The organism is Janthinobacterium sp. BCJ23, from assembly GCF_059617945.1.
Genome location: NZ_JCAQAW010000009.1, coordinates 1 through 56,422, shown reverse-complemented (window position 1 = coordinate 56,422; position 56,422 = coordinate 1). Strand labels below are relative to the sequence as shown.

Genomic DNA, 56,422 nt, shown 5'->3' with positions numbered 1-56,422 from the left:
GGGTCGCCAGCTACAACCCGTGGACGGCGCTGTACTGGCTGGTCTCGGGGCGCACCGTGGGCGGCCTGGCCCTGACGGATGCGGCGGGCAGACTGTCGCGCGACACGGCGCTGGAACTGTGGACGGCGGGCAGCGCCTGGTTCTCCAGCGAGCAAGGCAAGAAGGGGCGCATCCGCGAGGGCATGCTGGCCGACCTGTCCGTGCTGTCGGCCGATTATTTCACGGTGCCGGAAGAGGCGATCAAGTCCATCGAATCCGTGCTGACCATGGTGGGCGGCAAGGTCGTCTACGGTCAGGCGGAGTTCACCAATCTGGCGCCGCCACCGATTCCCGTACTGCCAGAGTGGTCGCCCGTGCGCACGGTGCCCGGCCATTACCGGCCCGTGGCGAAGCAGGCGCAAGCCGCCATGCCGCACCAGTGCGCGGGCGCTTGCGGGGTGCATGCCCACGCCCACGACCGGGCGCGCAAGTCGGCCGTGCCGATCAGCGATTTTTCCGGCTTCTGGGGCACCCTGGGCTGCAGCTGCTTCGCCTTCTAGGAGCTGGTCGGGCCTTATCTGGAAATGCGCAGGATGGCCGAGGCAAGCCGCGTGAAACAGGGGCTCAGGTCGCTGTCCGTGGCCGCATAGCAGTACAGGCCCACGGGTTCGGCCGGCTTGCGGCAACTCGCTTTCGCATCGGTGGTATTGGCCAGGCAGCGCAGCAAGTCTTCACCGAGCTCCTTGTCCGGTCCTTCCTTGTTTTTCAGCGAGGCGCCCATGCCCAAGGTAAAGACGTAAATGCCTTCCTGGCGTGCTTTGGCCGCCATCGCTTCAACCAGGTTGCGCGAGGCGCGGTGCACATTCGTCCATTGCACCTGCGCCGAGGCGATGGACGAGGTCACGACGCGCGGTGTGCTGGTGACGATGGGAAATTCGCGCAGCGCCGCGTCGTTGGCTTTGGCGTACGCATTATTCGCGTTGTACCACGGGGGAAGCGCCGTGATCTGCATGGCATCGCAGTCGCCGTACTGGCGCCTGTCGCTCACTGTCATCTTGTACAGACCGACCAGCGCGGGGTTTTGCAAAGCCGTAAAGGTGGCCAGTGCGCCCGCCGTCTTGCATTTGCCGCCCGTGTTGGGAAAGTACGAGGAAAATGCCGCAGGCGAGCCGTCGGAAAAAAACACGATGACGCGCAGGCTGGAGCGGTTGACCTGTCCGATGTCGTTCAGCTGCTTGCGTGCCTGGTACATGCCTGCGGAGGAATTGGTGCCGCCGACAAAGGCGAATTGATCGATCTTTCCACCTTTCATGGTCATGCTGGCGCGGTCGAAACCGCGCTCGACCTGCCTGATCGGGGCATCGATCTGCGCTTCCGAAGCGAAGTGCAGCAAGCCGACCCGGTCCACGGTGGAGTTGAATTTGTTCAGGAAGGACTTGCCCGCCGCCCGCACGGCGTCGGCATTGCTAGCCAGTGAGCCCGAGGTATCCATCACCAGCACCATGTCCAGATCCTTGCGGATGGTTTGCGCGCTGGCGGCCACGTTCAGGGTCTTGAAGCCGAGTACGCCCATCAGCGAGACGGGCAGCGAGGCGGTGGCAGAGACGTCGATGGTGACGGTGCCCTTGTCGAAAACCACGCCGACCGGATGCAGGGTCGGTGTCGACAGCAGAAACTGGTCCGGATAATTGATGTTGAAAAATTCCCTGGCCGACTGGCGCGCATTGGCCCGCTGGTCCTCTTCCGAGCTGCCCGCCGTGACGCCGCGCGCCGCCGCCAGGCTGGCCGAGTCGACGGCCGCGTTGAGCTTGGCCTTGACGAAGTAGCCGAGGGCCGAATCGACGGCCAGGCCCACCGAGGCGATCAAAACGACGGCCGACAGCGCCACCATGATCAGCACTTGCCCGCCTTGCCGCTTGTGTGGAATGCGCATCAGAATACCGTCATCGAAGTGAGGTTGGGGCCCAGAACGGGCGTCGTGCTGTTGCCAAATTTCAAGGTGCCGAACAGCATGTCGAAATTGTAGAAAGTTTCCACGGCGTAGATCAGTTCGCCGTCGGCCAGCTGGTCCCGCATCAACGCCACCGTGGGGGCGGACTCGTCCTTGGCGATGCCCGTGCACGCGCCATTGCACCAGCTGCCGCATTGCCACACCTGGCTGGCGGGCAGGTAGCCGCTGGCCTTCGCGCCCGCATCCCAGCGGTACTGTTCCAGCACGATGTTGCGCATGCCGCTCTTGGCCGTGTAGCCCATGATCTTGGTGATGTAGATCATGCCGCGCTGGTTCATGTCCAGCGGCGGCGTGCTGGCCGCCAGCGCATTCATGATGGCCTGGCTAGATCCGCTCAGGTCGGACGTGGAGCGCGAAGCCAGGTTGGCGCCTTCGCGGCTGATGTTGAGCAAGATGGTCTTGGCCTGGATGGCGCGCGACAGATCGACCACCATGAACAGCAGCAGCGCCAGCAGCGGCAGCACGATGGCAAATTCCACGGCGGCGATGCCGCGCGCGGCGCGCGCAGGAAAGTAGCCGCGCATCACAGGCCGCCAAAGCTTTCATTGCGCATGGTGGCGGCCACGACGAAATGCGCCTGCCCATCGCGGAACAGGGCACGGATCAAAGGCGTGGCAAACGCCCAGCGGCAATCGACGGAAATGACGACGATATCGCCGGCCTGGCCGAACATGGCGGCGCCGACGGCATCGCTGCCGTTGACGGCGATCACGGGGCTGACCTTGTCATACATGCCCATGGAACTGTCCCTGATCTTCTGTATCACGGCCTGGTAGCGCTGCTGGTTGGCGCTGTCGGGGTCCAGGTCCTTGGCCCCCGTGACGGCATAGCGCGCGCCTTCGCGTACCGCGTGCTGCATGGTCATATTGGCAAAATAAGCCATGCTCAATTCGATGATGCCGATTATCAGCATGAGAAAGACCGGTGTTATCAGGGCCAATTCAAGCAAGGTGGCGCCGCCTTGTCCGCCGTGCTTGCGCAATATGCGGGAATCGGCCTGTTTTAAACGCATGGGAATAATCCGGTAAAGTTTCGCGATGACGAATGTCGGGCGGATGGTAATGCGCCATTTGACTGGCGATTATTCTATATCGATTTTCAAGGGCGTGGCCGCCATTTAAATTATTACAGGTCAAGATAATCACAATTAATCGCCATATTTCAATTGTCCCGGCCCCGTCCTTACAAGGCCGGGAGTAATATGCGCGGGTATGAAAACAGGCCTGGTGTCAGGATTGTCCTGCGTGCAGGCAAGGACTTGTTTTGCAAGGTGATGCAACAAAAATGCTGCAATGTAAGCAACAGCAGCGGTGGCAGCCGCGATGGCGCGCCCGCGCCATATCCGCCCTGGCCACGCTGCCCATCCATCGGCACACGCCCGCCATGCGGCGCCCGCTGGCCTGGGCCACGCACCGCGTTTGCGCGTGCCGGCCCAATGCCTCTTCCCTCGTGCCTCCATGACTTCTTTCCCCTGCGCGCAGCCGCGGAAGGCGCGCGCGGGCGAGGCAGGCAAGCCGATTCGGATCAACAACATTCCCCCGAGGGGAGTGGGCTTCAAGTAAAGAGGTAAAGCATGTCAACAAAAAATGTCATCCGCGTCATGCTGGTGTCGGACCACAAGACCTGGCTGTGGGGCCTGGAGCAGTTGCTCGCCGGTGCCCAGCCGGCGATGCAGGTGGTGGCCAGCTCCACCGAGATCGACAGCGCGCTGCTGCTGGCGCGGACCCTGTGTCCCGACGTCATCGTGCTGGACGCCGACCTGGGCTGCAGCGGCGCCTGCGCCTGCGCCATCGACTATCTGCCGCAGCTGCTCGGCAATGGCGTGTCGCGGGCCTTGCTGTTCAGCGGCACGCAGGACCAGGCCGCATGCGGGCGCGCCGTGCGCAGCGGCGCGCGGGCGGTGCTGGGCAAGGAAACGCCCGTCAAGCAGATGGTCGACGCCATCGTCCGTCTGCATCAGGGCGAGTTGTGCCTGGATCCGGCGCTGCTCGACAGCATGCTGGGCGTGCTGAACAAGCCGGAAGCGGCGCCTGATCCGGAAGAGCAGCGGATCGCCAGGCTGACGCTGAAGGAGCGCAAGATCGTTGCCATGATGGTGGAAGGAAATGGTGCGCTGAACCGCGCGATAGCCCAGCGCGCTTTTATCTCGGAGCAAACCTTGCGTAATCATCTGACATCGATCTACAGCAAGCTCGATGTCACCAACCGCTTGGAATTATATGTGTACGCCACCCGCAACCGGCTGGCCGAGCCCATCCATGCGGAATGACGGTACATATGTACTGGGTGTGAATAAAAAATTAAGATGTTTTGTACTGCACATAAAATGACTTTTCTCTGATTCGATTTGATGTTTGTTTATATAAAATACACGCATCAGAAATTGGCAAATAAAAACAAGGATGATGTTTTTATTTTCAGACTGTATTTTCAGTTTTTATCATGTTTGAAACTTGACCTGAAAGGGAATAATATGAATTGCATTAAAAACTTTATCGCCGAAGAAGACGGCGTGACTGCGATCGAATATGCGCTGATCGCGGCGCTGGTGGCTGCGGCGCTGGTAACGGCCGTCGGCTATTTCACCACCGGCCTCGATGGCGCCTTCAAGGCGATCGGCACCAAGCTGACGGGCGCGGCGATCTAAAACGCCGGCCCACCGCGCTGCACCCCGACAGGCCGGCTGCCGATCCGGCCCGGCCTGCCGACTTCCCGCCCAACGATGCGCATGCTGTGCTGCGCTCGGCTTGCATCAGGTACACGATGGACCCTCATTCTTTCTGGACGTTCAGCCCCGCCATAGTCTTGTGGGGGCTGCTTGCCGCGGCTGTCTGGCATGACGTGCGCCGCCGGCGCATTCCCAACCGGCTCGTGTTTTCCGGCGCCGTGCTGGGCGTGTTGCTCAACAGCCTGACCTTGCCCGGGGTAACGACGGCCGGACCGTGGCTGGCGTTGGGCGGCCTGGCCGTCGGCCTGGGCTTGCTGCTGCCCATGCATGCGATGAAGGCGCTTGGCGCGGGCGACGTCAAGCTGATGGCGATGGTGGGGGCGTTTCTGGGCCCGCGCCACACCGTGCTTGCCGTGCTGTGCAGCCTGCTTGCCGGCGGCGTGCTGGCGCTGGCCGTCGCTCTGTGCCAGGGCACGCTGCGCCAGGCGCTGGCGAATGCCCGCCAATTGTTGCTGCAAGGCTGGCTGCGCGCCGCAGCGGGCGAGGCACCGCAGCTTGGTGCGCCTGCCGCGCCGGGCGGCAACTTGCCGTACGCGATCGCCATTGCCGCCGGCACCGCCATCTGGCTGGCCCTGGCGGCCGGCGGCCATGCATGACACGCCCGTCCGGAACCCCACGCTTGATCAAGAGGAAAAACAATGAGAAATAGCCGCGTTGCGATCGTGCTGCTGCTGGCGCTGCTGATGGCGGGGGCCGCCGTGCTGGCGGCCGCGCGCTGGATGTCGGGGCAGGGCGCGCCGGCCAGCCAGACGGTGATGGTCGCGCTGGTCGATATCGACGTGGGCGCGAAGGTGACGCCGGCCATGCTGCGCGGCATGGACTGGCCCGCCGGCGCCATGCCGCCCGGGGCGTTCGGCGAGGCCGGCGCGCTGGACGGGCGCATCACGCGCAGCGCCGTCAGCCGAGGCGAGCCGGTGCTGGAAAGCAAACTCGCGCCGCCCGGCGCCACCGGCGGCCTGTCGGCCATCGTGGCGGCCGGCAAGCGCGCCATGACCGTGCGCGTCAATGACGTGGTGGGCGTGGCCGGCTTCGCCCTGCCGGGCAATTTCGTCGACATTCTCGTCCATACGCAGGATGACCGCGCCAGGCCGGCAGGCGGCGCGCCACTGGCCATTTCCAAAATCGTGCTTGAACGCATCCTCGTGCTGGCCGTGGCGCAGGAGTCGGGCCGTGACGACAACAAGCCCAAGGTGGTCAACGCCGTGACCCTGGAACTGACGCCGGAGCAGGTGGAAAAGCTGGACCTGGCGCGCAGCGTTGGCAGCCTGTCGCTGGTGCTGCGCAACCAGGTCGATCCGGACCCCGTCAACACGGGCGGCGCCACCAAGGAGTCGTTGCTGGAACTGAAGGTGCCGGCGCCCGCGCCGGTGCGAGCGGCGCGGCGCCAGGCGGCCCCGGCACGCGCCGCAACGCGCGACAGCGTCACCGTCGTCAAGGGCATGGATACGAGCGTCCAGCAATTTTAACAATCAGCAGGCAAGCAAGGATGACCGATGAATACATTTCGTAAGCACGCCGCGAGTGCGGGCATGCGCCTGGCCCTGGCGGCAGGACTGGCCTGGCCGGGCGGCGCCATCGCGGCGGCGCCGGCCCGGCAGGCCGTCATGTCGCCCGTGGCGGCGCCGACCATGTCGCTGGGCGCCGATATCGCCCGCCTGGGCGAGCCCGTGCGCATCGCCGTGGGCAAGTCCACCTTGCGCAAGCTGAGCCTGCCGGTGTCGCAGATCGCCGTCAACGATGCGCGCGTGGCCGGCGCCAGGATGCTGGGCTCGTCCAGCCAGCTGTTCGTCTGGGGCCTGGCCCCGGGAAGCACCAACCTGATCCTGTGGGACCGGCAGCAGCGTCCCGTGATCGTCGATATTGAAGTCGAGATCGACGTCGAAGGCTTGCAGGCGCAGCTGGCCTATGTCTTCCCTGGCGAGCGCGCCGTGAAAGTTGGCGCGGCCGGCGGCAGCATCGTGCTGTCGGGACAGGTGAGCGACGGCGTCAAGGCCAGCCAGATCCTCGAGATGGCGCAAGCCTATGCGCAGCGCGGCGCAGGCGAATCGGCCGCAGCGGCCGACGGCGCCGCGAGTGCGGGCGGCGCCGTCAAGGTCATCAATATGCTGTCGGTCGCGGCGCCGCAACAAGTGATGCTGGAAGTGAAGATCGCCGAAGTGTCGAAGACCCTCGTCGACCAGCTGGGCGCCAGCGTGGGCATCAGCGGCACGCGCGGCAACTGGAGCTACGGCCTGCTGTCGAACCTGCTCAGCGGCAACCCCAGCCAGCTGGGCGCCATCAACGGCAAGAGTGGCAACGGCCTGACGCTCGACGCGCAAAAGCGCGACGGCCTCGTCAAGGTGCTGGCCGAACCGAACATCATGGCCATCAGCGGCCAGGAAGCCAGTTTCCTGGCGGGCGGCAAGATTTTCATTCCGGTAGCGCAAGACAGCACGACCAACAAGATCACGCTCGAGGAAAAGGAATTCGGCATCGCCGTCAAGTTCACGCCCACCGTGCTGGAAGGGGGGCGCATCAACCTGAAGGTGGCGCCGGAAGTGTCGGAACTGAACCGCGAAGGCATCGGTATCACCACGGGCGGGGGCGCCGTCGCCAATGCGGTGCTGCCGGCCTTTACCACGCGGCGCACCACGACGACGGTGCAGCTGTTCGATGGCCAGAGTTTTGCCGTTGGCGGCTTGATCAAGAACAATGTGACGACCAATATCAAGGCCTTGCCCTTCCTCGGCGAGATTCCCGTGCTGGGCGCGCTGTTCCGCAGCAGCGATTTCCAGACCGACCGCACCGAACTGGTATTCATCATCACGCCGCATCTGGTCAAGCCGCTCGATACCGCCGATGGCGCCGATATCGTGTTGCCGACCGACGCCTATGTGGCACCGAGCCGCGGCGAGTTCTTCTTGCAAGGAAAAATGGAAGGCGCCGCCCCACCACGGCCACGGCAGGAAGCGGCCACACAGACAGCGCCGGCCAGCCCGGACATTCAATAGGAGCACACCATGCAGCATTCACTTTCCCTCCCCGTGCTGCTGGCCGCCCTGGCCGCCAGCGGCTGCGCCGCCACGCCGAACCTGGACCGCCAGTTCGGCCACAGCGTCGAGCAGCTGCGCGCGCGCCAGGTGCTGGCGCCGCAGGCGGGCGCGAACCGCGACCCCGTGGCCGGCATCGATGGCAAGGCCGCGCAGGCCGTCCACGCGGCGTACCAGAAAAGCTTTGCCGCGCCCGCGCCGCAAGGGGCCGCCCTGACCATCGGCGTCGGGGCGCGCCCGTGAGCCTGGCACCGTCACCACAGAATCAGCAAGGCATATCGTGAAAATCGCCATCAATTCCAGGGATGAAAAAATACTGTCCGAACTGGGCCGGCTGCTGCGCAGCCGCAACCGGCTCGACGAGATCAGCGCGGGTGGCGAATCGCTCGAACCGCTGCAGGCGGCGCAATCGCTGCCCGACGTGCTGATCTTCGACCGCCCGTCGAACGACGGCGCCGACCTGGCCGCCATCGAGTGCCTCAGCAACCTGCATCCGCGCATGGCCTTCATCGTGCTGTGCCACCAGCAGCCGCCCGAATTCCTGCTGCAGGCCATGCGCGCGGGCGTGCGCGACGTGCTGCCGTTTCCCGCCGTGCCGGCCAACCTGCATGCGGCGCTCGAACGCATCGAGGAAAAGCTGGAGCGGCGCGAGCATGGCAACGGCAAGGTGCTGGCCTTCATTTCCTGCAAGGGCGGCAGCGGCGCGACCTTCATCGCCAGCAATCTCGGTTATGCGCTGGCCGCCGGCGGCCAGCAGCGCGTTGCCCTGATCGACATGAACCTGCATTTTGGCGACGCTTCGCTCTTCGTTTCCGAGAACAAGCCGCTGGCCACGCTGTCCGACGTCACGCGCGACATCCACCGGCTCGACTCCTCGTTCCTGGGATCGAGCATGCTGCACATCCTGCCCAACTACAGCGTGCTGGCCGCGCCCGAGGATCCGGCCCACGCCAGCGAAGTGGCGCCCGAACACATCGACGCCATCATCCGGCAAGCCAGGCGCCAGTACGATTTCATCGTGCTCGACGTGGGCCGCAACCTCGACGCCGTCAGCGTGCGCGCGCTCGACCACGCCGACATGATCTTTCCAGTCCTGCAGGCGACCTTGCCGTACATCCGCGACGGCAAGCGCCTGCTGGGCATGTTCCGTTCGCTCGAATACGCGAAGGAAAAGGTGCACATCATCGTCAACCGCCACGACAAGGGCGGTGAAATCCGCCTGCGCGACCTGGAAGCGGCGTATGGCACGGCTGTCTACCGCACGGTGCCCAATCACTATGCCTCGGCGGCCGCCTCCGTCAACCAGGGCATGCCGATCTTGCAGCTCGACAAGGCCAGCCCGATCACCCGCTCGCTGCAGGAGTTCGCCGCCAGCCTGGCCGGCAGCGCGGCCAGCACGGCGCGCCAGGGCTGGCTGGGCCGTGTCCTGCGGCGCGCTTGATGCACATGCTTGACCCACACCCCATAACAGGAGCATTGCATGGCTAGTTCCCCCACCGCCGCCTTGTCCATCCGCGAACGGCTCGGCAGCGCCAAGATCGCCGCGCTCGCGCCGCAACGCGCGGCGGCCATCGACAACCACGGCTACCGCGCCCTCAAGCTGCGCATCCATGGGCTGCTGCTGGAACGGGTCGACCTGGAAAGCATGCAGCGCCTGTCGCAGGAGCGCATCCGCGAAGAATTGCGCGGCCTCGTCGAGCGCCTGTTGGACGAAGAGGCGGTCGTCATCAACGACGCCGAGCGCCGGAGCCTCACGCGCGACATCCAGCACGAGATGCTGGGCTTCGGGCCGCTTGAAACCCTGCTGTCGGATGCCAGCGTGTCGGACATCCTCGTCAACGGCCACAAGCAAGTGTATGTGGAGCGCGGCGGCCGCCTGGAGCTGACCGACATCTGCTTCGACGATGACGCCCACCTGATGAAAATCATCGACAAGATCGTCTCGCGCGTGGGCCGGCGCATCGACGAGTCGAGTCCCATGGTCGATGCGCGCCTGCCCGACGGTTCGCGCGTGAACGCCATCATCCCGCCGCTGGCCATCGACGGTCCCGTGATGTCGATCCGGCGTTTTTCCGTCGATCCGCTGCGCCTGGCCGACCTGGTCGCCTACCGCAGCATGACGGCCGAGATGGCCGAAGTGCTGCAGGGCCTGGGCAAGGCGAAGATGAACATCCTCATTTCCGGCGGCACGGGCAGCGGCAAGACCACCATGCTCAACGTGATTTCCGGCTTCATCGGCCATACGGAACGCATCGTTACGGTGGAAGACGCGGCCGAACTGCAATTGCAGCAGCCGCACGTCGTGCGCCTGGAAACGCGCCCCGCGAATATCGAAGGCAAGGGGGAAGTGTCGCAGCGCGCGCTGGTACGCAATGCGCTGCGCATGCGCCCCGACCGCATCATCCTGGGCGAAGTGCGCGGCGCCGAGGCGCTCGACATGCTGGGCGCCATGAACACGGGCCATGAAGGCTCGATGGCCACCATCCATGCGAATACCCCGCGCGACGCGCTGACGCGGCTGGAAAACATGATCAGCATGGCGGCGGCGAATTTGCCCAGCAAGGCCATCCGGCAGCAGATCAGCTCGGCCGTGTCGGTGGTGGTGCAAGTGTCGCGCCTGATCGACGGCAAGCGCAAGGTGACGTCGATCCAGGAAATCACGGGCATGGAAGGGGAGGTCATCACGATGCAGGAAATCTTCAGCTTCAAGCAGACGGGCGTGGCCGAGGGCGGCGCCGTGGTCGGGCAGTTCTCGGCCAGCGGCATCCGCCCGCGCTTCCTCGAACGTCTGAACAGCTTTGGCATCGGCGTCTCGGCCGCCCTGTTCGAACCCGCGGCGGCGGGGCGCTGAACGCCATGCTTTCCTATCTTGTCTATCTGTTCCTCTTCCTTGCCGTCGTGCTGCTGGTGGCGGGCGCCTGGCTGGCGTGGCAAGCGGCGCGGGGCCCAAGCGCGGCGCGGGTGGCGCGGCGCCTGCAAGCCATGTACACGGCCAGCGATGGCGAACAGGCGCTGTCGATCACCAAGCAGCGCCCGCTGAGCAGCTATCCCTTCCTGCAGGGCGTGCTGGAAGGCTTGCCCGGCGTGCGGCGCATCGAGCAGTTGCTGCTGCAGGCGGGCATGCGCTGGCTCGTGGCCGGATTCCTCGGCTATTGCGCGCTTGGCGCGACCGCCGGCCTGCTGGCGGCCAGCGTGCTGCCGCTGCCATGGTATGTGCGTCTGGGCCTGGGCGCGGGCGGTGCCGCGCTGCCTTATCTGCTGGCGCGCCGCGCCAGGAGCCGGCGGCTGGTGCGCATCGAGCAGCAACTGCCGGACGCGCTGGACCTGATGGGCCGCGCCATGCGCGCCGGCCATGCGTTTCCCACCGCGCTGAAAATGGTGGGCGAGGAGATGACGGGGCCGCTGGCCGACGAGTTCCGCGCCGTGTTCGACGAAGTCAGTTTTGGCGTGGCGATGGCCGATGCGCTGGGCAACCTGGCCGCGCGCGTGCCCAGCACGGACTTGCGCTATGTCGTCATCGCCGTGCTGATCCAGCGGGAAACGGGCGGCAACCTGACTGAATTGCTGGGCAGCATCAGCGCCATCATCCGCGACCGATTGAAATTGCTGGGGCAGGTGCGCGTGCTGTCGGCCGAAGGGCGCATGTCGGCCTGGGTGCTGGGCTTGCTGCCGTTTGGCGCGGCGATGATGATGCACGTGATGAATCCGCAGTTTCTTGCCGTGCTGTACACGGATGCGGGCGGGCGCAAGATGGTCGGTGTGGCGCTGGGCTTGCTGATGGTTGGCGTGCTCTGTATCCGAAAAATTATCCATATCCGGGTGTGACATGAAAGAGCAAACACGATGAGCGGCATGAGTGCGGCGCAACTGGCTTTGCTGGGCCTGCTGTTCCTGATTGTTTTCGCGCTGGCCGTGCTGGTGCTGCGCCTGTTCGCCGGCAATGCCGTGCAGCAGCGGCTGCAATCGCTCGGTGATGCGGGCGCCGCCGGCGACCGGGAGCGCCATGCGAGGCGGCGCTGGGTGGCGCACGCCGTCAGCCTCACGCGTCCGCTGGCCAGGCTGTCGCTGCCCGACGAAGGCTGGGAAAGTTCGCCCATCCGCAGCCGCTTCGTCCATGCCGGCTGGCGCAGCCAGGCCGCGCCGGCCCTGTTTTATGCGGCCAAGACGGGCCTGTTCGTGGGCTTGCCGCTGCTCGGGTATTTCCTGCTGCGCCAGGGCGGGCACAATATGCTGTTATGGCTGGTCGCGGTGGCCGCACTCGGCTATTACCTGCCCAATGCCTGGCTGTCGCACTGTTTGAAACAGCGCCAGCGCGAAGTGTTCGAGACCTTTCCCGATGCGCTCGACCTGATGACGGTGTGCGTCGAAGCGGGGCTGGCGATGGATGCGGCGCTGGCGCGCGTGGCGCAGGAAATCGGCCTGAAAAGCGCGGTCCTGGCCGAAGAGCTGCAACTGGTGACGCTGGAACTGCGCGCCGGCAGCGCCAAGGACAAGGCCTTGCGCAACCTGGCCCTGCGCACGGGCGTGGACGATGTGGACGCGCTGGTGACCTTGCTGATCCAGGCCGAGCGCTTCGGCACGAGCATAGCCGCGTCGCTGCGCGTGCAGTCCGACCAGCTGCGCACCAAGCGGCGCCAGCGCGCCGAAGAAACGGCGGCCAGGATCGCCCTCAAGCTGCTGTTTCCGCTGATTTTTTTCATTTTTCCATCGCTGATGGTCGTGCTGATGGGCCCGGCGTTCCTGCAGATTTACCGCGTGCTGCTGCCGGCCATGCGGGGCAGCTGAAGGGTAGTCGAGCGGGCAAAAAAAAAGCTGCCGGAGTTTCCTCCGGCAGCTTCTTTACATCATCAGCCCTTGCTTGGCAATCAGGCGAATGGCGTCAGCAAGGTGATCATCTGGCCAAAGATCTTCGGGCTGGCGGCGATGACGTCGCCCTTGTACAGGTAGTCCGATTCGCCGGAAAATTCACCGACGATGCCGCCCGATTCCGTGATCATCAGGGCGCCGGCGGCGATATCCCAAGGCTTCAAGCCTTTTTCGTAGAAGCCGTCCAGGCGGCCGCAAGCGACGTAGGCCAGGTCCAGCGCGGCCGAGCCGGCGCGGCGTACGCCCTGGCTGCGTTCGCCCATGATCGCGTACATCTTCAGGTATTCGTCCAGCGCGCGGGCGCTGCCGGCCACATAGCCGGTGCCCAGCAGGGCGTTCGAGATGCGGTCGAGCTTGGTGACGCGGATGCGTTTTTCGTTCAGATAGGCGCCGGCGCCCTTGGTGGCCGTGAACAGGTCATTGCGGACCGGGTCGTAGATGACGGCTTGCGTGACGACGCCGCGATGCGCGAGGGCGATCGAAATGCAGTATTGCGGGAAACCGTGGATGAAGTTGGTGGTGCCGTCCAGCGGATCGATGATCCACTGATATTCATTCTCGTCGTGCGAGTTGGCGGAAGCTCCCGATTCCTCAGCCAGGAACGCGTGGTCCGGGTAGGCTTTGGACAGCACCTCGATGATGGCTTGTTCGGCCGCCTGGTCGACGTCGGTGACGAAATCGTTATGTTGTTTTTCCGTGACGACGACGCGGTCGAGGTCAAAAGAGGCGCGATTGATGACGGCGGCGCCGCGGCGGGCGGCTTTGATCGCCGTGTTGAGCATTGGGTGCATGTGAGCTTCCGTTAAAAGCACGCGACCGCCCATGGCCGCCTTGCGGCGCCGGTACGATAGAGTGCAAGAATGAATTAAAGAGCGGAGCGGTGCCGAAGTGGTTAAAATCCCGGCCTGGCGTCAGCGTTTTGTGACTCCGTTTCCCGAAATTTCCTGTATCGATACCGCGCAATAGCGCTATTTTAAATGAATCTGCCCGAAATCAACACGTCTCTTTTCAAACGCCTGCGATTTATTCTTGTCGAAACTAGTCGTCCTGGCAACATTGGCGGCGTCGCGCGCGCCATGAAAACGATGGGTTTTTCCGATCTGGTGCTGGTCAACCCCCGCTTTCCCGATGCCTTGACGGATGCGGAAGCGGTGGCCTTCGCCAGCGGCGCGCAGGATATTTTGTCGGGCGCGCGCATCGTCGCGTCGATCACCGAAGCGCTCGAAGGCTGCAATTACGCGGCCGCCGTGTCGGCCCGATTGCGCGAATTCTCGCCGCCCGTCACGGCCCCGCGCGCCATCGCGGCCCAGCTGGCGGCCGGCGCAGACTTGCACGCGGCCGTCATCTTCGGCAACGAGCGCTTCGGCTTGCCCAACGAGATCGTCGAGCAGTGCAATGTGCTGATCAACATTCCCGCCAATCCCGAGTATTCCTCGCTGAACCTGTCGCAGGCGGCGCAGGTTGTCGCCTATGAATGCCGCGTGGCGGCGCTCGGCGATGGGCAAATGGCCAGCCCCGTCGGTTTTCATGGCGACGCGGCCAGCCTGGCGCAGGTCGACGGCATGTATGCGCATCTGGAGCAGGCGCTGGTCGCCATCGATTTTCTCGACGCCGACAATCCGAAAAAGCTCATGCCGCGCCTGAAACGCCTGTTTTCGCGCACGGGGCTGGAAACGGAAGAAGTCAATATCCTGCGCGGCATCGCGCGCCATATCCTGGCGGTAGCCAAAAAAGGCCCATGATAGAGACCCGGCTGCTGCGCCAGTTCATCGCCGTCGCCGAGGAACTCAATTTCCGGCGCGCGGCAGAACGGCTGCACATGGCGCAGCCGCCGCTGTCGCAGGCGATATTGCGGCTGGAAGAGGCGCTCGGCTACCCTGTTTTCGAACGCACGAACCGCAAGGTCGCCTTGACCCCGGCCGGCAGCACTTTCCTGGCCACAGCGCACCAGGTGCTGGCCAGCCTGGAAGAGGGCGTGGCCGCCACGCGCCGCGTGGCGCAAGGCATCGAGGGGCATTTGCGCCTGAGCTTCATCCACATTACGCCCTACGCCCACGTGCTCGAGGCTTTGCGCGCGTTCCGCGCCGCCTCGCCCGCCGTGCAATTCACCTTGCGCGAAGCGTCGACGCAGCAGCAGGTCGAGTGGCTGGAAAAGAATGAGGTCGATATCGCGCTGCTGCGCGCTCCCGGGCGCAGCACGCCGGGCTTGCGCTTCGAGCGCCTGTCGGGCGAGGACATCATGATCGCGCTGCCCTTGGACCACCGCTGCGCGGGCCAGGCGAGGGTGGACCTGGCGGACCTGGCCGGTGACGATTTCGTCGCCTCGCCGCGCGAGCTGGGCCAGGGTTTCCACGACCAGCTGGCCAGCCTGTGCCTGCATGCGGGTTTCGTGCCGCGCGTGGTGCAGCAGGCGCGCCGCTTGCAAACGGTGCTGGGACTGGTGGCGGCCGGCTTCGGCGTCGCGCTGCTGCCGGCCAGCCTGGCGGCCAGCGCACCTGCGGGCGTGGTCATGCTGCCGCTGGCAAGCAGCGCGCCCGAGGCGCTGCGCCAGCTCGACCTGTACATGGCGTGGGACCCGCAGCGCACGTCGCCCGTGCGCGAGCGGTTGCTGGAGCAGTTGCGGCTGTCTGCCTCGCATTGAGACTTGCAAGGTCTCATTTCGAGATAAATAAGATATTTTACAGATGGTGATCCAGGGGCCAGCATGGCGTTTTGATTGTCGGGAATTGCCATGTCCATCGTTTCATCGCGCAGCCGCGGGCTGCCACTCTCCATTTATCTGCTGTCGTTGTGCAGCTTCGCCTTCGGCTTGTCCGAATTCATCGCCGCCGGCCTGTTGACCCCCATGGCGCGCGACTTGCACGCCAGCGTGGCGGCGGCAGGCGGCGCCATTGCCGCGTATGCGCTGGGGGCGGCCATCGGCGCACCGATCCTGACGGCCATGCTGGCGCGCCGGCCCACGCGCCAGGTGCTGGTGGCCACGATGCTCGTGCTGGCGGCCGGCAGCGTGGCCATGGCGGCCGCGCCGGCGCTGGGCGCGCTGCTCGGTGTGCGCTTTGCCGTGGGACTCGCGCATGGCGTGTTCATGGCCGTCGCCTCGCATGCGGCCACCAGCCTGGTCGACCCGTCGCGCGCGGGACGGGCGCTATCCATCGTCTGGCTGGGCCTGACCCTGGCGCTGGCGGGCGGCGTGCCGCTGGGGACGTGGCTGGGTGCCGTCTCGTCGTGGCGCTGGGTATTTGCGGTCATCGGCGTGCTGGCCCTGTGCGGCGGCGCCGGCTTGCGCTTCGCCATGCCGGCCGCGCGCCAGGAAACCGCTGCCGTCTCGGCCCTGGCCAGCCTGCGCGCCATCGTGCAGCCGCCCCTGCTGCTGGCGGCCGGCGTGGCGGCGCTCGTCAGCGTGGCCACCTTCAGTTTTTTCACGTATGTCTCGCCATTCCTGCTGCAGCTGGGCGGACTCGATGCGGGCTGGCTGGGCGCCGCCATGCTGTGCTTTGGCGCGTGCGCCATCGGCGGCAACCTGCTGGGCGGCTGGTGCGCGGATAGGCCCCACGCGCTGCGCGCCACCGTGCTGGCACTGGCCGCGCTGGCGCTCAATTTGCTGGCGTTTTATATGCTGCGCGCCCAGCCCGTGGCCATGCTGGCCCTGTGCGGCACCTTGGGCTTGCTGTTCTTCGCCCTCGTGACCCTGTCGACCATGCGGCTGCTGCGCCTGGCGCAGCAGCATTGCCCTGGCAGCGACGCCGTGGCGGCGGGCCTGAATATCGCCGCCTTCAATGCGGGCACGGCGGCCGGTGGCGCGCTGGGCGGCGCGCTGATCGTCGCCTTTGGCTTACCCAGCATCGCCATCGGCGGCGCGCTGGCGGCGCTGCTGGCCATGCTGCTGCTATGGTTCCCGTCGCGCAAACTAGACGGGTCGCTCTAGTTTTTGCGTTTAAATGCCCGCTGCCTTTGGCGTACACTGGCCTGCAAAAGGCCGTACAAAACAAGGGAGACATGGGGATGCGACGCAGATCGTTTCTGAAACTGGGCGTGCTCGGCGCCGGTGTGCTGGCCGCCGGCGGCGCCGCCTACCGCCTGGTGCGCGGACCGGCGCCACCGGGCCGCTTCGTCCTCGACGGCGAAGCGCGCGCGGCGCTGGCGGCCATCGTGCCGGCGATGCTGGGCAGCGCACTGACTCGGGACGCGACCGCGCGGGCCACGGCGCTCGATGGCGCCATCGCCGGCGTGGACACGGCCATCCGCGGCTTGCCGCTGGCGGCGCAACAGGAAGTGCAGGATCTGTTTGGGCTGCTGGCGCTGGCGCCCGCGCGGCGCTTCGTCGCCGGCGTTGAGAAAGGCTGGCTTGACGCCGACCCGGCCCAGGTGGCCGCCTTTCTGCAGGCGTGGCGCACGCACCGCCTGGCGACACTGCAGACGGCTTACCTGGCCCTGCACGATCTGATCCTCGGCGCCTGGTATGCCGATGCCGCCCACTGGGCCGCCATCGGCTATCCGGGACCGCTGCCCGAACTGAGCGCATAAGGCATCCATGAGCACATCCCCCATACCCGACCCGATTGCCGCCGGCCTGGCCGCCGGCTGGAACGTCACCGACGCCAGCACCCTGGCCGCCGACCGCACCCTGGAAGCGGACGTCGTCGTCATCGGCAGCGGCGCCGGCGGCGGCGTGACGGCGGAAATCCTCGCGCTGGCCGGCTTGAAAGTGCTGATCGTCGAAGAGGGCGGCTTGAAGTCCTCGCAAGACTTCAAGATGCGCGAAGCGGACGCTTATCCCGCGCTGTACCAGGAATCGGCCGCGCGCAAGACGCGCGACAAGGCGATCAATATTTTGCAGGGGCGCACGGTCGGCGGTTCGACCACCGTCAACTGGACCTCGAGCTTCCGCACGCCGCCCGGCACCCTCGAATACTGGCGCAAGCACTTTGGCTTGTCCGGCTATGGCGTCGATGCCATGGCGCCGTGGTTCGCTATGATGGAAAAACGCCTGCACGTGAGCGACTGGGCCGCGCCGCCCAATGAAAACAACGACTTGTTGCGGCGTGGCGCCACGGCGCTGGGCATCCCCACGGCCGCCATCCGGCGCAACGTGAACGGCTGCTGGAACCTCGGCTACTGCGGCATGGGCTGCCCGACCAACGCCAAGCAGTCGATGCTGGTGACGACGATCCCGTCGGCGCTGGCGCTGGGCGCGGGCCTGCTCGTGCATGCGCGCGCCGAACGTTTCACTTTCAAGGGCGAGCGCATCGACAGCCTGCAAGTCATCGCGCTGGACGCCGCCGGGCAAGTGCCCACGGGCGGGCGCCTGACGCTGCGCGCGAAACACTTTGTGCTGGCCGGCGGCGCCATCAACTCGCCCGCGCTGCTGCTGCGCTCGCAGGCGCCCGACCCGCACGGCTTGCTGGGCCGGCGCACCTTTTTGCATCCGACCGTGGTCTCGGCGGGCCTGTTCCAGCAGCGAGTCGACGCCTATGCGGGCGCGCCGCAGACGATTTATTCCGACCATTTCCTGCATACGGCGCCCATCGATGGCCCTATCGGCTACAAGCTCGAAGCGCCGCCCTTGCACCCGCTGCTGATGGCCACCACCATGGGCGGCTTCGGCGACGAACATGCGCGCACCATGCGCGAATTTCCCCATGCGCACGCCTTGCTGGCGCTGCTGCGCGACGGCTTTCACCATGATGCGGCGGGCGGCAGCGTATCGGTCGACAGTTTCGGCGCGCCCGTGCTCGACTATCCGCTCACGCCTTTTCTCTGGGATGGCGTGCGGCGCGCGCTGCTATCGATGGCGGAAATCCAGTTCGCCGCCGGCGCCAGGAGCGTCTATCCCGTGCATGAGCTGGCCAGCCACTACACGAGCTGGGCGCAGGCGAAGCAGGCCATCGGCGATTTGCCGATGAAGGCGCTGCTGGCGCGCGTGGTGTCGGCCCACGTGATGGGCGGCTGCGCCATGTCGGACGATGCGCGCCTGGGCGTGACGGGCGCCGACGGCCGCTATCACGGCGTACGCAACCTGTCCGTACATGATGGCTCGCTGTTCCCCACGTCGATCGGCGCCAATCCGCAATTGACGATCTACGCGCTGACAGCGCGCCTGGCCAGCGGCCTGGCGCAAGCGCTGACGGGCAAGCCCGCGCCCGTTTCCGTCGCGGCGACCGCATGATCGCGCGCATCCTCAAGTGGCTGATGCTGCTGCAACTACTGGCCGTGCTGGGCTTGGCGTACCTGGCCATGCAGGCGTGGGGCATCGCTTCGCCGCTGCTGGCCGTGCTGCTGGCGCTGGCCATGCTGCTGGCCGTGCGCGCGCTGATCGTCGTGCGCAATTTCCGGGAGAGCCGGCGCCTGGGCAGCCCCGTGCCGCCTGAATACCAGCTGGGCGCCATGGGCGCGGCGCGCCTGTTTTTGGGCGAATTGCGTGCCACCCTGTGGACGTCGTCATGGGGCATGCTGCGTCCGCGCCTGCATGCGGCCGGCAGCATCCCCGGCCAAGGCATGCCGGTGCTGCTGGTGCACGGCTATGTGTGCAACGGCGGCTATTGGACCAAGCTGAGCCGGCAGCTGGCACGGGCCGGTATCGTGCACAAGGCGATCGACCTGGAACCGATCAACGCCGATATCGAGGAGTTCGTGCCGCTGGTCGAACAAGCCATCACCGAGCTATGTGCCCGCACAGGCAGCGACCGCGTGATTCTCGTCGCCCACAGCATGGGCGGCCTGGTGGCGCGCGCCTGGCTGCGCCATTACGGCGCGGCCCGCGTGGCCCGCATCATCACGATCGGCACGCCGCACCACGGCACGGCGCTGGCCAACCTGGCGGCGGGTGCCAATGCGCGCCAGATGAGCCGCGTCGATGGCACGCCCAGCGGCTGGCTGGCGCAGCTGGCCGCCAGCGAGACGCCCGAGACGCGCGCCCTGATCACGTCGATCTATTCGCATCACGACAATATCGTCGCGCCGCAAGCGTCCGCGCAGCTGCCGGGCGCGCGCAATATCGCTTTCGGCGGCATCGGCCACGTGGCGCTGGCCAGCGATGCGCGCGTGCTGCGCCAGCTGCTGGCAGAAATCACTATCAAGAGCGAAGTCGCCCAGCCTCCCTCCGCTCCCCATTTCGCCTGAGTCCTGTTGTGTTTTGTCTGCATGGCAAGACTGTCTCTTTTGACTCTGCTGTTGCCCATGTTTAACAACGCACGAGGCAGAAAATGCTGTTTTCCACTGGCGTACTGTATTAAGCTAACGTCAGAAGATAAGTTAAGCTAACGTCAGAAGATAAGCGGGAAAAATTTGTTCATGAGGCCGCTTGAGCCGTTCTGCAGGCGTACGTGGGCCAGAAATTTCCCTGAATGTATGGCAAGATGTTATACGATTGTTATGTAGCCCGCGCATGCGGAAAAATGAGTCCATGCCGTTTTTATTGGGGGCGCTAATTGTCCGCACGTATCCTGATTATCGAAGATAACGCCACCAATATGGAATTGATGGTGTACTTGCTGCGTGCCTTCGGGTACACGCCGCTGGCCGCCTATGACGGCGAAGAGGGCGTGCGCATGGCGCGCAGCGAGTTGCCGGACTTGATCATTTGCGACGTGCACTTGCCCAAGCTCGATGGCTATGGCGTGGTGGCGGAACTGAAGAAAGACCCGCAGCTGCGCAAGATCCCGGCGCTGGCCGTGACGGCGCTGGCCATGGTGGGCGACCGCGAGCGCCTGCTCGAAGCGGGCTTCAATGGCTACATCGGCAAACCGATCGAACCCGACCTGTTCGTCGCGGAGCTGGAGTCTTTTTTACCCGGGGCGCCGTCGACGCCAGTTAAAAACGACATAGCCACCATCCTGATCGTCGATGATCATGTGCTGAACCGCGAGTTCCTGACCGCACTTCTCGGCTACGGCGGCCACCGCCTGCTGGAGGCGGCCAACGGCGCCGACGCGCTGGAAATACTGCGTACCGAGCGGCCCAACCTGATCATCTCCGACATCCTCATGCCGAACATGGACGGCTACGAATTCGTCACGCGCGTGCATGCCGATCCCGCGCTGGCCGACGTGCCCATCATCTTTTATACGGCCACCTACCGCGAGCAGGAAGCGATCCTGCTGGCGCAGGCGTGCGGCGTGCGCTGGGTCTTGCCCAAGCCGTCCGATCCCGAAGTCATCGTACGCACGGTCAACGAGGCGCTGGGACTGATGCCGGCGGCGCCCCAGGTGCCGGTGGCGCCGGGCGCGGGCGGCGGGGCGGCGCTTCCCGCCACGGGCCAGCTGGCCGGCATCGAGCACCAGGTCAGCGGCTACCTCGACGAACTCGAATCGAGCAGCCAGCAGATTTCGCAGCTGGCCAGCCAGCGCGAGGGCCAAGCCGCGCTCCCCGAAGACCTGGGCATTATGACGGAGCGTTTGTCGCGCTCGCTGTCGAGTCTGCAGGCGGTGAGCCTGCGCCTGACGGCCCTGATCGAACTGGGCATCGAGCTGGGTGCCGAACGCGATCCGCGCGCCCTGATCGAGGCGGGCTGCAAGGTGGCGCAGAATATCTGCGTCTCCAAGTACGCCTGCATCGGCGTACTGGAAGAGGGCGCCGAAAAGCTCAGCTATTTTTCCTCGTGCGGCGCCGAGAAAAACCTCGATCGCATCGCCAGCACGCCGCGCACGGGCATTTTGAACCGCTTGCTGGAACAGCGCCAGCCTTACCGCGTCAATGGCTTGAAGGGCGACCCCGGCGCGCTGGGCCTGCCCGACACGCACCCGCCCGTACACTCCTTCCTCGGCGTGGCCATCGCCTCGCGCGAGCGCAGCCACGGCTGGCTGTACCTGGTCGACAAGCTGGGGGCGAATGAATTTTCCGAAGTCGACGAACGGGTCGCCGCCACGGTGGCGGCGCAGATCGCCGTCGCCTACGATAATCTGCTGCTGTACGACGAGATCAAGCGCCACCACGAGCAGCTGACCCTGGACATGGCGGCGCGCATCCGCCTCGATGAAGACTTGCGCCGCTTCCGCCTGGCGATGGACGCCACGGCCGACGCGATTTTCCTCGTCGACCGCGCCGGCATGTGCTTCGTCGACGTCAACCAGACGGCGTGCCGCATGCTCGGTTTCGAGCGCGAGGATTTCCTGCGCGTGGGCCCGGGCCGTGCGCACGAGGGCGAATCCCAGCTGGAAGAGCTGTACAACAAGCTGCTGGCCGGCGACCAGGGCGGCCCGATGACGGAATTGCAGCTGCAGCGCAAGGACGGATCGCCCCTGTCGGTGGAAGTGCAGCGGCGCACCTTGCGCTCGGGGCAGAGCTGGATCCTGGTGGCCGTGGCGCGCGACATCACGGAGCGCAAGGACGCCGAACAGCGCCTGATGAAACTGGCTCATTTCGACACCTTGACGGGTTTGCCGAACCGCAGCCAGTTCTACGCCTCGCTGACCCATTCGCTGGCCCAGGCGGCCGAGCACCAGTGGGCCGTGGCCGTGCTGTTCATGGATGTCGACCGCTTCAAGAATATCAACGATACCCTGGGCCACACGATCGGCGACGACCTTCTGCGCCAGTTTTCCAGCCGCCTTGTCGATTGCCTGCGTGTGCGCGACACCATCGGCCGCTTTGGCGGCGATGAATTTGCCACCATCCTGCTGCTGCCCGAAGGCGCACAGCATGCCGTCGGCGTGGTCGACAAGATCCGCGAGGCGATGCGCAAGCCCTTCGACTTGCAGGGCCACGAGGTGACGGTGACGGTCAGCATCGGCATATCCGTCTTCCCCGAGGATGCTGCCGATGCGGACACCCTGATTCAATATGCCGACACGGCCATGTACCGCGCCAAGGAAGCGGGGCGCGACGCCTTCCGCTTCTTCACGGCGGAAATGAACGCGCAATCGATGGCGCGGCTGGACATGGAAAATGCCCTGCGGCGTGCCATCGACAACGAGGAATTCGTGCTGTTCTTCCAGCCCAAGGTGAATATCATCTCGGGGCGCATCAGCGGCGCCGAGGCGCTGATACGCTGGCGCCGTCCCGGCCACGGCATGGTTTCGCCGGCCCTGTTCATTCCCCTGCTGGAAGAAACGGGTCTCATCGTGCGCGTCGGTAACTGGGTGCTCGACGAGGCCTGCAAGAAGATCAGCGAATGGGGCGCCAGCAGCATCGGCCCCGTACACCTGTCGGTGAACGTGTCGGGCATCCAGTTCTTCGTCGGCGGCCTGGAGGAAGAGGTGCTCAAGGCGATCCGCAAGCACGATATCGCGCCCGACCTGCTGGAGCTGGAGCTGACGGAAAGCTCGCTGATGTCGAATGCCGAGGAAACCATCGCCGTGCTGCGCAACCTGAAGGCGCTGGGCATTCAGATTTCCATCGACGATTTCGGCACCGGCTATTCCAGCCTGGCCTACCTGAAGCGCTTCCCCATCGACAAGCTGAAGATCGACATCGCTTTCGTGCGCGAAGTGACGAGCAATCCGGACGACGCGGCCATCGTGCTGGCCATTATCAGCATGGCCCACAGCATGAAGCTGGAAGTGATCGCCGAAGGCGTGGAAAACGATGCGCAGCTGGCCTATCTGCGGCGCCACGGCTGCGACGAGATGCAGGGCTATTATTTCAGCCGCCCCGTGCCGCAGGAAGAATTCGAGCAGATGCTGATGGGCGGCAAGCTGCTGCAGGCGCCGCAGGATGCGGGCAGCGAAGAGCAGCAAACCTTGCTGATCGTCGACGACGATGTCTTCATGCTCGACGTGCTCAGCGACTTCCTGGCGCAGGACGGCTACCGCATTCTGACGGCGCAGACGGCCGCCGAGGGCTTCGACATCCTGGCGCGCCACAAGGTGCAGGTGATCCTGTGCGACCAGTGCATGCCGCTGATGAGCGGCACCGAATTCATGGAGCGGGTCAAACATTTGTGCCCCGATACCTTCCGCATCATGCTGTCGGCCTTTGCCGATCTGACGCCCATCATGGCGGCCATCAACCGCGGCGCTGTCGACCGCTTCTATACCAAGCCGTGGAAAGGCGCCGTGCTGCGCGAGAATATCCGCGAAGGCTTCCGCCTGCACAAGCTGCTGCATGGCCAGGTGAAAGCGGCGGCCTGAGGATTTTCCGCAGCGGGCAACTGGCCGCCGCGTGCGCTGGCGCACCTTGCGCCGCAGCTTTCCATCGAATTAGACTCCCGTCTCTAGTTTTGCTCTCTAGAATAAAACGCATCCATGAAGTGGCATGGCCTTTTACATGACGGGAGCTGGCGATGGTGAAGAAATTGAAGGCGCTGACGGAAGACACGGAATTGGCGAGTGCCGTGCGCTCGTCCGCGCAGCAGATCTGGCAAGCGGGCCTCGGCGCATTCGCCAAGGCGCAGGAAGAGGGCGGACGTGTGTTTTCCCGGCTGGTGAAGGAGGGCACGGAATTCCAGAAGCGGGCCGAAGACAAGGTGGCCGACGTCAGCGGCAGCGTCGGCAAACTGGCCGATGGCGTGGGCAAGCAGGCCAGCGGCTCCTGGGACAAGCTGGAGCAAGTGTTCGAAGAGCGCGTGGCGCGTGCGCTGGCCACCATCGGCGTGCCCACGCAGCAGGACATCGCCGCGCTGCGTGCGCAGATCAATGCCTTGAGCCGGCAAGTGGCGGCGCTGTCAGCCAAGCCCGCGCCAGCGTCCAAGCCGAAGGTGGCGGCCAAGCCCGCCGTGAAGGCGGCGCCGAAAGCCGCGCCGAAAGCCGTAACGAAAACTGCGCCGAAAGCGGCTGCCGTCAAGGCTGCGCCGCGCGCCGCAAGCAAGCCCGCGAGCAAAGCGGTGAGCAAACCCGCCGCGAGGCCGGCGGCGAAGAAAAAAGCGCCGGCGGTCTGAGCTGGCGCCGCATTCCTCCAGCCTGCTCGCGCAGGCTTTTTTTTGCCTGCGGTTTTCGCCGGCGCCAGCGGGCGCAGTGTTTCATTACGACTATCTTAGGTGGTATGCTTGAGGCAGAACACAGAGAGATTGCCCGCCATGCTACAAAAAGCACCACGCCGTACCCGCGAACGCATCCTGGAGTTGTCGCTGCGCCTGTTCAATGAGTTTGGTGAGCCGAATATCACGACGACCGTGATTGCGGAAGAGATGAACATTTCGCCGGGAAACCTGTATTACCACTTCCGTAACAAGGACGACATCGTCAACTCGATCTTCGTCCAGTTCGAGGCGGAAATCGAACGCATCCTGACCGTGCCCGACGGGCGCCGCTCGAATATCGAGGACGTCTGGCTGTACCTGCACCTGATGTTCGAACTGATCTGGCGCTACCGCTTTTTCTATCGCGACCTCAACGATTTGCTGTCACGCAACCGCAAGCTGGAACTGCACTTCAAACTGATCCTGGCGCACAAGATCAAGGTGGCCACGCAGCTGTGCGAAGACTTGCGCAGCGAACAGTCGCTCGAAGCGTCGGACATGGAAGTCGCTGCCATGGCGACAAATATGGTCGTCGTCGCCACCTACTGGTTGTCGTACGAGTACGTGCGCAACCCGCGCAAGTACAGCGAGCAGCAATCGATGTCCGATGCGCTGGCGCGCGGCTGCTACCAGGTGCTGTCCCTGATCGGCCCGTATCTGCGCAATGAAACGCATTTGCTGTTTCGCAAACTGTCGGAAGAGTATGTGACCAAACTCAAGAACGACTGACGCTGCTGCTGGCGCCACGTCGTCAATTACAGGAGAGAGAGATGGCTTGGAAACAATTCCCCTATCCGGACGAAGCATATGTCTACACGCCGCAAACCCTGGAAGCGGCCTGGCCGCGCCTGCATGCGGGCGATGTGGAACCGTTTCCCACGCACCCTGCGCTGCTGCAAGCCTGGCTGGCCTTCCACGCGGGCGACTTCGAGCGCGCTGTGAAGCTGGGCCTGGCAGTCGGCGTGCCCGGCTATGCGGTGGCGCACAAGGCCACCTGCATCTATGCCACGCACCTGGAAGGAAACGACAGCCAGAAACTCGACATGTACGAGGAAGTGGCCGAGCGCTGCGAGCGCCAGCAGAGCGAGCAGCCGGACAATCCGGCCGGCTACTACTGGCATGCCTACAGCCTGGGCCGCTACGCGCTGGGCACGTCCGTCGTCAAGGCTCTGGCGCAAGGCATGGGCGCGCGCGTGCGCAACAGCCTGGACCGCACGATGACGGTAGCGCCCATGCATGCGGAAGCGCATATCGCGTTTGGGATTTATCATACGGAAATTATCGACAAGGTCGGCGCCATGATAGGCAGCCTGACCTACGGCGCCAACAAGGAAGACGGCTACCAGCACTTCAAGACGGCACTGGCCCTGACGCCGTATTCGGCGCTGGCGCACAGTGAATATGCGCGTGCGTTGAATATGCTCGACGGAAAGAAAAAGCTGGCGGAAGCGCTGGCCCTGTATGAAAAGGCGGCCGAGTGCGTGGCGCTGGACGCCAAGGAACGCCTCGAAGTCGAGGCGGCCATCGATGAATTGAAAGGGTAGGGATTACTGTGATCAAGGCTTTATGTGTGTACTGTGGCGCCAACGCGGGCGTCTCGCCGGACTATGCCGTGGCGGCGCGCGAACTGGCGCGCGTGCTGGTGGCGGAAAATATTTCGCTCGTGTATGGCGGCGGCAAGGTGGGCCTGATGGGCGTGATCGCCGATGAAGTGCTGCGCCTGGGCGGCGAGGTAACGGGCGTGATTCCCACCCAGCTGGTCGAACGCGAAGTGGGCCACATGGGCTTGACGCGCCAGTTCATCGTGAAGGACATGCATGAGCGCAAGGCGATGATGGCCAGCCTGTCCGACGCCTTCATCGCCATGCCCGGCGGCTATGGCACCCTGGAAGAACTGTTCGAGATGCTGACGTGGGCCCAGCTGGGCTTGCACGCCAAGCCCATCGGCTTGCTCAATGTCGACCGTTTCTACGATGGCTTGATCGCTTTCGTGCAAAATGGCAAGGAACAGGGTTTTATCCGCCCGCAGCACGCGGCATTCCTCAATGCAGACGCCGATCCGGCAGCGCTGGTGCAGCGCCTGAAGGAGTGCGTGCCGTAAGGCCATGTCCGCCTGGCCGTGCGGATGCCGTCAGGCAACTATTTTTGATGTCGCTTGAAAGAGCCATGCGGTGCGCACTGCATGGCTTTTTTATTTCTGCACGGGAAAATTGATCGTGCTGAATGACTTAATTAATAAAAATATGGCTATAAAATTGCTCTAGAAGCATGTTTTTTTGAAAATGAAGATGATTTTTAATCATGGCTGTGGTCTACTGTCAGGGTTCAAAAGTTAGGAATATCGGACACCGACGAGCGCTGTACAGACTCCCCAAAAAAGGTGCCGAGCCGTTTCAAGTTGCCACAACCACGCTACTTCATCATCTCGAAAGGATGCTATTTTGAAACCAATGACCCTCTTGCGAGCGACCGCTGTCGCCGCCGTTCTCGCTACCGCTGGCGGCGCCCACGCACAAACCACCACCATCGGCTTTGATTCGCTGGAACAACCGGGCTACTTCGGTTCCGTGTTCAATTCCTACTCCGAAGGCGGCTACAACTTCGACAGCAGCTTCCTCGGCCTGCTGAGCTCGGCGCACCAGGATAGCTTCGCCTATGCCGGCTCGGCCGGTCTCGGCGCGACGCCCCTGTCGACGACCACCCTGAGCCGTGCCGATGGCGCCGCTTTCTCGCTGAGCTCGATCAGCCTGGCCGACTTCGTGAGCTTGCCCGGTTCCTTTGACGTGACGTTCGTCGGCCACCAGGTGGGCGGCGGCACGGTGAGCCAGACCTTCACCCTCGGTGGCGGCCACACCTTTGCCGATTACACGTTTACAGGTTTCAGCAATCTGCTGTCGGCAACGTGGAAGGAAGGCGCCTTGCACACCTTCCAGGTCGACAATATCGCCGCCACTGTCAGCGCCGTGCCGGAACCGGCCACCTACGGCATGCTGCTGGGCGGTCTGGGCCTGATGGGCTTTATGCTTCGCCGCAAGAACGCCGCCTGAGCTTGAACATGGCGCCGGTCATGCCGGCGCATCAGTAAAAATGCCGCCCAGTTGTATGCCGGGCGGCATTTTTACGTGGATGTCATGACCCGGACTTCATGACCACAGGCGCTGGCCTGACAGGTCGAGCTGGGTCAGGTACAGGCGCACGTCGAATTCGTACTGGTGGTACTGCGGTTCCATATACGTGCACAGCTTGTAGAACGCCTTGTCGTGCTGCTTTTCCTTGACGTGCGCCAGTTCGTGCACGGCGATCATGCGCAGGAATTCCAGCGGCACTTCCTTGAACATGGTGGCCACGCGGATTTCATGCTTGGCCTTGAGCTTGCCGCCCTGCACGCGCGAGATCGAGGTATGCAAGCCCAGCGCATGCTGGATCACATGGATCTTGCTGTCGAACGCCACCTTGTTGATGGGCTCGGCATTGCGCAGAAATTCATTCTTCAAGTCCTGCACATACTGATACAAAGCCTTGTCGTTGCGCACATCGTGCGCGTTCGGATAGCGTTTCAACAGGACGTCGCCGAGCTTGTCCTGTGCGATCAGTTGCTGCACTTGCGCTTGCGTTTGTTCGGAATAGGCGCTCAGGTATTTCAGGGATGGCTGCATGTGGGGAAGGGCGGGACGTGGCGCGGAGGTGTCGGTAAGGCGAGAATGTACCATACCGCCGCCCCCGGCGCTGCGCCAGCCCTTGCATGGGGCCGCCAGGGCCGCCCCGTGCCTTCCTGCGTCAAGCCGTGCGCTGCCGGGCCAAGCCGCTCAGTCCGGCAGTCCTGTCAACTCTGGTCAGCCATTGTCGTCTTCGTCCTTGCCGCCCTGCCGGCCAGTGCCGCCGCTGCGCGCCGCCGTGCTGCGGCTTTCATTGGCGCGCTGGGCCGATTGCCGGCTTTCGCCGCCTTTGCGGCCGATTTCCGCCATGTGTTCGCGGTTGCGGCTGACGGCTTCGCCGCCTTTCTGCCCGGCCCGGCGTGCTTCTTCCGAGTCGAATTCATGCGCCGTGCCTTTTTGATGGGCTGCCTGGCCGCCCTTGCTGGCAATTTCGCGTTGCTGCTCCTCATTCATGGCAGCGAAACCGCGTTTGCTCGTGCCTTTGGCGCTGCCCGATTCGCTGGTTTTCTGGCTGCTGCCAGCGCCTTTGCCCTGTTCATTTCCTTGATTGCTAGCCATGTCGCTCTCCTTGCTGTCGAGTGGGGTCAAGTGGTCAATGCAGGTGCTCAATGCGCCTGCTCGGATTGCCTGCTGGTATCGCGGCGGCTGCCCGCGCCGTCGCGGTGGCCCGTGGCATGCATTTTTTCAATCATTTCACGCTGGCGTTGCGCGGCTTTTTCCGTTTCTTCCGCCGTCTTGCGCACCACTTCGTCAGCGAAGGCCACGGCCGTGCGGCGCGCTTCGGGCAGGTGATTTTCTGCCGTGCGGTTCATTTCGACATTGGCGTTGGCGACGAGATTGCCGAGTTGCTGCTGGTACTGGCGCAGCTTGTTGCCGCTTGGCTGCAACTGGCCGGCGGCCATCGACATGAACTCGCCCGTGTCGCGTGCGCACAGCAGTTGCTGGCTGGCGTTGCTCCATTCCTGCAGCAGGTCTTGCGCCAGCCGCAGATGCAGCTCGCTCAATTGCTGCACCGTATCGAACATCTTGCGCGATAGTTCCGTGGCGAAACTGCACTGGGCCTCGAGATGGGACTTCAGGGCGGGGCTGAGACTGGGGGAAATACTGTTTGTGAACATGTTCTACCTCAATGAAAAACTGATCCGGGAAACACCCGGTGCACCGGGTGCGACGTATGGTGAAACAAGCAAAGAGATAGACGCCCAACGGCGTGCCAGGTTCCATGGCAGATGCCGGTTTGGCGCGAGAATGGGGGCCGGCAGATGGAAAAACGCGATCACTTTGTGCCAGATCAAATTAACGTCAATCAGGTCGCCGCAGTCGGCAGCCATGCCGCTTGTGTGGAAAATGCATGTTTACAGGCCCGGCCGTGCGACAATAGCCGGCTCGCGGCAGCGCAGCCGATGGCCGGCGCGCGTGGCTGAGCCGAGCATAGCCTTACTTTTTACCTGATTCCGCGACCATGACGCATCCCGAATACATCCTGACCCTGTCCTGCCTGGACCAGCGCGGCATCGTGCACCGCGTCTCCGGCTTCCTGGCCGAACACGGCTGCAACATCCTCGATTCCGCCCAATTTGGCGACCAGGAATCGCAGCTGTTCTTCATGCGCGTGCATTTCGCGCTGGAAGACGGCGCCGTCAGCGACGCCCAGTTGCGCAGCGACTTCGCCGACCTGTCGCAAGCCATGCAGCTGAACGGCGCTTTCCATGGCCAATTGCACGATGCGCGCGTCAAGCCGCGCGTCATGCTGATGGTGTCGAAGATCGGCCATTGCCTGAACGATTTGCTGTTCCGCTACAAGAGCGGTTTGCTGAACGTGGAAATTCCCGCCATCGTGTCGAACCACATGGAGTTCTACCAGCTGGCGGCCAGCTACAATATTCCCTTCCACCACCTGCCGCTGGCGGCCGGCGCGCCGGAAGCGGCCAAGCTGGCGCAGGAAGCGAAGATCATCGACTTGATGGACACGCACAAGATCGACCTGGTGGTGCTGGCGCGCTACATGCAAATCCTGTCGCCGGGCCTGTGCCAGGCGCTCGATGGCCGCGCCATCAATATCCACCATTCCTTCCTGCCCAGCTTCAAGGGCGCCAAGCCGTATGCGCAGGCGCATCACCGCGGCGTCAAGCTGATCGGCGCGACGGCCCATTTCGTCACGGGCGACCTGGACGAAGGCCCGATCATCGAGCAGGACGTCGAGCGCGTCGACCATGCGATGGATGCGGAAACCCTGACGGCCATCGGCCGCGACGTCGAGTGCGTGGTGCTGGCGCGCGCCGTGAAATGGTTCGTCGAGCACCGCATCCTGAAAAATGGCGACAAGACGGTGGTTTTCCGCTGATACCGACTTCACTATTCACTTTACCGAGACAGAAACACGATGGCCCTCAAAGCAACAATTTTCAAAGCCGATCTGCAGATCGCCGACATGGACCGCAATTACTACCAGGATCACGCGCTGACCCTGGCGCGCCACCCGTCCGAAACGGACGAGCGCATGATGGTGCGCCTGCTGGCGTTCGCCATCCATGCCGACGAGGCGCTGACCTTTACCAAGGGCCTGTTCGACACGGAAGAGCCCGACCTGTGGCAGAAAGACTTGACGGGCGCCATCCAGCTGTGGATCGAAGTGGGCCAGCCCGACGAAAAGCGCATCCTCAAGGCGTGCGGACGTTCGGAACAGGTCATCGTCTACAGCTATGGCGCAACGAGCCACATCTGGTGGAAGCAGATCGCGAATAAACTGGAACGGGCGAAGAACTTGACCGTGATCAACCTGCCATCCGAGGCGGCGCAAGACATGAGCAAGCTGGCGCAGCGCAACATGCAACTGCAATGCACGATCCAGGATGGCCAGATCTGGCTGACGGACAGCGTCAACACGGTCCTGATCGACCGCGAACCGGTGAAGCCGGCACGCTGATTTGACTGTTTGAAACGCAAAAAGCCCGGAGCGATCCGGGCTTTTTGCATTGCGCTTGATTAATTCGGCGCGCTGCCCAGGCGGCGGATGCTGCTCGAACGCTGCATGCTGCGGCTGATGCGCGGGTCGCCGTAGTAGCTCACTTCGCCCGAACCGCCGATGCTGATGGCCAAGTCTTGCTTGGCCCACACGGTGGCTTCGCCCGAGCCGCCGATGCTCACTTGCACTTCGCGCGCGGCCAGGCGGCCCGCCTCGATATTGCCCGAGCCGCCGATCGACGCCGTCAGCTGCTCCGTCTTGCCGCTGGCCTTGAAGCTGCCGCTGCCCCCGATGGCGATGGACACCTGGCTGCTGTCGAGGTCGCGCGCGTGGATGGAGCCGGAACCGCCCACGTCGAAGCGCAGGTTCTCGGCGCGCAAGCCCGTTGCCGTGATGTTGCCCGAGCCGCCCACGCTGACGCGCTCCACCTGGCGCGCCTGGATGACGATGGTCAGGCTGCTCTGGCGGAAGTTGGCGTTGCGCTTGGCGGGCCGGATGCGCAGGGTGCCGTTTTCCACGGCCGTATCGATCAGCGGCAGAATATTGTCGTCCGCTTCGATGGTGACGCTGTCCGTGTTGCCGATGCGCAGTTCGACCGTACCCGGCACGTTCAGCGCCACGGCATGGAAACTGCCCACGTCGCGCGTCTGCTTTTGCAGCTTGCCGCTACCCTGGATGCTGTTGCCGGAAATCCAGTCGAGCGGCGACGCCAGCGCCGGCGCGGCAGGGATGGCCAGCGCGCAGGCGGCCAGCAGCAGGGCGGTCGCGGCGCTGGCGTGGCGGCGGTGGAAAAGTATCGGTGTCATTCTTGCTCCCTGTTGGAATTGGTATAAAAGCATGGTATGCCAGCCGGCCGCGTCTGCGTACCGTCCTGCGACAGACTGCGCCAGCAGCGGCATGGAATGCAGGAGGCTGCGACAGGATGGCATGAGGTATTATGTCGGTGGGACATACGACGGGCGGCACGCGCCGCTCACACTACTGGAATTACATGCTGATCATCACCATCAAACAGGGCAAGGAAAAGAGCTTGCTGGGCCAATCGTGGATTTACGCATCCGCGATTGAAAAAGTCGAAGGCAAGCCGCAGGAAAAAATGAAGCCCGGCTCGACCGCCATCGTGCAAAGCTCGTCGAAGCAGTTCATCGCCCGCGCCGCCTACAATTCGAAGTCGCAGATCCGCGCGCGCATCTGGAGCTTCAAGGAAGACGAACCGGTCGACCACGCGCTGATCAAGCGCAGGGTCAAGGCCGCCATCGAGAAAAAACTGCCGGCCATCAAGAAGGCGGGCGAAAACCAGCTGCTAACCCTGATCAAGGGCGAGGACGAGGGCTTGCCGGGCCTGGTGGTGCAGCTGTTCGGCGGCGTGCAAGGCTATCTGATCTGCGAATTCAACGCGGGCGGCGTCGACGCGTGGAAAGTGGCCATCGTGCAATCGCTGATGGCGTCCACGGGCTGCGCGAACGTGTACGAGCGCTGCGATGACTTGATGCGCAAGGGCGAAGGCTTGCCTTTGATCGACGGCGCCCTGGCCGGCGAAGAGCCGCCCGATGAAGTCATGCTGACGGACAATGGCGTGCGCTATGCGCTGGACTTGAAGACGGGGCACAAGAGCAAGTTCCGTTGAGGATTGCTGTGGTTCATGAAAAAGCCGGCGCAAGCCGGCTTTTTCATGTCTCCTATTCCAGCGGCACGCTGCGGTATTTATTGACTTCCAGCGCCGACACGGCCGGCGCATCATTGCCCCACGACGCCCGCAGATACGTGACCACGGCTGCCACTTCCGCGTCATCCATGACGGGGCCGAACGGCGGCATGCCATAGGGGCGCGGGTTGCCGCGGGTGCCGGGCGCAAAGCCGCCATTGAGCACGAGGCGGATGGCGTTGACGGCCGACTGCGTCGTCAGCGCGCGGTTGCCGGCCAGCGGCGGATAGCCGGGCGGCACGCCCTTGCCGTCGGCCTGGTGGCAGCTCGCGCATTGCGCCTCATACAGTTTCGCGCCCAGCGCCAGTTGCTGCCTCGCTTGTTCCGACGTGTCGCGCGGTGCCCGTTGTGCGGGCTGCGCGGGACCGGGCAGGCTTTTCAGGTAGACGGCCATCGCCTGCACGTCGGCCGTGCTCATGTGCTGCAAGCTTTGCCGCACGACTTCGGCCATGGGGCCGAAGACGGTGGCGCGCGGCGACACGCCCGTTTGCAGCAATTCCACGATATGCGCCGTATCCCAGTCGCCGAGACCCGCTTCCGCATCCGACGTCAGCGACGGCGCGTACCAGCCCAGCACGGGGATCAGGCCGCCCGACAGGCCGTCGTCGCTGCCGCCCAGGGTCGTGCGGCTGCTATGGCAGGCGCTGCAGTGGCCCAGGCCCTGCACCAGGTAGGCGCCGCGGTTCCATTCCATGCTTTTGTTTGTGAGCGGCTGATACACGCCCGGCTTGAAATACAGGGCGCGCCAGGCGGCCAGCGCAATCTGCTGGTTGTAGGGAAAGCGCAGCGCGTGCGGCGCGTTCGCTTGTTTGTGCGGCGGCACGCTCTGGAAATACGCGTACAGGGCGTCGCTGTCTTCGCGCTGCACCTTGGTGTAGCTGGTGTAGGGAAAGGCCGGATACAGCAAGCGGCCATCCTTCGACTTGCCGTTGTGGATGGCGCGCCAGAAATCGTCGGCCGTCCAGCTGCCGATGCCTGTTTCCTTGTCCGCCGTGATGTTGGGCGAGAGCACCTTGCCGAACGGCGTCTGCAAGGCCCGTCCGCCCGCGTAGGGCACGCCGCCGCGCGTCGTGTGGCAAGCCATGCAGTCGCCCGCCTTGGCCAGGTAGGCGCCGCGCGCGACCAGCTGTTCCTGGCTTAGGGTGCTGGCCACGGTGGGCGGGCCCGAGTCGTCGCCCGGGTACAGCACAAACCTGGCACCGGCCGCGCCGATGGCCACGATGGCGGCCGCGATCATCCATTTTTTCATGGCGCCACCTGCGCGCTGGAACCGGGCACGCCGCCGCAATGCAGCGGCAAGGACACGGTGATGCTGCTGGCGGGACGCGCGTCGGCGCTGGGCACCTGCGTGCCCAGCCAGGCCGAGACGGCGCCCACGTCCGCGTCGGACAGGCGCTGCGCCACTTGCGCCATGCAGTCGGGCGCATGGGCGCGGCGGATGCCGTTCTTCCACGCGCCCAGCTGGGCATTGATATAGTCGCGCGGCAAGCCCAGCAAGCCGGGGATGGCGGGTGCCACGCCGGCCAGCTGCTGGCCGTGACAGGCGATACAGGCGGGAATCTTTTTGCCGGCGTCACCGCGCAGCACCAGTTGCTGTCCCCGCGCCAGGGCGACCGCGCCGGCGCCGCTGGGCTGGGCCGGCGGCGGGGCAGGGTGTTGTGCCGCAAAATACTCGGCAATTTCGCGCAGGTAATCGTCAGACAAGTGTTCGACCATGTAGTTCATCAGCGGATACTGGCGCCGCCCCTCGCGAAAGTTCAGCAACTGGTTGTACAGGTAGCCGGCAGGCTTGCCGGCGATGCGGGGAAAGAAGGCGTCGTGCTTTTCCTCTTGCGCATGGCAGGACGTGCACGCCTTGATGCGTTGCTCCAGGCTGTCGTGGCTGGCGGAGATGGCATCGGGCGCGGCCAATGCCATGCCGGGCAGCACGAGGGCCAGGGCCAGCATGGAGAGGGAATGCGGTAGCATGGAGAGTTGCATGGAAAATAGCCTGTCTCGTCGGTCGATATTGTGTACCGGTGTTGCTGCCCGGCTAATTTTTATGAGCCTAGCATATACCGGGTGCTGTTACTGTGACAGGATCAGTTGTGCAATAAAACTACGGATCAGTTTGAGGAGCAGGGTTGAAACGATATGAGGAATTGGCGGAAGAAGTCGCCGCCATGATCAGCGCGCAGCTGTTGCTGCCTGGCGATAAGTTACCGTCCGTGCGCCAGCAGCATGCGCGCAGGGGCGTCAGCCCGTCGACGGTGTTCCAGGCCTATTATTTGCTCGAAGCGCGCGGCATGATCGTCTCGCGTCCCCGTTCCGGCTATTACGTGGCGCCGCAGCGCGCCGCGCTGGCGCCCGAGCCGGACAGTTCCCATCCGCTGGCCGCCAGCACCACGGTCGACGTCAGCGACCTCGTGTTCGAAGTGCTGGGTGCCGTGGGCGCGCGCGATATCGTGCCCTTTGGCTCGGCGTTTCCCAGCCCGCATCTGTTTCCCATGGAACGGCTGGCGCGGGCCGTGTCTGCCAGCATGCGCCGTCTCGACCCGTGGAGCACCGTCACGGATTTGTCCTTGGGCAATGCGGAACTGCGCCGCCAGATCGCGCTGCGCTACCAGCTCGACGGCGTGCCCGTTTCCAGCGACGACATCGTCATCACGAATGGCGCGCTGGAAGCGCTGAACCTGTGCCTGCAAGCCGTCACTCGGCCCGGCGACACGGTGCTGATCGAGTCGCCCAGCTTCTATGCCTGTTTGCAGGCGCTGCAGCGGCTGGAACTCAAGGCCGTGGAAATTGCCACCAGCCCCCGCGATGGCGTCGACCTGGCCGCGCTGGAAGAGCTGTTGCAGCGCCACCAGCCCAAGGCGTGCTGGCTGATGACGAGTTTCCAGAATCCCCTGGGCAGCCTGATGCCGCCGGAAAAGAAGCGCGCGCTGGTCGAACTGCTGGCGCGCCATGGCGTGCCGCTGATCGAGGATGACGTGTATGGCGAGCTGTATTTCGGCAAGCAGCGCCCTGGCCTGACGAAAAGCCACGACAGCGCGGGCTTGGTGATGCATTGCAGTTCGTTTTCCAAGACCCTGGCGCCCGGCTTTCGCCTGGGCTGGGCCGTGGCGGGCCGCTATGCGCGCCAGGTCGAGCGCCTGAAACTGACGACCAGCCTGTCGGCGCCCATTCCCCTGCAGATGGCGCTGGCCGATTACCTGGCGCAGGGCGGCTACGACCGCCATTTGCGCCAGCTGCGCCTGACCCTGGCGGCGCAGCAAAACACCATGCTGCAAGCCATCGCCGTGCATTTTCCGCCCGGCACGCGGGTGACGCGGCCGCAGGGCGGCTATTTCGTCTGGGTGGAGATGCCTGCCCGTATCGATGCGCTGGCCTTGCACCGCAGCGCGCTGGCGGCCGGCATCAGCATCGCGCCCGGTCCCATTTTTTCCGCCACGCGCGCATTTCGCCATTGCATCCGCCTCAATTACGGCCACCCGTGGAGCCCGCAGCTGGAAGAGGCCGTCGCCACCCTGGGGCGGCTGGCGCAGGCGGCAACAAGCGGTACATGAAAAAAAGTCCCTTGCGGTAGCACATGTTTCATTCCAAAAAGAAATATTGCTGTTATATTGAAGTATCTATAACTAATGATGGGAATGATAATGGATAACACGCAGCCGGAAGTGGGCCGTACGCAAGATACGACGATGGCCATTCTGTCCCATGTTGGCGGCCTGTTCACCAGCTGGGTGGCGCCGCTGATCATTTACTTGATCAAGAAAGATGATGCGGATAAATTCTCGGCCGAGAACGCCCGCGAAGCGCTCAATTTCCAGATCACCCTGATCATCTGGTATTTCGCCTGCTTCATCCTGTCGTTCGTGCTGATCGGCCTGTTCCTGTTCTGGATCGTGGCGCTGGCCAACCTGGTGTGCTCGATCGTCGCGGCCGTCAAGGCCAGCAATGGCATCACTTACCGCTATCCGCTGACTTTGCGCCTGGTCAAATAAGGCTGCGCCGGCCGCCGGGTTTTAGCCCGGCCGGCCGGGCAGTATCAGGAATGACGCAAAGTCGGGTGCCACCGTGCTGGTGGCGCCTGTTTCATGCGACCACAGCACGACCACGGGCTCGCCCGATGGCCCCGTTTGCGCATAGTCAAAACAATAGTAATCGCCCGTGCCGAACTGGGCGAAGGGCAGCAGGGCGCTGGCCTCGTTGCCACCACCCACATTCCTCAGCCATTCCTGCCAGCCCGTGTTGTAGTGGCGCTCGATTGATTCCCACGTCTTGCGCGCATTGGCCGCGTCGTAGACGGGAAATATGCTCAAGGCGCCCAGCGCGCGGCCATTGTTCTCCAACAACCATTGCACGTAGGACGCGGGCAGCGCTCGCTCCAGTGCCTGTTCGGCGGCGGCGATCGCCTCAAGCGTGGTGCCGATGGACTTGTTCTTGTTCATGCTGCGGAAAGGCGCCAGCTTCAGGCAGGAGCGGGAGGCGGGGCCGGTGGCGTGCTGGCGCGCGGGGCTTTTTGCGGCGTGACCTTGCCGCCTTCGGCGATCCAGCGGCGGTACACGCGCAGGGCCACTTGCGCATCGTCGGCCGCGTACAGGATCTGCTTTTCCGTCAGGCGCGAGGTGGCCCAGTTGGTGGTGGAGATCTTTTTCGATTTCTGCAGGTGCAGGCCGAAGAACTTGGCCACGGCCGTCTTCGCGCCCAGGTCGTTGCGCTGGCCGCCGCGCAGGGCGACGGACAGGTCGAGCACCTGGGCCGGCGCGATACCGAGCTTGTTGCGCAGGCGCTTGACGTCGTCGGACAGGCCAAAACCCACTTTCAGGGTGGTGGTTGATTCGAGGATGGCTTTGAGTTCGGCCAGGGCCGGCGCCGGCGTGCTGCCCACCTGGAACAGGTAGGCGATGTCGTCGGTGGCCAGCTGGATCAGATGGGGACCCGTGGAAGACTCGCCCTTGACGAACGTCGGCTTCGATTCCGTATCGAAGCCGATGGCGTCCGCTGCCAGCAGCGCGGCCATGGCCGCTTTTGCATCATCGCTGGTGCGTACCAGCTTGACGTGGTCGAGGGCGATGCCTTGATACGGGGGCAGTGGCGGTGCGGCAGCTGTGTCCATGAAACCGGATCAGCCTTTGCGCGAGAATTTCGCGGTCAGCTGATTCAGTTTTTCCAGGCGCAAGCGGTTTGCTTCTTCGGCGGCCGCTGCATCGCGCTCGGCTTTCTTGCGCTCGGCTTCCTTCTTGAAGCGCTGCTGCAATACTTGCGTGGCGTGGTCGCGGTGGGTTTGCGTCACTTCCGCGCCGGCCGTGCCGTCGAGGTCGTAGCGTACCTTGGCTTTTTCCATCACGCGCAGGTAGCGCAGCGAACCCGTGTGGATGCCCAGCGCCGTGCGCATCAGCTTGCGGTCCAGGTCCGGCAGGCGTGCCAGGATCTGCTTGTCGATACCGATCGACAAGGGCAGGCAATCGCGGAATGGCGGGAATTGCTCCTGGAATTGCTTCAGCAGGGCGCGCGCGGTCAGGCCGGCAGGCGCCGGCGTGGTCGCTGCGGCCGGTGCCGCCGCTGGGGCTGCATCGACTGGCGTGTCAGGAGTGGTGGCTTGCTGGTCTGGCGTGGAGCTGGTCATCGACATCATTGGTTGGGCTATAAAAGGGGAGCATAGCACGCGCCACAGGCAAGTGCATTGTCTTTTTTGGCAACTTGCGCGCAACTTGCGCTGCGATAGGCGGGTCCGCGCTACAGCGGACGCAGCGCGAAATGCGGGAAATGTGTATAATGTCGGCTTGCGCTGATGACTGGACCCCGTTTTTGACGGTCTGGCTCAGGTGTGCAGGGGATAGGAGCAGTGCGGTACAGGATCTCAATTATTAGTATTTTTGATATCGGATATTCCTCTTATCAATTATCCAGATAACTGGCCTTCGTGCATAATCTTGCTCTCCGCTGTGTCTTCACTGAACAACAATAGATTCAAGCCCGTTCTGGTACGGGCTTTTTTTCATTCCGCAATGTACATCGCTTATTTATCTGACCCGGCTTCGGCCCCGCCGCTCCGCATGACGGATGCGCGGGCTTTGAACGTCCCGATAGACAGGCGCCGCTGCCGTTAACACGGCAGCCGCAACAATACGCTCCATCGAGTCCGGTTTCGCAGGCTTAGGTGGAATCATTCACTTCGCGCCGACACTATCTGGTCTCGCATTAAGAGATATCTCATGAAGAATACGCCAAAAACTTTAACGTTGTCCGCCAAGGCGCCACGCCCAGCCGCGGCACCACTTGCCGTACCCAAAACGACTTTATCTTACTTCATCGATAATGCGCAAGCGAATCCGGAAGCCACCGTCACGACGGCGCCGACCGTCGTCACCGTGGTGAAGAAAAGCCGCTCGCGCCTGGCCGCCGTGCCACCGGCCGATGCGGCTGCGGAAGCGGCCGTCAGCGCGCCGGCCGCCGAGGCTGTTGCCGACGTGACCGAGGCCGCTGAAGCCGCCCCGGCGAAGACGCCAAGCGTGAAGATCGCCCCTGGCGCCAAGGCTCCGGCCGCGCCGCGCAAGGTCAGCGAAAGCGCCGCCACGAACAAAGTGGTGACGGCAGCCCGTTCGAAAGTCGTGCGCGCCAAGCCGGAAGCGGCGCCCGTGACCATCATCACCGGCGCGCAAGTGGTCAGCAAGACCACGGACGCCGATGCCTTGGCCGCCATCGATACGTCGAATTACTTCCTGCCAACCGTCAAGGTGCCAGGCCGCCGTGGCCGCAAACCAAGCGAGTTCACGCCGGAAAACGATGAAGTGGCGGCACTGAACGCCGTCGAACGCGCCGAACTGAAGGCTGTGTCGAAAGCGCGCGACCGCAAGGCCAAGGGCGGCCTGGCCGATGCACTGGGCGATCCGGAAGCATCGGCAGCGGACCTCGAACGCCGCCGCAAGCAGATCACGGGCTTGATCAACATGGGCAAGGAACGCGGTTTCCTCACCTACGCCGAGATCAATGACCAATTGCCTGAAAACATCATCGATCCGGAAGCGATCGAAGGCATCATCGCCACCTTCAACGACATGGGCATCGCCGTCTACGAGCGCGCCCCTGACGCGGAAAGCCTGTTGTTGACTGACAACGTCGCCACCGTCACCAGCGACGATGAAGTGGAAGCGGCCGCCGCGACCGCCCTGTCGACCGTCGACTCCGACTTCGGCCGCACCACCGACCCCGTGCGCATGTACATGCGTGAAATGGGCGCCGTGGCGCTGCTGACGCGCGAAGGCGAGATCGAGATCGCCAAGCGCATCGAAGGCGGCTTGAAAGACATGATCCAGGCCATTTCCGCCTGCCCGACCACCATCGGTGAAATCGTTGCGCTGTCGCAAAAAATCGCGCGCGACGAAATCAAGGTCGATGAAGTGGTCGACGGCTTCGTCGATCTGAACGAAAGCAATGCCCCGGCGCCAGCCGCTGCCGCCGCGCCTGCCGCCGCCAGCGGTGACGACGAGGAAGAGGAAGAAGAAGCCGAGGAAGAAGACGGCGACGCCAATGGCGGCGCGGCCGGTTTCTCGAGCGAGCAGTTGGCGCAGCTGAAAAAGAATGCGTTGGAGAAATTCAACGTCATTTCGACGCAGTACGACAAGATGCGCAAGGCGCCCGAGGGCTACAATTCGAAAGCCTACATCAAGGCGCAGGAAGCCATTTCGCAGGAATTGCTGGGCATCCGCTTCACGGCCAAGGTCGTGGAAAAGCTGTGCGACACTCTGCGTGGCCAGATGGAAGAAGTGCGCCACATCGAGCGCGCCGTGCTGGAACTGTGCGTGAACAAATGCGGCATGCCGCGCGCCCACTTCATCAAGGTGTTCCCGGGCAATGAATGCGACCTGGAATGGGTCGACCGCGAAGTCGATTGCAAGTATCCGTACAGCGCCATCCTCAGCCGCAACGTGCCTGCCGTCAAGGAACTGCAAAAGAAGATGATCGACCTGCAAGCGCGCGTGGCCTTGCCGCTGGCTGACTTGCGCAAGATCAACAAGCAGATGGCTGCCGGCGAAAAGCGTGCCCGTCACGCGAAACGCGAAATGACGGTCGCCAACTTGCGCCTGGTCATTTCGATCGCCAAGAAATACATCAACCGTGGCTTGCAATTCCTCGATCTGATTCAGGAAGGCAACATCGGTCTGCTGAAGGCCGTGGATAAATTCGAATACCGCCGCGGCTACAAGTTCTCGACCTACGCCACCTGGTGGATCCGCCAGGCCATTACGCGTTCGATCGCCGACATGGCCCGCACCATCCGCGTGCCGGTGCACATGATCGAAACGATCAACAAGATGAACCGCATCTCGCGCCAGATCATGCAGGAAACGGGTAGCGAGCCGGACCTGGCGACCCTGGCCGTCAAGATGGAAATGCCGGAAAACAAGGTGCGCGAAATCATGAAGATCGCGAAAGAGCCGATTTCCATGGAAACGCCGATGGGCGAAGATGGCGATTCGCAACTGGGCGACTTCATCGAAGACAACACGACCCTGGCGCCGCTGGACGCCGCGCTGCACGCATCGATGCGCAACGTGATCAAGGAAGTGCTCGACTCCCTGACGCCGCGCGAAGCGAAAGTGCTGCGCATGCGTTACGGCGTGGAAATGTCGAACGACCACACCTTGGAAGAAGTGGGCAAGCAGTTCGACGTGACGCGCGAGCGCATCCGCCAGATCGAGGCGAAAGCCATGAGCAAGCTGCGCCAGCCTTCGCGTTCGGACAAGCTGAAAACTTTCCTGACGCAAAACTAAGCAGTCACAAAAAAAAGAGGCGCAAGCCTCTTTTTTTTCGTCCATCCCCAGCGTTGCTTACATAAAATACGTGCGCTGGCCTGGCAGGCCGGCGCGGTGATGGCGCTGCAGCTTGTACAGCGCCACGCCGCTGGCGCCGAGGATGAAGGTGAGGAACAGCCAGTCCAGCGGGTTGCGGCGCGGCGGTGGCGGCGACGCTTGCGACGGCACGGCGAAGGCCTGGAATTTATGCCCCGTGTAGACGGCGCCCACCACCAGCCCGGCGTCCGTGATCTTGTTGGTCAGGTACAGGCCGTCGTCGCGGCGGCGCACCGTCATCACGCCTTCCTTGTAGACAAAGGTCATCGGTTCATAGCCGTTGATGTTGACGCTGCCGACCACGTGTCCGGCCGCATTGACCGCCGTGGCGTAGCTGTCGCCCTGGCCGATCATGGCGCCCAGGTCGAGCATGCGCTTGCCGTCCCAGGCAAAGGCGTGCCAGCGCCGCTTTTCCGTTTCCGAGGCGCCCACGATCAGGCCCGCGTCGTTGATGGCGGTGGCCGAGCTGATGCGTCCGCCGGGCAGGGTGCCGATTTCCTGCATGCCCGCGCCGGGGCGGTAGACGAAGGCGCGGCGGTAGCCATCGCCGCGCTGGGCCGTGCCCACCACCACGCCATGGCTGTTCAGACCGCTGGCATAGCTGCTGGCGCCGCCAAGGGTGCCCAGGTCTTGCAGGGTGTGGTCGGCTTCCGTCACAAAGGCGTGGAAATCGCCGCCGCTGGTATCGGCATAGCCGGCCACCTGGCCGCCGCGCGCGATGGCCGTGGCGTAGCTGCTGGTGCCGCCCAGCGTGCCCAGGTCGCGCATGCCGCCCGCCGCATCGTAGCGGAAGGCGTGCCAGGCGCCGCTGGCCGTCTGCGCCGAACCGACCACCACGCCATGGATATTGATGGCCTTGGTGAAACCTTCATCGCCGCCCAGGGTGCCCAGCTCGCGGATGCGGCCATGCTGGTACGTCACGGCGCGGCGCCGTCCTTCTTCCTCCATGATGATGCCGGCCACCAGGCCCGCCGGGTTCAGGTCGGACGCGATGCTGCCATTGCCATCCCTTTCACCAAAGCCCCGTTCGGCATAGATGGTGGCGCTGGCGGTGGAGACGGCGGCCAGCAGGCACAGGCCGAGCAGTGGGGCGGGGAGCCGGGAGAACCGTGGCGGCATGATAGTTTCCTCAAAGAAAAAACTTACTATACTTTTTAATGTCGAAAATACATACTTAATTTTCTACTGTTTTTGCCAATTCTTGTGTTGCGTCATGGTTGACTGGCGCGCCTTTCCTGGCCCGCGGCAAGTGGATGGCCAGCACCGTGCCCTGGCCGGCCTGGCTGTCGATACGCAGTTCGCCGCCCAGCGCGTGGACACGTTCGCGTATGCTTTTCAGACCGAAGGCGGCCCGCTTGCCGTGGTCGCCCGGCTGCATGCCGATGCCGTTGTCGCTGATGCGCAGCACGATGGCGTCCGCGTCCTGCTCCAGCGCCACTTCCACTTCGCTGGCCTGGGCATGGCGCACGATGTTCGACAGCGATTCCTGCAGCACGCGGAAGATGGCCGACGTCTGGCGCTGGTCCAGGCCCAGGTCCGGCGCCTCGCTGTCGAGCTTGAGCCGGTAGCGGATGGCGCCGCGGCCCTCCATCTGGCGGATCAGCCATTCGGCCGCGGGGCCCAGTCCCAGCTCGAGAGTACTGGGATGCAAGTCATTGATGATGGTGCGCACGGAGCGGATGGTGGTATCGATGGTGTCGAGCACGCGCTGCGCGTGGCGGTGCAGGCGCGGATGGCCCTTGGCCGTGCGCGCGTGCAGCAGCGACACATCGATGCGCAGCACCATCAGGTTCTGGCCCAGGTCGTCATGAATGTCGAGCGCGATGCGGCGCCGCTCTTCTTCCTTGATGGTTTGCTGGTGGTCGGTCAATTCGCGCAGCTGGGCCAGGGTGCGTTCCAGGTTTTCCTCGTTGCGCTTGCTGTCGGTGATGTCGATGGCCATGGCGATGATCATCTGCGGCCGGCCGTGGGCGTCAAACACGGGTTTCTTGTGCGTCTGCACCAGGCGGTTTTCCTGCAACTGCGCGTTCCATACCAATTCTTCGCGGATCACCACCTTGCGGCTGGCAAACGCTTCCCGGTCCGCCGCGTGGAAGCCCACGTTCTGATCGCTGGGAAAGTGCTGCAGGTCGCGTCCTTCGGCGATGTCCTGCTGGCGCACGCCCCATTGCTGTTCGCAAGCCTGGTTCATCAGCAAGATGCGCGAATCGGCATCCTTGAGGAACAGCGACAGGGGCATCATGGAAATGATGTCCTGCAGCCGTTCTTCGCTGCGCGCCAGGGCCGCTTCCGTTTGCGCGCGCATGGCGATTTCCGCGGACAGTTGGAGATTCACGTCGAGCAGCTGGGCCGTGCGCAGGGCCACGCGGCTTTCCAGCTCCGCATGGGCGACGCTGAGCGCGTGTTCGGCCCGCTTGTGTTCCGTGATGTCGTTGGCCAGCACGAGCGCGCCTGTCAAGGTGCCCAGCTGGTCGTGCAGGCAGCGGCCGCTGATCATGGCCCAGCGTTCCGATCCGTCGCTGTGCCAGTACTGCAGTTCGCCCATGCAGCTGTGTTCCTGCGTGCGTCTCAGCGGGCACAGGCGCAGCAAGGTCGCTTCATCGTGGAATTCGCTCATCTTGTGGCCCAGCAGCTTTTCCGCCGGGATGCCCAGCATGTCGCACAGGCGCTGGTTGAGATGCAATATCGTGCCTTCCGCGTCCGTTTGCCACATCCCGTCCTGCGCCGTCTCGCTCAGGTCGCGGTAGCGCATGACGCTGGCGTCGAGCTGCAGTCGCGTGCCGGCCAGGTGGTTGCGCAGCACGCGCAGCAGCCACAGTGCGATGCCGCCAGCGGTCGCCAGCAGCAGCGACAGCCAGACATGTTCCCAGAAGTTGAGTTCCTGCCAGGCCGCGCCCGCCAGCCAGCCCAGCACGACCAGGATGATGGCGGCGCATGCTGCACCCAGCGTTTCAATCGACCATTTGCTCATCCGCATTCCTGGCGTCGTGGTTGGCCGCTGCGGTGCGCCTGGCGCCGGAGTGGGGGGAGGATATTCCACGCTAGTGTAATACCAAATGTTGCTTTCTTGAGAATATTTTTCCATTGAGCAAGCAAAAGGGCCGGCCCTTGCGGTGCCGGCCCCTGCCTGCCGATGGCAGTTTGACGTGATCAGCCCGTGTTGCGCAGGCCTGCCGCCACGCCATTGATCGACAGCTGGATACCGCGGTGCACCCGTTCGTCGACTTTACCGGCGTTGGACAGGGTGCGGTTGCGCTTGATCAATTCCACCTGCAAGTGGTTCAGCGGGTCGAGATAGGCGAAGCGGTTCTGGATCGAGCGGGCCAGCAGCGGATTGCCCGCCAGCCGTTCCGTATTGCCGGTGATTAGCTCCAGGCAGCGCAAGGTGTTGCCATGCTCGTCCGTGATGCGCTTGTAGATGCGTTCGCGCAAGCCCTGGTCCGCCACCAGTTCCGCATAGCGCGAGGCGATCGCCAGGTCCGTCTTGGCCAGCACCATGTCCATGTTCGACAGCAGGGTGGCAAAGAATGGCCATTCGGCGTACATGGCGCGCAGGGTGGCGATCCTGTCATCTTTCGCATCGCCGTCGGCCTGATTGATCCAGGCTTCGATGGCGCTGCCGAAGCCGAACCAGCCCGGCAGCAGCAAGCGGCACTGGCCCCAGGAAAAGCCCCAGGGAATGGCGCGCAAGTCTTCGATACGCTGGTTGGCCTTGCGCGAGGCGGGGCGCGAACCGAGGTTCAGCTCGGCGATTTCCGCAATCGGCGTAGCCGAGAAGAAATACTCCGTAAAGCCTGGCGTTTCATACACGAGGTGGCGGTAGGCGTGATAGGCGAGGTCCGACAATTGCGCCATCACGGCTTCGAACTGCGCCAGCTGGCCGTTGCGGGCCGGATTGGCTTCCTGCGGCGCCAGGCTCGCTTCCAGGGTGGCGGCGACCAGCAATTCCAGGTTGCGCCGGCCGATTTCCGCGTTGGAAAACTTCGAGGCGATGATCTCGCCTTGTTCCGTCAGGCGGATCTGGCCGTTGACGGTGCCCGGCGGCTGGGCCAGGATGGCTTCGTAGCTGGGGCCGCCGCCACGGCCCACCGTGCCGCCGCGGCCATGGAACAGGCGCAGCTTGACGCCGGCCTTTTGAAAGTCGGACACGAGCGCCAGTTCCGCCTTGTACAGCTCCCAGTTCGACGTGAGGAAGCCGCCATCCTTGTTCGAATCGGAATAGCCGAGCATGACTTCCTGCAGCTGTCCCTGCTTGGCGATCAATTGTTTTACCAGGGGCAAGGCCATGACCTGGCTCATGATGCCGGCCGCGCGCTGCAGGTCGGGGATCGTCTCGAACAGGGGGATGACCATCAGCTCGCACGTGCTGTCGCCGTCGCCTCCGGCCTTCCAGTCGGTGCGCAGCAAGCCTGTTTCTTTTTGCAGCAGCAATACTTCCAGCAAGTCGGACACGGTTTCCGTGTGCGAGATGATGTAGTTGCGAATGGCCCGCGCGCCGTAGCGCTGGCGGATGTCGCGCGCCGCGCGCAGGATCGCCAGCTCGGAATCCGTTTCCGTGGCGTAGGCAATGTAGGGCGAGTACAGCAAACGCGGCTGGGCCAGTTCGTTCAGCAGCAGCGCTTGTTTGTCTTCCTCGGACAGGGACGTGTAATCGGCGGCCACGCCGCTTTTCGCGAACAGGTCGGCCAGCACGCGCTCGTGCACGTCCGAGGTCTGGCGCATGTCGAGCGACGCCAGGTGGAAGCCGAAGATGTCGGCCGCGCGCGCCAGGGTCGCCAGGCGCGGGCGCACGAGGGCCGCACCGTGGTGCGATTCGAGCGAGGCGACGATGGTGCGCAGGTCGGCCACAAATGCGGCCGCGTCAGGGTAGGCGGCGGCCGCGCCCACTTCCTTGCGCAGGATGTTGGTGGCGCCCAGCGCGCGGGCCGTGGCGGCCAGGCGCGCATAGATGCCGATCAGGGCGCGGCGGTACGGTTCGTCGCTGCGGTGCGGCGAAGCGTCCGGCGACTGGTCGGCCAGCGCCTGCAGTTCGGCGCTCACGCCCACCATCAGGGTCGAGACGGACAATTCCGCGCCCAGCGCGTGTACTTCGTCGAGGTAGAAATCGAGGATGGTGGTGGCGTGGCGCGCCAGCGCATGCTGCATGGTGCCCGCGTTGACGTTCGGGTTGCCGTCGCGGTCGCCGCCGATCCAGCTGCCCATCTGCACGTAGGCGGCGTTGATCGGTACTATCGTACCGTCGCCGTTCGGGTACTCGGCGGCGATGTCGTCCTCGATATCGTCATACAGGCCCGGCAGTTCGCGCAGGAAGGTGATGCGGTAGTAGGACAGGGCGTTTTCGATCTCGTCGGCCACCGTCAGCTTCGAGTAGCGCAGCATGCGCGTCTGCCACAGGGTGGCCACGCGTGAGCGCAGCAGCTGCATATGGGCTTGCCGTTCTTTCGGCGTCTGCGGCAAGTCGCGCTCGGCCAGCAGGCGGGCGATGTCGTGCTCGGCGTCGAGGATGCTCTTGCGCTGCACTTCCGTCGGGTGGGCCGTCAGCACGGGCGCGATCAGGGCGTCCTGGAAGAAGGTGTCGACGGTCTTGCGCGGCACGCCTGCCATGCGCAGTTTTTTCAGCGCGAAGCTGACGCTGCCCTTTTGTGCCGGGGAGCCGGCCAGCAGGTGGGCGCGGCGGCGGCGGATGTGGTGCTGGTCTTCGGCAATGTTGGCCAGGTGCGAAAAGTAGGAAAAGGCGCGCACGACGGAAATCGTCTGTTCGCGGCTCAGTTCCTTGAGCATGGCGTCCAGTTCCAGGGCCGCGTCCGCGTCCGCTTCGCGGCGGAAGCGTACGGAAGTCTGGCGTATGGTTTCCACCACATTGAAGACGGCGTCGCCTTCCTGTTCCCGCAGCACGTCGCCCAGCAGGCGGCCCAGCAGGCGGATGTCTTCTTTCAGCGGCGCATCCTTGTCGGAGCCGGCCGCTGGAACTATTTCTGGTGCTACTGCGTCATTGAGCATAATAAAGAACCAAAGTAAGTGTAAAAGCAAGGGAATGTGGATCGCACCGGGCGTTTGGCCGCAGAGGGGAGGGGGCGCATGATAAAATTTGTGGTCTTCAACATGGACGCTAGCCTGACTTGGCCTTCTAGGCCAAGGGATAACGATTATAGCGACGCCGGGCACCATTCCGATACAAATTGATATCGGACGGGCGAATTGGCAACGATAATGACAACGACAGCCACAGCGAAAGAACTTGTTTTGAAAGCATCCGAATTGACCCCGAACGAATTGAATATTCCTGCCCGCCTGGTGATCGCCACGCGCGAGAGCCGTCTTGCCATGTGGCAAGCCGAACACGTGCGTGCGCGCCTGGCCGCCCTGTATCCGCAGTGTAGCGTTGAAATTCTCGGCATGACCACACGCGGCGACCAGATTCTGGACCGCGCCTTGTCCAAGGTAGGCGGCAAGGGCCTGTTCGTCAAGGAGCTGGAAGTGGCGATGGAAGAAGGGCGCGCCGACCTGGCCGTGCATTCGCTGAAAGACGTGCCGATGGAGTTGCCGCAAGGCTTTGCCCTGGCCGCCATCCTCGAGCGCGAAGACCCGCGCGACGCGTTCGTGTCGAACGATTACGCCAGTCTGGCCGAGCTGCCGCATGGCGCCGTCGTCGGCACCAGCAGCCTGCGCCGCCAGTCGCTGATCGCCGCCCGTTATCCGCACCTGACAATACTGCCCCTGCGCGGCAACCTCGATACGCGTTTGGGCAAGCTCGACCGTGGCGATTACGCGGCCATCATCCTGGCCGCCGCCGGCCTGAAGCGCCTGGGGCTCGAATCGCGCATCCGCGCCGTGCTGGCGCCGGAAGACAGCCTGCCGGCGGCAGGCCAGGGCGCCATGGCGATCGAGATCCGCAGCGGGCGCGCGGACGGCGCCGACCTCGTGCGCCTGCTGGCGCCGCTGAACCACGCGGCCACGGCCCAAGCCGTCACGGCCGAGCGCAAGGTGTCGAAGATTTTCGGCGGCAGCTGCCAGATCCCGCTGGCCGCCTTCGCTACAGTCGAAGGCGAACAGATGCGCTTGCGCGCCATGGTCGCCACGCCGGACGGCGCGCGCATGGCCAGCGCCGACGTCAGTGGCCCGGCCAGCGCGCCGGAACAGCTGGGCGAGCAAGTGGCCGAACTGCTGCGCGGGCAAGACGCCGCCGGCATCCTCGCCTCGTGCGCCGTCACGCCCGACAACCATGAAGGCCTGGCGCCGCATGCCTGACACCGTGGTGATCACGCGGCCCGCGCAACAAGCTGGGCCGCTGGCCGCCCACATCGCGGCGCTGGGCTTGCCCGTGCAGCTGCTGCCGCTGCTGGAAATCCACGCGCTTGAGGGCGAGGACGAATGCGCACACTTGCAAGCCGTGCTGGCGCGCCTGCGCGATTTTGACCTGGTGGCCTTCGTCTCGCCAAACGCCATCGATTGCGTCTTTGCGCACTTGCCCGCCTGGCCGCCAGGCGTGCCGCTGGCCGTGGTGGGCGAGGGCAGCCGGATGGCCCTGGCAGCGCATGGCGTCACGGAGGCCAACGCGGCCATCACCAGTCCGTTTGACACGGCGCGCAGCGATTCCGAACATTTATTGCTGGCGCTGGACTTGCCGGCCCTGCGCGGCAAGCGCGTGCTGATCGTGCGCGGCGATGGCGGACGCGATTACCTGGCCGACGGCTTGCGCGCGGCCGGCGCCGAAGTCGAGTTCGTTACGGCCTACCGCCGCAAGGTGCCGGCGCTGACGCCGGCCTTGCGGGCGACCCTGGAAAAGCTGTTGCAGCATAATAATGACTGGATCATCACCAGCTCGGAAGCGCTGCGCGGTTTGCTGGCGCTGCTGGAGGAATTGGATGCTGAAAAGACGGCTGTTGTGAAAATGCAACAGCAGCATCTGATCGTGCCGCACGCCCGCATTGCACAAACGGCGGCGGCCCTGGGTTTTGCCCGTGTCACCCTGACAGGATCAGGCGACGCAGGAGTGCTCGCCGCGTTACAATCACGACCATGAACGAAATGCCTACACTCTCCGAACCGAATGCAACGCCTGGCAGCGCCGTGAAGACGGCGCCGCAGGCGGCCGACCAACCTGCCGGCCGCGCGCCGACCTTGCTGGAACAGCTGCAAAAGCCCATGAGCATCGCCGTCATCGTGCTGGCCGTGCTGCTGGCTGCGCAAAGCTGGTCGACCAGCAAGCAGATCCGCAACCTGCGCGAAGAAGTGGCCAAGCGCCTGCAAAAGGGCGATGTCAGCAACGCCGAAACGGGCGTGCTGGCGCGCAACGTGCAAGAAGGCACGAAAGAGCTGGAAATCAAGGTGGGCGCGCTGGAAAACCGCCAGAGCGAAACGCAAAGCCAGCAGCTGGCGCTGGAACAACTGTATAACGACTTGTCGAAGAACCGCGACGAGTGGGCGCTGACGGAAATCGAGCAAGTGCTGTCGACGGCCAGCCAGCAGCTGCAACTGGCCGGCAACGTGCCCGGCGCGCTGATCGCCCTGCAAAACGCGGACCGCAGCCTGTCGCGCTCGGACAAACCGCAATTCATCACCATCCGCCGCGCCATCGGGCGCGACATGGAAAAACTCAAGGCCCTGCCTAGCGTCGATTCGACGGGCGTGGCCCTGCGCCTCGATGCCGTGATCGCCCAGATCGATTCGCTGCCGATGCTGTCCGACGAAACGCCGGCCTTGCCGGCCGCGCCGGAAAAACCGGGCAAGGCCAAGCCCGTGCGCGATGCCGCCGGCAAGCTGGTGGGTCCGCCTGCGCCGGAGCCGATGCTGCAAAAAGTACGCGACGGCTTCAATACCTGGAGCGGCGACATGTGGGCCGACGTGCGCCAGTTGATCCGTATCCGCCGGGTCGATACGCCGGAAGCGCTGATGCTGTCGCCGACGCAATCGTATTTTTTGCGTGAAAACGTCAAGCTGCGCCTGCTCAATGCCCGCATGGCCTTGTTGTCGCGCAATGAAACGGCTTTCCGTAACGACTTGATCGCTGCGCAGGATGCGCTGGCCAAGTATTTCGACACCCGCGCCAAGAGCACGCAGACGGCGCAAGCACTGCTGCGCCAGGTGCAGGGCAGCAACTTGGCCATCGAAATGCCAACCTTGTCCGACAGCCTGACGGCTGTGCGCAACTACAAAGCGAAGTCCTGAGCCCATGCGTCTATTTCTCTGGTTACTCGCCCTGATGGCCGCGGCGATCGGTATCGCCGTGACGGCCCGTTTCAACCCCGGCAATGTGGTGCTGTTCTATCCGCCGTACCGCATCGATTTGTCGCTGAACTTCTTCCTGCTGCTGCAGGTCGTGCTGTTCGTGCTGCTGTACTTGCTGGTGCGCGCCGTGCGCGCCACCGTGCGCATGCCGGCGCAAGTGGCGGCCTACCGCCAGCGCAAGCGTGAGCGCGATGGCAACAAGGGCTTGCGCGAAGCCTTGAAAGCCCTGTTCGAAGGCCGTTTCGGCCATGCCGAGAAGGCCGCCTTGCGGGCCGCCGAACTGGAAGAAAACGCCGGCCTGGCCGCGCTGATCGGCGCGCGCGCCGCGCACCGCATGCGCCAGTCCGAGCGCCGCGACAGCTGGCTGTCCCGCGTCGAAGGCGATGCCAGCCTGAAGACGGCCCGGTTGATGACGGTGACGGAATTGCTGGTCGACGACCACCAGCCGGAAGCGGCCCTGGCCGCCGTGCGCGAACTCAATGCCAGCGGCACGCGCCACATCCACGCGCTGCAATGGTCGCTCAAGGCTGAACAGCAGGCGAAGAACTGGCCGGAAGTGCTGCGCCTGGTGCGCTCGCTCGACAAGCACCGCGCCCTGCATCCGGCCCTGTCGTCGCGCCTGCGTGAGCTGGCCTACGACCATTTGCTGTCCGACCCGTCGCATGACGCGGAATCCTTGATGCGCGTGTGGTCCACCGTGCCCAGCAGCGACCGGGTCAAGCCGTACATCGCCTGCCGCGCCGCCACGGCCCTGAATGCGCGTGGCCTGCACGACGAAGCGCGCCTCGTGTGCGAAGAGTCGCTGGCCGCCGACTGGGACGAGAGAGTCGTGCGCGCCTACCGCGAAGCGGCGGCGCCAAGCGGCACGCCGGCCCTGCTGCTGCAGATCGAGCATTGCGAACAATGGATGAAACAGCGTCCGCTCGATGCGGAACTGGCGCTGACCCTGGGCACCTTGTGCCTCAAGCAAAAACTGTGGGGCAAGGCCCAGCGCCACCTGGAGCAGGCCTTGTCGGACGCGAACGAGCCGCAGATGGTGCGCGACGCCCACCTGAAGCTGGCGCAGATGCACGACGCCTTGCAGCAGACGGAACAGGCTGCCGCCCATTACCGGCAGTGCGCCTTGGCGACCATCCTGTAAGCTGTTTCTTCAGACGTAAAAAAGCCGTTCAGTGCAGACTGAACGGCTTTTTTTTGCGCTGCTAGCTTGCTACTTTACTTCTTCGCGCTTTACTTTTTCGGTACGGCGGCGCCTTCGGGCAAGGCATACGCGACCAGGGTATCGCTCATCTTCGTGCCCAGCGAACCGTGGCCGCCGGCCATGACGACGACGAACTGGCGTCCCGACTTGTTCGACACATAGCTCATCGGCGTAGCCTGGCCACCGGCTGGCAAGCGGGCTTTCCAGATCACTTTGCCGTTGCTGACGTCGTAGCCGCGGATGTAGTAGTCGAGCGTGCTGCTGAGGAATGTCACGCCGCCACCGGTGGTGACCATGCCGCCCAGGCTGGGCACGCCCAGTGGTAGCGGGATCGGCACGGGACCGCTGTCGCGCGTGGTGCCGTTCTTGTGCATCCACACTTTTTTCATCGTGCGCAGGTCGACGGCGGCCACATAGCCCCACGGCGGTGCTTGGCACGGGAAGCCCAGCGGCGACAGGAATGCCTTGATTTCCACGGCGAACGGGACGCCCGTCTGCGGCTGCAAGCCCATTTCGCCACCGGTGCCGCCCTTGGCCGTCGTTTCCGCGCGCGGTACGAGTTTTTCCAGGAAGCCCATGTAGTCAGGGTTGACGATCAACAACTGGCGCACGGGATCGATGGCCGCGCCACCCCATTCGAAGATACCCAATGGGCCCGGGGAGATGACGGCGCCCTTGCCAGCCGTTTGCGGCGTGAACGGGCCTTCATAGCGGCGTTCCTTGAAGATGATGCGGCAGGCGAGCTGGTCGAACGGTGTCGTGCCCCACATGTCCGCTTCGCTGATGTTGCGTTCAGGCAGGAAGGTCAGGGCCGAGAACGGCTGCGTGGGCGACAGGGTGTCGCCGGCGGCAGGATTGCTCGTCGGCACGGGTTTTTCCGGCGCCGGCATGACCAGGCTGCCATCGCGGCGGTCGATCACGTAGATGTCGCCGCGTTTTGTCGTGGCCACGACGGATGGCACTTTGCCTTTCGGCGTGTCGATGTCGACCAGACTCGGCTGGCCGCCGATATCCATATCCCAGATATCGTGGTGCACGGTCTGGTAGACCCAGCGCACCTTGCCCGTTGCCAGGTCCAGCGCGACGATGGCGCTGTTGAATTTCTCGCCATTCTTGTTGCGGTTGCCGCCCCAGGTATCGGGCGTTTCATTGCCCATCGGGATGTAGACCATGCCCAGCTTTTCATCGATGCTGGCCACGCCCCACGAGTTCGGCGAGTTGTTGGTGTAGTTCTTGCCTTCAGGGAAGGGTTGCGTATCTTCCGGCGTGGCCGGGTCCCAGTTCCACATCAGCTTGCCGGTGACGGGATCGTAGCCGCGGATCACGCCCGATGGCTCTTCCGTCGAATGGTTGTCCGTCACGCTGGCGGCGATCACGGCCATTTTCTGCGACACGGCCGGCGGCGAGGTCGGCATCAGGAAACCGCGCTTGATCATCGCCATGTTCTTGTACAGGTTGACGACGCCGTTGTTGCCAAAGCTCTTGCACGACTCGCCCGTATCGGCGTTGACGGCGATCATGGTGCCATCCATGGTTGGCGCCAGGATGCGGCGCGGGCATTCCATGCCGGCAGCTTCGGGGGCTGGATTGTTCTTCGCGCGGCCCGCGTTCACGTCCCAGTACGCCACGCCGCGGCAGATCATGTGCTGGTAGCTGGCCGCGTCGCGGTTGATCTTCGGATCGTGGCGCCAGATTTCCTTGCCCGTGTCCGGGTTCAGGGCGATGACGATATTGTGCGGCGTGCACAAATACAGCATGTCATTGACCTTCAGCGGCGTCACTTCGTTGGCGATCTCGCCCGGGTCGTTCGGTCCCTTGAAGTCACCCGTGTGGTAGGTCCAGGCTTCTTTCAGGCCGGAAATATTCGCCGGCGTGATTTGCGCGGCCGGGGCATAGCGGTCGCCATAGCCGGAGCGGCCATACGCGGACCAGTCATTGTGCTCGACGCCGGGTGCCAGGTCGCCCGTGGCGGTGGCGGCCATGTTTTCGGCAGGCACGTCGCCATGCAGGTCATGGTAGTCCTGGAACAGGGCGATGACACCGGCGATGACGGTCAGGGCCACGGCGGCGGAAAGCGCCGTCTTGCCCGCTTGTCCCTGTTTCGCCGCGGCGGCTGGCGCCAGGCGGCGGTTGACGAAGGGCAGCAGCAGCCAGACGGCGGCGGCAAACCAGATGTCGAGGCGCGGCAGCAATTGCCACCAGTCGAATTTCACTTCAATGACGGACCAGATGAGAGTGGCGATCAGCAGCAGCGCCATGAAGGCTTGCGCGCTGCGCTTGCCCTGGAACACCAGCGCGCCGGCAACGAGCATGCCGATACCGGCCAGCAGGTAGTACCACGAGCCGCCCAGAGAGGCCAGCCAGATGCCGCCGCCCAGCAGGGCGAGGCCAAACAGAATGAAAATAACGCCGGTGACCTTTAATAAAGGCCCGGGCCGGAAAGAGGGAATCATCATATTCCTTTTTGCAAGGATTTATCGGTGGCGCGTGATGCGCCATATTGAATCTAGCGAAGGCTTTGTTTGCAGAGTATGCGAAGTTTTGGAAACACCAGAATGTGACAGTTTATCAGAATTGATGAATGTCTTCTGGTCGTGCCATTTTTTGGAAGGTTCGCCATTTGAATAAATAAATGCTACAAATAAGCGCAAATATTATGCTGGAAGAGGAGATTCCCGGGCTGGAGGCGTGTGTTGACGCGGCGACGTCGTCATGCGCCCGCATTGCGGGGAGAATAAGACTGGCGCTGTTGTTATAAGTGGCTGCATAAAATGCAATATCAAATATAATAACCATGTCTGCCGCATGGTGATATTGAAATGAAAATAGGCGGATATTGAAGATATTAACTCGGGACTGACCGTAGTAATGCTTAAGTGTTTCTACTTATTATTTTCGGTGATCTGTTTCTACTCTCGACGGTAGGCTGCGCAGTCCAACAGGCCGGGCGCGTCACTGTTGCTGGCAGGACGCGCAAAACGCCGGCGAGCCGCTGCTGCGCCGCACAAGCGGCCTGTACTTCGCTATAATTGCGCGGTTAAAACACCACCCGCTAATGAGGAATCCCATGAGTTTGAATAACGTCTCTTCCGGCCGCGACCTGCCGAACGATTTCAACGTCGTCATCGAAATCCCGATGAATGCCGATCCGATCAAGTACGAAGTCGACAAGGAAAGCGGCGCGATCTTCGTCGATCGCTTCATGGGTACCGCCATGCATTACCCGTGCAACTATGGCTACGTGCCGAACACCCTGTCGCCGGATGGCGACCCGGTCGACGTGCTGGTCATCACCCCATTCCCGCTGATCCCGGGCGTGGTCGTGCGCTGCCGTCCTATCGGCGTGCTGAAAATGACCGACGAGTCGGGCGAAGACGCAAAAGTGCTGGCCGTGCCAGTCGACAAGGTCCTGTCGATCTACAGCCACTGGCAAAAGCCGGAAGACTTGAACGAACTGCGCTTGCGCCAGATCCAGCATTTCTTTGAGCACTACAAAGATCTGGAAAAAGGCAAATGGGTCAAGATCGACGGCTGGTATGGTCCTGAAGTGGCCAAGGAAGAAATCCTGAACGGCGTTGCAGCGTTCAAGACCGACGCCGCCAAAGCCTAAGAACACCGAGTAAGAAGAACGCTCCCCGCCAGTCATGGCCGGGAGCGTTTTTTTAGGCTCTGTCATCGGCAAATAGGGGAAATGCCGGAATCTTCCCTTGCTTGTGTTGTCTGACTCTGCATACCCCCCTGCAGGAGCAGATCATGCGGCCAGCCGAATGGATCAGTTTTATGGAGCAGTTTGCGCAGTTGAACCGGCGCCAGCGGCAGGCAGGCATTGCCCTGCTGCGTGGCAACTATCCACACGACGCGACCGTCGCGCTGCTGGAAAGTGTGGCGCAGCCGCGATTGGCCTGTCCCGCCTGCCACTCGGCGCACTTGCACCGGCATGGCCATGCGCACGGCCTGCAGCGCTACCGTTGCGTGCCGTGCGGGCGCACCTTCAATGCGCTCACCGGCACGCCGCTGGCGCGCCTGCGCCAAAAGACCTTGTGGCTCGACTACGCCGATTGTCTGCTGGCATCGGATTCCGTGCGCAAGGCGGCGAGCCAACTGGGCGTACACCGCAACACCACGTTTCGCTGGCGCCACCGGTTTTTATCGTTGGCAAAGACGGACCGGCCGCATGGCCTGCATGGCATCGCCGAGGCAGACGAGTTATATCTGCTGGAATCGGAAAAGGGATCGAGAAACATGACGCGTCCGGCGCGCCGCCGGGGCGGCCATGCCCACAAACGCGGCATATCGAATGAACAGGTCTGCATCCTCGTCGCGCGCG

General features: G+C 63.8%; 52 protein-coding genes (1 of these 52 cut by a window edge). 35 read left to right on the top strand and 17 right to left on the bottom strand.

What is annotated here, in order from left to right:
* A protein-coding gene (locus AC54AG_RS23290; protein WP_496631702.1) for an amidohydrolase crosses the window boundary here: on the top strand, window positions 1-539 show its 3' portion. It extends 1,312 nt beyond the left edge of the window; 539 of the gene's 1,851 nt are visible here — the last part of the coding sequence; its start codon lies beyond the left edge, outside the window; its stop codon occupies window positions 537-539.
* A gap of 14 nt (window positions 540-553) precedes the next feature.
* Here the strand turns inward: AC54AG_RS23290 and AC54AG_RS23285 are convergent, their stop codons facing one another.
* Genes AC54AG_RS23285 through AC54AG_RS23275 form a run of 3 tightly spaced genes read right to left on the bottom strand, consistent with a single transcriptional unit; the run spans window position 554 to window position 3,002 of the window.
* A complete protein-coding gene (locus tag AC54AG_RS23285) occupies window positions 554-1,912 on the bottom strand; it encodes a vWA domain-containing protein (protein ID WP_496631701.1) in 1,359 nt (452 codons plus the stop codon).
* Window positions 1,912-2,514: a TadE/TadG family type IV pilus assembly protein gene (locus tag AC54AG_RS23280; RefSeq protein ID WP_496631700.1), complete on the bottom strand. Its 603-nt coding sequence runs from the start codon at window positions 2,512-2,514 to the stop codon at window positions 1,912-1,914. The genes AC54AG_RS23285 and AC54AG_RS23280 overlap by 1 nt, the downstream gene beginning before the upstream one ends.
* Window positions 2,514-3,002 carry a TadE/TadG family type IV pilus assembly protein gene (locus AC54AG_RS23275; RefSeq protein ID WP_496631699.1) on the bottom strand — a complete coding sequence of 163 codons (489 nt, stop codon included), beginning with the start codon at window positions 3,000-3,002 and terminating at the stop codon, window positions 2,514-2,516. The genes AC54AG_RS23280 and AC54AG_RS23275 overlap by 1 nt, the downstream gene beginning before the upstream one ends.
* A 561-nt stretch (window positions 3,003-3,563) precedes the next feature.
* On the opposite strand from AC54AG_RS23275, the gene AC54AG_RS23270 reads away from it, so the two are divergent.
* From AC54AG_RS23270 to AC54AG_RS23225, 10 genes are all read left to right on the top strand, one after another.
* Entirely contained in the window at window positions 3,564-4,259 is a 696-nt protein-coding gene (locus AC54AG_RS23270) for a LuxR C-terminal-related transcriptional regulator (protein WP_496631698.1), read from the top strand.
* Between the two features lie 204 nt (window positions 4,260-4,463).
* Complete coding sequence (locus AC54AG_RS23265) at window positions 4,464-4,637, top strand: Flp family type IVb pilin (RefSeq protein ID WP_070304077.1); 174 nt, start codon at window positions 4,464-4,466, stop codon at window positions 4,635-4,637.
* A gap of 116 nt (window positions 4,638-4,753) precedes the next feature.
* A complete protein-coding gene (locus AC54AG_RS23260) occupies window positions 4,754-5,314 on the top strand; it encodes an A24 family peptidase (protein ID WP_219329618.1) in 561 nt (186 codons plus the stop codon).
* A gap of 42 nt (window positions 5,315-5,356) precedes the next feature.
* A complete protein-coding gene (cpaB, locus tag AC54AG_RS23255; RefSeq protein WP_072456498.1) occupies window positions 5,357-6,184 on the top strand; it encodes a Flp pilus assembly protein CpaB in 828 nt (275 codons plus the stop codon).
* A gap of 27 nt (window positions 6,185-6,211) precedes the next feature.
* Complete coding sequence (locus AC54AG_RS23250; protein WP_496631697.1) at window positions 6,212-7,708, top strand: type II and III secretion system protein family protein; 1,497 nt, start codon at window positions 6,212-6,214, stop codon at window positions 7,706-7,708.
* A 9-nt stretch (window positions 7,709-7,717) separates the two neighbouring features.
* On the top strand, window positions 7,718-7,990 hold the full coding sequence (locus AC54AG_RS23245) for a pilus assembly protein (RefSeq protein ID WP_496631696.1): 273 nt from the start codon (window positions 7,718-7,720) through the stop codon (window positions 7,988-7,990).
* Window positions 7,991-8,027: 37 nt separating this feature from the next.
* Entirely contained in the window at window positions 8,028-9,188 is a 1,161-nt protein-coding gene (locus AC54AG_RS23240) for a CpaE/TadZ family protein (protein WP_496631695.1), read from the top strand.
* 63 nt (window positions 9,189-9,251) lie between these two features.
* The gene (locus AC54AG_RS23235) at window positions 9,252-10,598 is read left to right on the top strand and encodes a TadA family conjugal transfer-associated ATPase (RefSeq protein WP_319993335.1); all 1,347 of its coding nucleotides are present in this window, start codon (window positions 9,252-9,254) and stop codon (window positions 10,596-10,598) included.
* Between the two features lie 5 nt (window positions 10,599-10,603).
* Window positions 10,604-11,572, top strand: coding sequence for a type II secretion system F family protein (locus AC54AG_RS23230; protein WP_496631694.1), 969 nt, complete (start codon window positions 10,604-10,606; stop codon window positions 11,570-11,572).
* A 27-nt stretch (window positions 11,573-11,599) separates the two neighbouring features.
* Complete coding sequence (locus tag AC54AG_RS23225; protein WP_496631800.1) at window positions 11,600-12,532, top strand: type II secretion system F family protein; 933 nt, start codon at window positions 11,600-11,602, stop codon at window positions 12,530-12,532.
* A gap of 80 nt (window positions 12,533-12,612) precedes the next feature.
* Here AC54AG_RS23225 and AC54AG_RS23220 read toward each other — a convergent pair whose 3' ends face one another.
* Entirely contained in the window at window positions 12,613-13,395 is a 783-nt protein-coding gene (locus AC54AG_RS23220; RefSeq protein ID WP_034758799.1) for an inositol monophosphatase family protein, read from the bottom strand.
* 195 nt (window positions 13,396-13,590) lie between these two features.
* On the opposite strand from AC54AG_RS23220, the gene AC54AG_RS23215 reads away from it, so the two are divergent.
* The 12 genes from AC54AG_RS23215 to AC54AG_RS23160 all read left to right on the top strand — a co-directional run bounded on the left by AC54AG_RS23215 (window position 13,591) and on the right by AC54AG_RS23160 (window position 27,553).
* On the top strand, window positions 13,591-14,355 hold the full coding sequence (locus AC54AG_RS23215; RefSeq protein ID WP_496631693.1) for an RNA methyltransferase: 765 nt from the start codon (window positions 13,591-13,593) through the stop codon (window positions 14,353-14,355).
* Window positions 14,352-15,254 (top strand): LysR substrate-binding domain-containing protein, encoded by a 903-nt coding sequence (locus AC54AG_RS23210; RefSeq protein WP_496631692.1) that lies wholly within the window; start codon window positions 14,352-14,354, stop codon window positions 15,252-15,254. Before AC54AG_RS23215 ends, AC54AG_RS23210 begins: the two co-directional genes overlap by 4 nt.
* Before the next feature lie 90 nt (window positions 15,255-15,344).
* On the top strand, window positions 15,345-16,538 hold the full coding sequence (locus AC54AG_RS23205; protein ID WP_496631691.1) for an MFS transporter: 1,194 nt from the start codon (window positions 15,345-15,347) through the stop codon (window positions 16,536-16,538).
* Between the two features lie 71 nt (window positions 16,539-16,609).
* On the top strand, window positions 16,610-17,137 hold the full coding sequence (locus AC54AG_RS23200) for a hypothetical protein (protein WP_319993307.1): 528 nt from the start codon (window positions 16,610-16,612) through the stop codon (window positions 17,135-17,137).
* A gap of 7 nt (window positions 17,138-17,144) precedes the next feature.
* Window positions 17,145-18,779, top strand: a complete 1,635-nt coding sequence (locus AC54AG_RS23195; protein ID WP_496631690.1) for a GMC family oxidoreductase — start codon at window positions 17,145-17,147, stop codon at window positions 18,777-18,779.
* Window positions 18,776-19,732 (top strand): esterase/lipase family protein, encoded by a 957-nt coding sequence (locus tag AC54AG_RS23190; RefSeq protein ID WP_496631689.1) that lies wholly within the window; start codon window positions 18,776-18,778, stop codon window positions 19,730-19,732. The genes AC54AG_RS23195 and AC54AG_RS23190 overlap by 4 nt, the downstream gene beginning before the upstream one ends.
* Window positions 19,733-20,040: 308 nt before the next feature.
* Window positions 20,041-23,679 (top strand): EAL domain-containing protein, encoded by a 3,639-nt coding sequence (locus tag AC54AG_RS23185; RefSeq protein ID WP_496631688.1) that lies wholly within the window; start codon window positions 20,041-20,043, stop codon window positions 23,677-23,679.
* Between the two features lie 152 nt (window positions 23,680-23,831).
* Complete coding sequence (locus AC54AG_RS23180; protein ID WP_496631687.1) at window positions 23,832-24,425, top strand: phasin family protein; 594 nt, start codon at window positions 23,832-23,834, stop codon at window positions 24,423-24,425.
* 138 nt (window positions 24,426-24,563) lie between these two features.
* The gene (locus AC54AG_RS23175) at window positions 24,564-25,235 is read left to right on the top strand and encodes a TetR/AcrR family transcriptional regulator (RefSeq protein WP_034758777.1); all 672 of its coding nucleotides are present in this window, start codon (window positions 24,564-24,566) and stop codon (window positions 25,233-25,235) included.
* 41 nt (window positions 25,236-25,276) lie between these two features.
* Complete coding sequence (locus AC54AG_RS23170; protein WP_034758773.1) at window positions 25,277-26,050, top strand: tetratricopeptide repeat protein; 774 nt, start codon at window positions 25,277-25,279, stop codon at window positions 26,048-26,050.
* Between the two features lie 11 nt (window positions 26,051-26,061).
* Window positions 26,062-26,607 (top strand): LOG family protein, encoded by a 546-nt coding sequence (locus tag AC54AG_RS23165; protein ID WP_034759494.1) that lies wholly within the window; start codon window positions 26,062-26,064, stop codon window positions 26,605-26,607.
* A 349-nt stretch (window positions 26,608-26,956) separates the two neighbouring features.
* Window positions 26,957-27,553, top strand: a complete 597-nt coding sequence (locus tag AC54AG_RS23160) for a PEP-CTERM sorting domain-containing protein (RefSeq protein WP_051991989.1) — start codon at window positions 26,957-26,959, stop codon at window positions 27,551-27,553.
* A gap of 96 nt (window positions 27,554-27,649) precedes the next feature.
* Here AC54AG_RS23160 and AC54AG_RS23155 read toward each other — a convergent pair whose 3' ends face one another.
* From AC54AG_RS23155 to AC54AG_RS23145, 3 genes are all read right to left on the bottom strand, one after another.
* Window positions 27,650-28,162 (bottom strand): YgjP-like metallopeptidase domain-containing protein, encoded by a 513-nt coding sequence (locus tag AC54AG_RS23155; protein WP_034758768.1) that lies wholly within the window; start codon window positions 28,160-28,162, stop codon window positions 27,650-27,652.
* Window positions 28,163-28,339: 177 nt separating this feature from the next.
* Window positions 28,340-28,720 carry a KGG domain-containing protein gene (locus AC54AG_RS23150; RefSeq protein ID WP_219329605.1) on the bottom strand — a complete coding sequence of 127 codons (381 nt, stop codon included), beginning with the start codon at window positions 28,718-28,720 and terminating at the stop codon, window positions 28,340-28,342.
* A gap of 47 nt (window positions 28,721-28,767) precedes the next feature.
* A complete protein-coding gene (locus tag AC54AG_RS23145) occupies window positions 28,768-29,280 on the bottom strand; it encodes a phasin family protein (RefSeq protein WP_219329604.1) in 513 nt (170 codons plus the stop codon).
* A gap of 344 nt (window positions 29,281-29,624) precedes the next feature.
* Between AC54AG_RS23145 and purU the strand changes: the two genes are divergently transcribed.
* Both purU and AC54AG_RS23135 read left to right on the top strand, forming a co-directional pair.
* Window positions 29,625-30,506, top strand: a complete 882-nt coding sequence (purU, locus tag AC54AG_RS23140) for a formyltetrahydrofolate deformylase (protein WP_219329603.1) — start codon at window positions 29,625-29,627, stop codon at window positions 30,504-30,506.
* A gap of 39 nt (window positions 30,507-30,545) precedes the next feature.
* Window positions 30,546-31,088 (top strand): YaeQ family protein, encoded by a 543-nt coding sequence (locus tag AC54AG_RS23135; protein WP_034758748.1) that lies wholly within the window; start codon window positions 30,546-30,548, stop codon window positions 31,086-31,088.
* Between the two features lie 59 nt (window positions 31,089-31,147).
* Here AC54AG_RS23135 and AC54AG_RS23130 read toward each other — a convergent pair whose 3' ends face one another.
* A complete protein-coding gene (locus tag AC54AG_RS23130; protein ID WP_496631686.1) occupies window positions 31,148-31,933 on the bottom strand; it encodes a head GIN domain-containing protein in 786 nt (261 codons plus the stop codon).
* 185 nt (window positions 31,934-32,118) lie between these two features.
* On the opposite strand from AC54AG_RS23130, the gene AC54AG_RS23125 reads away from it, so the two are divergent.
* Window positions 32,119-32,754, top strand: a complete 636-nt coding sequence (locus tag AC54AG_RS23125) for a class I SAM-dependent rRNA methyltransferase (protein ID WP_034758744.1) — start codon at window positions 32,119-32,121, stop codon at window positions 32,752-32,754.
* 52 nt (window positions 32,755-32,806) lie between these two features.
* Here the strand turns inward: AC54AG_RS23125 and AC54AG_RS23120 are convergent, their stop codons facing one another.
* On the bottom strand, window positions 32,807-34,081 hold the full coding sequence (locus AC54AG_RS23120; RefSeq protein ID WP_219329602.1) for a c-type cytochrome: 1,275 nt from the start codon (window positions 34,079-34,081) through the stop codon (window positions 32,807-32,809).
* Window positions 34,078-34,812, bottom strand: coding sequence for a c-type cytochrome (locus tag AC54AG_RS23115; RefSeq protein ID WP_496631685.1), 735 nt, complete (start codon window positions 34,810-34,812; stop codon window positions 34,078-34,080). The genes AC54AG_RS23120 and AC54AG_RS23115 overlap by 4 nt, the downstream gene beginning before the upstream one ends.
* A 143-nt stretch (window positions 34,813-34,955) precedes the next feature.
* On the opposite strand from AC54AG_RS23115, the gene AC54AG_RS23110 reads away from it, so the two are divergent.
* On the top strand, window positions 34,956-36,377 hold the full coding sequence (locus AC54AG_RS23110) for an aminotransferase-like domain-containing protein (protein ID WP_496631684.1): 1,422 nt from the start codon (window positions 34,956-34,958) through the stop codon (window positions 36,375-36,377).
* Between the two features lie 90 nt (window positions 36,378-36,467).
* On the top strand, window positions 36,468-36,815 hold the full coding sequence (locus tag AC54AG_RS23105) for a DUF4870 domain-containing protein (protein WP_034758731.1): 348 nt from the start codon (window positions 36,468-36,470) through the stop codon (window positions 36,813-36,815).
* A 21-nt stretch (window positions 36,816-36,836) separates the two neighbouring features.
* On the opposite strand, the gene AC54AG_RS23100 is transcribed toward AC54AG_RS23105, so the two are convergent.
* The 3 genes from AC54AG_RS23100 to AC54AG_RS23090 are packed head-to-tail and all read right to left on the bottom strand — an operon-like array spanning window position 36,837 to window position 38,449.
* Window positions 36,837-37,262 (bottom strand): SMI1/KNR4 family protein, encoded by a 426-nt coding sequence (locus tag AC54AG_RS23100; RefSeq protein WP_070304053.1) that lies wholly within the window; start codon window positions 37,260-37,262, stop codon window positions 36,837-36,839.
* A 20-nt stretch (window positions 37,263-37,282) separates the two neighbouring features.
* Window positions 37,283-37,930 carry a 3'-5' exonuclease gene (locus AC54AG_RS23095; RefSeq protein WP_070304052.1) on the bottom strand — a complete coding sequence of 216 codons (648 nt, stop codon included), beginning with the start codon at window positions 37,928-37,930 and terminating at the stop codon, window positions 37,283-37,285.
* A gap of 9 nt (window positions 37,931-37,939) precedes the next feature.
* Window positions 37,940-38,449, bottom strand: coding sequence for a ProQ/FINO family protein (locus tag AC54AG_RS23090; RefSeq protein ID WP_034758713.1), 510 nt, complete (start codon window positions 38,447-38,449; stop codon window positions 37,940-37,942).
* Between the two features lie 580 nt (window positions 38,450-39,029).
* Between AC54AG_RS23090 and rpoD the strand changes: the two genes are divergently transcribed.
* Window positions 39,030-41,588 (top strand): RNA polymerase sigma factor RpoD, encoded by a 2,559-nt coding sequence (gene rpoD / locus AC54AG_RS23085; RefSeq protein WP_331778854.1) that lies wholly within the window; start codon window positions 39,030-39,032, stop codon window positions 41,586-41,588.
* A 57-nt stretch (window positions 41,589-41,645) separates the two neighbouring features.
* On the opposite strand, the gene AC54AG_RS23080 is transcribed toward rpoD, so the two are convergent.
* From AC54AG_RS23080 to ppc, 3 genes are all read right to left on the bottom strand, one after another.
* Window positions 41,646-42,785 (bottom strand): HAF repeat-containing protein, encoded by a 1,140-nt coding sequence (locus AC54AG_RS23080; protein WP_331778855.1) that lies wholly within the window; start codon window positions 42,783-42,785, stop codon window positions 41,646-41,648.
* 55 nt (window positions 42,786-42,840) lie between these two features.
* Window positions 42,841-44,637, bottom strand: a complete 1,797-nt coding sequence (locus AC54AG_RS23075) for a PAS domain S-box protein (RefSeq protein WP_331778856.1) — start codon at window positions 44,635-44,637, stop codon at window positions 42,841-42,843.
* 179 nt (window positions 44,638-44,816) lie between these two features.
* On the bottom strand, window positions 44,817-47,666 hold the full coding sequence (gene ppc, locus AC54AG_RS23070; protein WP_496631683.1) for a phosphoenolpyruvate carboxylase: 2,850 nt from the start codon (window positions 47,664-47,666) through the stop codon (window positions 44,817-44,819).
* A 243-nt stretch (window positions 47,667-47,909) separates the two neighbouring features.
* Here ppc and hemC point away from each other — a divergent pair, with 243 nt between their 5' ends.
* The 4 genes from hemC to AC54AG_RS23050 are packed head-to-tail and all read left to right on the top strand — an operon-like array spanning window position 47,910 to window position 52,035.
* Window positions 47,910-48,914, top strand: coding sequence for a hydroxymethylbilane synthase (gene hemC / locus AC54AG_RS23065; protein ID WP_496631682.1), 1,005 nt, complete (start codon window positions 47,910-47,912; stop codon window positions 48,912-48,914).
* A complete protein-coding gene (locus AC54AG_RS23060) occupies window positions 48,907-49,689 on the top strand; it encodes a uroporphyrinogen-III synthase (RefSeq protein ID WP_496631681.1) in 783 nt (260 codons plus the stop codon). Before hemC ends, AC54AG_RS23060 begins: the two co-directional genes overlap by 8 nt.
* Window positions 49,686-50,834 carry a uroporphyrinogen-III C-methyltransferase gene (locus tag AC54AG_RS23055; protein ID WP_058049383.1) on the top strand — a complete coding sequence of 383 codons (1,149 nt, stop codon included), beginning with the start codon at window positions 49,686-49,688 and terminating at the stop codon, window positions 50,832-50,834. Before AC54AG_RS23060 ends, AC54AG_RS23055 begins: the two co-directional genes overlap by 4 nt.
* Before the next feature lie 4 nt (window positions 50,835-50,838).
* Complete coding sequence (locus tag AC54AG_RS23050; RefSeq protein WP_080698801.1) at window positions 50,839-52,035, top strand: heme biosynthesis protein HemY; 1,197 nt, start codon at window positions 50,839-50,841, stop codon at window positions 52,033-52,035.
* An 89-nt stretch (window positions 52,036-52,124) separates the two neighbouring features.
* Here the strand turns inward: AC54AG_RS23050 and AC54AG_RS23045 are convergent, their stop codons facing one another.
* Window positions 52,125-54,551: a membrane-bound PQQ-dependent dehydrogenase, glucose/quinate/shikimate family gene (locus AC54AG_RS23045; RefSeq protein ID WP_496631680.1), complete on the bottom strand. Its 2,427-nt coding sequence runs from the start codon at window positions 54,549-54,551 to the stop codon at window positions 52,125-52,127.
* Window positions 54,552-55,162: 611 nt separating this feature from the next.
* Here AC54AG_RS23045 and ppa point away from each other — a divergent pair.
* Window positions 55,163-55,705, top strand: coding sequence for an inorganic diphosphatase (gene ppa, locus AC54AG_RS23040; protein ID WP_034786159.1), 543 nt, complete (start codon window positions 55,163-55,165; stop codon window positions 55,703-55,705).
* 143 nt (window positions 55,706-55,848) lie between these two features.
* On the top strand, window positions 55,849-56,422 hold a 574-nt coding region (locus AC54AG_RS23035), incomplete at its 3' end, for an IS1595 family transposase (protein WP_496631679.1).

Excerpts from the sequence above, each read along its gene's own strand:
- AC54AG_RS23135 (WP_034758748.1), top strand. The coding sequence starts at position 30,546 with ATGGCCCTCAAAGCAACAATTTTCAAAGCCGATCTGCAGATCGCCGAC.
- AC54AG_RS23190 (WP_496631689.1), top strand. The coding sequence starts at position 18,776 with ATGATCGCGCGCATCCTCAAGTGGCTGATGCTGCTGCAACTACTGGCC.
- AC54AG_RS23230 (WP_496631694.1), top strand. The coding sequence starts at position 10,604 with ATGCTTTCCTATCTTGTCTATCTGTTCCTCTTCCTTGCCGTCGTGCTG.
- AC54AG_RS23285 (WP_496631701.1), bottom strand. The coding sequence starts at position 1,912 with ATGCGCATTCCACACAAGCGGCAAGGCGGGCAAGTGCTGATCATGGTG.
- AC54AG_RS23275 (WP_496631699.1), bottom strand. The coding sequence starts at position 3,002 with ATGCGTTTAAAACAGGCCGATTCCCGCATATTGCGCAAGCACGGCGGA.
- AC54AG_RS23145 (WP_219329604.1), bottom strand. The coding sequence starts at position 29,280 with ATGTTCACAAACAGTATTTCCCCCAGTCTCAGCCCCGCCCTGAAGTCC.
- AC54AG_RS23225 (WP_496631800.1), top strand. The coding sequence starts at position 11,600 with ATGAGTGCGGCGCAACTGGCTTTGCTGGGCCTGCTGTTCCTGATTGTT.
- AC54AG_RS23220 (WP_034758799.1), bottom strand. The coding sequence starts at position 13,395 with ATGCTCAACACGGCGATCAAAGCCGCCCGCCGCGGCGCCGCCGTCATC.
- AC54AG_RS23105 (WP_034758731.1), top strand. The coding sequence starts at position 36,468 with ATGGATAACACGCAGCCGGAAGTGGGCCGTACGCAAGATACGACGATG.
- AC54AG_RS23130 (WP_496631686.1), bottom strand. The coding sequence starts at position 31,933 with ATGACACCGATACTTTTCCACCGCCGCCACGCCAGCGCCGCGACCGCC.
- rpoD (WP_331778854.1), top strand. The coding sequence starts at position 39,030 with ATGAAGAATACGCCAAAAACTTTAACGTTGTCCGCCAAGGCGCCACGC.
- cpaB (WP_072456498.1), top strand. The coding sequence starts at position 5,357 with ATGAGAAATAGCCGCGTTGCGATCGTGCTGCTGCTGGCGCTGCTGATG.
- AC54AG_RS23075 (WP_331778856.1), bottom strand. The coding sequence starts at position 44,637 with ATGAGCAAATGGTCGATTGAAACGCTGGGTGCAGCATGCGCCGCCATC.
- AC54AG_RS23270 (WP_496631698.1), top strand. The coding sequence starts at position 3,564 with ATGTCAACAAAAAATGTCATCCGCGTCATGCTGGTGTCGGACCACAAG.
- AC54AG_RS23170 (WP_034758773.1), top strand. The coding sequence starts at position 25,277 with ATGGCTTGGAAACAATTCCCCTATCCGGACGAAGCATATGTCTACACG.
- AC54AG_RS23260 (WP_219329618.1), top strand. The coding sequence starts at position 4,754 with ATGGACCCTCATTCTTTCTGGACGTTCAGCCCCGCCATAGTCTTGTGG.
- AC54AG_RS23245 (WP_496631696.1), top strand. The coding sequence starts at position 7,718 with ATGCAGCATTCACTTTCCCTCCCCGTGCTGCTGGCCGCCCTGGCCGCC.
- AC54AG_RS23045 (WP_496631680.1), bottom strand. The coding sequence starts at position 54,551 with ATGATGATTCCCTCTTTCCGGCCCGGGCCTTTATTAAAGGTCACCGGC.
- AC54AG_RS23280 (WP_496631700.1), bottom strand. The coding sequence starts at position 2,514 with ATGCGCGGCTACTTTCCTGCGCGCGCCGCGCGCGGCATCGCCGCCGTG.
- ppc (WP_496631683.1), bottom strand. The coding sequence starts at position 47,666 with ATGCTCAATGACGCAGTAGCACCAGAAATAGTTCCAGCGGCCGGCTCC.
- AC54AG_RS23250 (WP_496631697.1), top strand. The coding sequence starts at position 6,212 with ATGAATACATTTCGTAAGCACGCCGCGAGTGCGGGCATGCGCCTGGCC.
- AC54AG_RS23115 (WP_496631685.1), bottom strand. The coding sequence starts at position 34,812 with ATGCAACTCTCCATGCTACCGCATTCCCTCTCCATGCTGGCCCTGGCC.
- AC54AG_RS23055 (WP_058049383.1), top strand. The coding sequence starts at position 49,686 with ATGAACGAAATGCCTACACTCTCCGAACCGAATGCAACGCCTGGCAGC.
- AC54AG_RS23195 (WP_496631690.1), top strand. The coding sequence starts at position 17,145 with ATGAGCACATCCCCCATACCCGACCCGATTGCCGCCGGCCTGGCCGCC.
- AC54AG_RS23050 (WP_080698801.1), top strand. The coding sequence starts at position 50,839 with ATGCGTCTATTTCTCTGGTTACTCGCCCTGATGGCCGCGGCGATCGGT.
- AC54AG_RS23080 (WP_331778855.1), bottom strand. The coding sequence starts at position 42,785 with ATGCCGCCACGGTTCTCCCGGCTCCCCGCCCCACTGCTCGGCCTGTGC.
- AC54AG_RS23150 (WP_219329605.1), bottom strand. The coding sequence starts at position 28,720 with ATGGCTAGCAATCAAGGAAATGAACAGGGCAAAGGCGCTGGCAGCAGC.
- AC54AG_RS23205 (WP_496631691.1), top strand. The coding sequence starts at position 15,345 with ATGTCCATCGTTTCATCGCGCAGCCGCGGGCTGCCACTCTCCATTTAT.
- AC54AG_RS23180 (WP_496631687.1), top strand. The coding sequence starts at position 23,832 with ATGGTGAAGAAATTGAAGGCGCTGACGGAAGACACGGAATTGGCGAGT.
- AC54AG_RS23200 (WP_319993307.1), top strand. The coding sequence starts at position 16,610 with ATGGGGATGCGACGCAGATCGTTTCTGAAACTGGGCGTGCTCGGCGCC.
- AC54AG_RS23060 (WP_496631681.1), top strand. The coding sequence starts at position 48,907 with ATGCCTGACACCGTGGTGATCACGCGGCCCGCGCAACAAGCTGGGCCG.
- AC54AG_RS23155 (WP_034758768.1), bottom strand. The coding sequence starts at position 28,162 with ATGCAGCCATCCCTGAAATACCTGAGCGCCTATTCCGAACAAACGCAA.
- purU (WP_219329603.1), top strand. The coding sequence starts at position 29,625 with ATGACGCATCCCGAATACATCCTGACCCTGTCCTGCCTGGACCAGCGC.
- AC54AG_RS23095 (WP_070304052.1), bottom strand. The coding sequence starts at position 37,930 with ATGGACACAGCTGCCGCACCGCCACTGCCCCCGTATCAAGGCATCGCC.
- AC54AG_RS23215 (WP_496631693.1), top strand. The coding sequence starts at position 13,591 with ATGAATCTGCCCGAAATCAACACGTCTCTTTTCAAACGCCTGCGATTT.
- AC54AG_RS23120 (WP_219329602.1), bottom strand. The coding sequence starts at position 34,081 with ATGAAAAAATGGATGATCGCGGCCGCCATCGTGGCCATCGGCGCGGCC.
- AC54AG_RS23265 (WP_070304077.1), top strand. The coding sequence starts at position 4,464 with ATGAATTGCATTAAAAACTTTATCGCCGAAGAAGACGGCGTGACTGCG.
- AC54AG_RS23100 (WP_070304053.1), bottom strand. The coding sequence starts at position 37,262 with ATGAACAAGAACAAGTCCATCGGCACCACGCTTGAGGCGATCGCCGCC.
- AC54AG_RS23160 (WP_051991989.1), top strand. The coding sequence starts at position 26,957 with ATGACCCTCTTGCGAGCGACCGCTGTCGCCGCCGTTCTCGCTACCGCT.
- AC54AG_RS23125 (WP_034758744.1), top strand. The coding sequence starts at position 32,119 with ATGCTGATCATCACCATCAAACAGGGCAAGGAAAAGAGCTTGCTGGGC.
- AC54AG_RS23090 (WP_034758713.1), bottom strand. The coding sequence starts at position 38,449 with ATGATGTCGATGACCAGCTCCACGCCAGACCAGCAAGCCACCACTCCT.
- AC54AG_RS23175 (WP_034758777.1), top strand. The coding sequence starts at position 24,564 with ATGCTACAAAAAGCACCACGCCGTACCCGCGAACGCATCCTGGAGTTG.
- ppa (WP_034786159.1), top strand. The coding sequence starts at position 55,163 with ATGAGTTTGAATAACGTCTCTTCCGGCCGCGACCTGCCGAACGATTTC.
- AC54AG_RS23210 (WP_496631692.1), top strand. The coding sequence starts at position 14,352 with ATGATAGAGACCCGGCTGCTGCGCCAGTTCATCGCCGTCGCCGAGGAA.